At 40.8% G+C, this 57,671-nt stretch carries 47 protein-coding genes (2 of these 47 only partly in view); 22 read left to right on the top strand and 25 right to left on the bottom strand.

Translation table 11 applies throughout. The features are described 5' to 3' along the window. A protein-coding gene (locus MWU84_RS05165; protein WP_246899034.1) for a saccharopine dehydrogenase C-terminal domain-containing protein crosses the window boundary here: on the top strand, positions 1–606 show its 3' portion. It extends 534 nt beyond the left edge of the window; 606 of the gene's 1,140 nt are visible here — the last part of the coding sequence; its start codon lies off the left edge, out of view; it ends in the stop codon at positions 604–606. A 167-nt stretch (positions 607–773) separates the two neighbouring features. After that, positions 774–3,494 carry a bifunctional YncE family protein/alkaline phosphatase family protein gene (locus tag MWU84_RS05160; protein WP_246899033.1) on the top strand — a complete coding sequence of 907 codons (2,721 nt, stop codon included), beginning with the start codon at positions 774–776 and terminating at the stop codon, positions 3,492–3,494. Positions 3,495–3,889: 395 nt separating this feature from the next. Here MWU84_RS05160 and MWU84_RS05155 read toward each other — a convergent pair whose 3' ends face one another. Next, the gene (locus tag MWU84_RS05155) at positions 3,890–5,947 is read right to left on the bottom strand and encodes a TonB-dependent receptor (RefSeq protein ID WP_246899031.1); all 2,058 of its coding nucleotides are present in this window, start codon (positions 5,945–5,947) and stop codon (positions 3,890–3,892) included. 444 nt (positions 5,948–6,391) lie between these two features. On the opposite strand from MWU84_RS05155, the gene MWU84_RS05150 reads away from it, so the two are divergent. From MWU84_RS05150 to MWU84_RS05135, 4 genes are read left to right on the top strand one after another with little or no spacing between them, the layout of a single operon-like run. Next, positions 6,392–7,090, top strand: coding sequence for an orotidine 5'-phosphate decarboxylase / HUMPS family protein (locus MWU84_RS05150; RefSeq protein ID WP_246899029.1), 699 nt, complete (start codon positions 6,392–6,394; stop codon positions 7,088–7,090). Between the two features lie 35 nt (positions 7,091–7,125). Then, positions 7,126–8,151 carry a zinc-binding dehydrogenase gene (locus MWU84_RS05145; protein WP_246899027.1) on the top strand — a complete coding sequence of 342 codons (1,026 nt, stop codon included), beginning with the start codon at positions 7,126–7,128 and terminating at the stop codon, positions 8,149–8,151. Positions 8,152–8,156: 5 nt separating this feature from the next. Beyond that, positions 8,157–8,957, top strand: coding sequence for an SDR family oxidoreductase (locus tag MWU84_RS05140; protein WP_246899025.1), 801 nt, complete (start codon positions 8,157–8,159; stop codon positions 8,955–8,957). Positions 8,958–8,982: 25 nt separating this feature from the next. Continuing rightward, positions 8,983–9,876, top strand: coding sequence for a sugar phosphate isomerase/epimerase family protein (locus MWU84_RS05135; protein ID WP_246899022.1), 894 nt, complete (start codon positions 8,983–8,985; stop codon positions 9,874–9,876). Between the two features lie 857 nt (positions 9,877–10,733). Here the strand turns inward: MWU84_RS05135 and MWU84_RS05130 are convergent. From MWU84_RS05130 to MWU84_RS05120, 3 genes are all read right to left on the bottom strand, one after another. Then, a complete protein-coding gene (locus MWU84_RS05130) occupies positions 10,734–11,438 on the bottom strand; it encodes a hypothetical protein (RefSeq protein WP_246899020.1) in 705 nt (234 codons plus the stop codon). Between the two features lie 146 nt (positions 11,439–11,584). Beyond that, positions 11,585–13,273 carry a gamma-glutamyltransferase gene (gene ggt, locus MWU84_RS05125; RefSeq protein WP_246899018.1) on the bottom strand — a complete coding sequence of 563 codons (1,689 nt, stop codon included), beginning with the start codon at positions 13,271–13,273 and terminating at the stop codon, positions 11,585–11,587. Between the two features lie 263 nt (positions 13,274–13,536). Continuing rightward, positions 13,537–14,121 carry an acyl carrier protein phosphodiesterase gene (locus MWU84_RS05120; RefSeq protein ID WP_246899015.1) on the bottom strand — a complete coding sequence of 195 codons (585 nt, stop codon included), beginning with the start codon at positions 14,119–14,121 and terminating at the stop codon, positions 13,537–13,539. 96 nt (positions 14,122–14,217) lie between these two features. Here MWU84_RS05120 and glmM point away from each other — a divergent pair, with 96 nt between their 5' ends. Together glmM and MWU84_RS05110 are read left to right on the top strand one after the other, a co-directional pair. Beyond that, a complete protein-coding gene (gene glmM / locus MWU84_RS05115; protein ID WP_246899013.1) occupies positions 14,218–15,606 on the top strand; it encodes a phosphoglucosamine mutase in 1,389 nt (462 codons plus the stop codon). Between the two features lie 61 nt (positions 15,607–15,667). Continuing rightward, positions 15,668–16,456, top strand: coding sequence for an endonuclease/exonuclease/phosphatase family protein (locus MWU84_RS05110; protein WP_246899011.1), 789 nt, complete (start codon positions 15,668–15,670; stop codon positions 16,454–16,456). Here the strand turns inward: MWU84_RS05110 and MWU84_RS05105 are convergent. The 5 genes from MWU84_RS05105 to MWU84_RS05085 form a co-directional block, all read right to left on the bottom strand. After that, the gene (locus MWU84_RS05105; RefSeq protein ID WP_246899009.1) at positions 16,446–17,441 is read right to left on the bottom strand and encodes a sterol desaturase family protein; all 996 of its coding nucleotides are present in this window, start codon (positions 17,439–17,441) and stop codon (positions 16,446–16,448) included. The two genes, MWU84_RS05110 and MWU84_RS05105, sit on opposite strands and share 11 nt — an antisense overlap. A gap of 168 nt (positions 17,442–17,609) precedes the next feature. Beyond that, positions 17,610–19,532: an OmpA family protein gene (locus MWU84_RS05100; protein ID WP_246899007.1), complete on the bottom strand. Its 1,923-nt coding sequence runs from the start codon at positions 19,530–19,532 to the stop codon at positions 17,610–17,612. Between the two features lie 10 nt (positions 19,533–19,542). After that, on the bottom strand, positions 19,543–20,445 hold the full coding sequence (locus tag MWU84_RS05095; RefSeq protein WP_246899005.1) for a type IX secretion system membrane protein PorP/SprF: 903 nt from the start codon (positions 20,443–20,445) through the stop codon (positions 19,543–19,545). Positions 20,446–20,497: 52 nt separating this feature from the next. Continuing rightward, positions 20,498–21,691, bottom strand: coding sequence for a gliding motility-associated C-terminal domain-containing protein (locus MWU84_RS05090; protein WP_246899003.1), 1,194 nt, complete (start codon positions 21,689–21,691; stop codon positions 20,498–20,500). Between the two features lie 253 nt (positions 21,692–21,944). After that, positions 21,945–22,832 (bottom strand): lysophospholipid acyltransferase family protein, encoded by an 888-nt coding sequence (locus MWU84_RS05085; protein WP_246899001.1) that lies wholly within the window; start codon positions 22,830–22,832, stop codon positions 21,945–21,947. A gap of 58 nt (positions 22,833–22,890) precedes the next feature. Between MWU84_RS05085 and MWU84_RS05080 the strand changes: the two genes are divergently transcribed. After that, a complete protein-coding gene (locus MWU84_RS05080) occupies positions 22,891–23,541 on the top strand; it encodes a rhomboid family intramembrane serine protease (protein ID WP_246898998.1) in 651 nt (216 codons plus the stop codon). Between the two features lie 230 nt (positions 23,542–23,771). On the opposite strand, the gene MWU84_RS05075 is transcribed toward MWU84_RS05080, so the two are convergent. Both MWU84_RS05075 and MWU84_RS05070 read right to left on the bottom strand, forming a co-directional pair. After that, positions 23,772–24,902, bottom strand: a complete 1,131-nt coding sequence (locus tag MWU84_RS05075; protein WP_246898996.1) for a TlpA disulfide reductase family protein — start codon at positions 24,900–24,902, stop codon at positions 23,772–23,774. 110 nt (positions 24,903–25,012) lie between these two features. Next, positions 25,013–25,522, bottom strand: coding sequence for a hypothetical protein (locus tag MWU84_RS05070; RefSeq protein WP_246898994.1), 510 nt, complete (start codon positions 25,520–25,522; stop codon positions 25,013–25,015). A 103-nt stretch (positions 25,523–25,625) separates the two neighbouring features. Here MWU84_RS05070 and MWU84_RS05065 point away from each other — a divergent pair, with 103 nt between their 5' ends. Then, the gene (locus tag MWU84_RS05065; protein WP_246898992.1) at positions 25,626–28,526 is read left to right on the top strand and encodes an FAD-binding and (Fe-S)-binding domain-containing protein; all 2,901 of its coding nucleotides are present in this window, start codon (positions 25,626–25,628) and stop codon (positions 28,524–28,526) included. Positions 28,527–28,667: 141 nt separating this feature from the next. Here the strand turns inward: MWU84_RS05065 and MWU84_RS05060 are convergent, their stop codons facing one another. Then, complete coding sequence (locus MWU84_RS05060; protein ID WP_246898989.1) at positions 28,668–29,528, bottom strand: UDP-2,3-diacylglucosamine diphosphatase; 861 nt, start codon at positions 29,526–29,528, stop codon at positions 28,668–28,670. 229 nt (positions 29,529–29,757) lie between these two features. Between MWU84_RS05060 and aroC the strand changes: the two genes are divergently transcribed. The 4 genes from aroC (at position 29,758) to MWU84_RS05040 (ending at position 33,984) form a co-directional block, all read left to right on the top strand. Then, positions 29,758–30,822 carry a chorismate synthase gene (gene aroC, locus MWU84_RS05055; protein WP_246898986.1) on the top strand — a complete coding sequence of 355 codons (1,065 nt, stop codon included), beginning with the start codon at positions 29,758–29,760 and terminating at the stop codon, positions 30,820–30,822. A 94-nt stretch (positions 30,823–30,916) separates the two neighbouring features. After that, positions 30,917–32,224 (top strand): dicarboxylate/amino acid:cation symporter, encoded by a 1,308-nt coding sequence (locus MWU84_RS05050; RefSeq protein WP_246898984.1) that lies wholly within the window; start codon positions 30,917–30,919, stop codon positions 32,222–32,224. Positions 32,225–32,487: 263 nt separating this feature from the next. After that, a complete protein-coding gene (locus MWU84_RS05045; protein WP_246898982.1) occupies positions 32,488–33,645 on the top strand; it encodes a flavohemoglobin expression-modulating QEGLA motif protein in 1,158 nt (385 codons plus the stop codon). 165 nt (positions 33,646–33,810) lie between these two features. After that, positions 33,811–33,984 carry a hypothetical protein gene (locus tag MWU84_RS05040; protein WP_093980103.1) on the top strand — a complete coding sequence of 58 codons (174 nt, stop codon included), beginning with the start codon at positions 33,811–33,813 and terminating at the stop codon, positions 33,982–33,984. A gap of 70 nt (positions 33,985–34,054) precedes the next feature. On the opposite strand, the gene MWU84_RS05035 is transcribed toward MWU84_RS05040, so the two are convergent. The 7 genes from MWU84_RS05035 to MWU84_RS05005 all read right to left on the bottom strand — a co-directional run bounded on the left by MWU84_RS05035 (position 34,055) and on the right by MWU84_RS05005 (position 42,207). Then, complete coding sequence (locus MWU84_RS05035) at positions 34,055–36,565, bottom strand: outer membrane beta-barrel family protein (protein ID WP_246898980.1); 2,511 nt, start codon at positions 36,563–36,565, stop codon at positions 34,055–34,057. A 3-nt stretch (positions 36,566–36,568) separates the two neighbouring features. Then, on the bottom strand, positions 36,569–37,060 hold the full coding sequence (locus MWU84_RS05030; protein ID WP_246898978.1) for a hypothetical protein: 492 nt from the start codon (positions 37,058–37,060) through the stop codon (positions 36,569–36,571). 180 nt (positions 37,061–37,240) lie between these two features. Continuing rightward, on the bottom strand, positions 37,241–37,585 hold the full coding sequence (gene arsC / locus MWU84_RS05025) for an arsenate reductase (glutaredoxin) (protein ID WP_246898976.1): 345 nt from the start codon (positions 37,583–37,585) through the stop codon (positions 37,241–37,243). A 137-nt stretch (positions 37,586–37,722) separates the two neighbouring features. Beyond that, positions 37,723–38,821, bottom strand: a protein-coding gene (gene prfB, locus MWU84_RS05020; RefSeq protein WP_246898973.1) for a peptide chain release factor 2 whose coding sequence is annotated in 2 segments (ribosomal slippage) — positions 37,723–38,757 and positions 38,759–38,821 — 1,098 coding nt in all. Because the reading frame shifts where the segments join, the coding sequence is not laid out codon by codon here. Positions 38,822–38,889: 68 nt separating this feature from the next. Further along, positions 38,890–39,741 carry a transglutaminase family protein gene (locus MWU84_RS05015; protein ID WP_246898970.1) on the bottom strand — a complete coding sequence of 284 codons (852 nt, stop codon included), beginning with the start codon at positions 39,739–39,741 and terminating at the stop codon, positions 38,890–38,892. 42 nt (positions 39,742–39,783) lie between these two features. Continuing rightward, complete coding sequence (locus tag MWU84_RS05010; protein WP_246898967.1) at positions 39,784–40,731, bottom strand: alpha-E domain-containing protein; 948 nt, start codon at positions 40,729–40,731, stop codon at positions 39,784–39,786. 9 nt (positions 40,732–40,740) lie between these two features. Beyond that, positions 40,741–42,207: a circularly permuted type 2 ATP-grasp protein gene (locus MWU84_RS05005; protein ID WP_246898964.1), complete on the bottom strand. Its 1,467-nt coding sequence runs from the start codon at positions 42,205–42,207 to the stop codon at positions 40,741–40,743. A 223-nt stretch (positions 42,208–42,430) separates the two neighbouring features. On the opposite strand from MWU84_RS05005, the gene MWU84_RS05000 reads away from it, so the two are divergent. Further along, positions 42,431–43,453, top strand: coding sequence for a GntG family PLP-dependent aldolase (locus tag MWU84_RS05000; protein ID WP_246898961.1), 1,023 nt, complete (start codon positions 42,431–42,433; stop codon positions 43,451–43,453). Here the strand turns inward: MWU84_RS05000 and MWU84_RS04995 are convergent. The 4 genes from MWU84_RS04995 to MWU84_RS04980 all read right to left on the bottom strand — a co-directional run bounded on the left by MWU84_RS04995 (position 43,448) and on the right by MWU84_RS04980 (position 46,371). Then, complete coding sequence (locus MWU84_RS04995; RefSeq protein ID WP_246898959.1) at positions 43,448–43,771, bottom strand: YegP family protein; 324 nt, start codon at positions 43,769–43,771, stop codon at positions 43,448–43,450. The two genes, MWU84_RS05000 and MWU84_RS04995, sit on opposite strands and share 6 nt — an antisense overlap. Before the next feature lie 319 nt (positions 43,772–44,090). Next, entirely contained in the window at positions 44,091–45,302 is a 1,212-nt protein-coding gene (gene trpB, locus MWU84_RS04990; RefSeq protein WP_246898957.1) for a tryptophan synthase subunit beta, read from the bottom strand. Between the two features lie 238 nt (positions 45,303–45,540). Then, positions 45,541–45,999 carry a thioredoxin family protein gene (locus MWU84_RS04985; protein ID WP_246898954.1) on the bottom strand — a complete coding sequence of 153 codons (459 nt, stop codon included), beginning with the start codon at positions 45,997–45,999 and terminating at the stop codon, positions 45,541–45,543. A 45-nt stretch (positions 46,000–46,044) separates the two neighbouring features. Continuing rightward, positions 46,045–46,371 carry a YbaB/EbfC family nucleoid-associated protein gene (locus MWU84_RS04980; RefSeq protein ID WP_246898952.1) on the bottom strand — a complete coding sequence of 109 codons (327 nt, stop codon included), beginning with the start codon at positions 46,369–46,371 and terminating at the stop codon, positions 46,045–46,047. 190 nt (positions 46,372–46,561) lie between these two features. Here MWU84_RS04980 and MWU84_RS04975 point away from each other — a divergent pair, with 190 nt between their 5' ends. The 3 genes from MWU84_RS04975 to MWU84_RS04965 all read left to right on the top strand — a co-directional run bounded on the left by MWU84_RS04975 (position 46,562) and on the right by MWU84_RS04965 (position 51,130). Next, positions 46,562–48,622, top strand: a complete 2,061-nt coding sequence (locus MWU84_RS04975; protein WP_246898949.1) for a S9 family peptidase — start codon at positions 46,562–46,564, stop codon at positions 48,620–48,622. 83 nt (positions 48,623–48,705) lie between these two features. Then, complete coding sequence (locus MWU84_RS04970; RefSeq protein ID WP_246898948.1) at positions 48,706–49,746, top strand: cysteine synthase family protein; 1,041 nt, start codon at positions 48,706–48,708, stop codon at positions 49,744–49,746. Positions 49,747–49,870: 124 nt separating this feature from the next. Next, complete coding sequence (locus MWU84_RS04965) at positions 49,871–51,130, top strand: aminotransferase class I/II-fold pyridoxal phosphate-dependent enzyme (protein ID WP_031444414.1); 1,260 nt, start codon at positions 49,871–49,873, stop codon at positions 51,128–51,130. 95 nt (positions 51,131–51,225) lie between these two features. Here MWU84_RS04965 and MWU84_RS04960 read toward each other — a convergent pair whose 3' ends face one another. Both MWU84_RS04960 and MWU84_RS04955 read right to left on the bottom strand, forming a co-directional pair. After that, positions 51,226–52,344, bottom strand: coding sequence for a GNAT family N-acetyltransferase (locus MWU84_RS04960; RefSeq protein ID WP_246898947.1), 1,119 nt, complete (start codon positions 52,342–52,344; stop codon positions 51,226–51,228). A gap of 68 nt (positions 52,345–52,412) precedes the next feature. Continuing rightward, the gene (locus MWU84_RS04955; RefSeq protein ID WP_246898945.1) at positions 52,413–53,489 is read right to left on the bottom strand and encodes a transporter; all 1,077 of its coding nucleotides are present in this window, start codon (positions 53,487–53,489) and stop codon (positions 52,413–52,415) included. 88 nt (positions 53,490–53,577) lie between these two features. On the opposite strand from MWU84_RS04955, the gene MWU84_RS04950 reads away from it, so the two are divergent. The 4 genes in view from MWU84_RS04950 to MWU84_RS04935 are tightly spaced (at most 19 nt apart) and all read left to right on the top strand, a layout consistent with a single transcriptional unit that may run on beyond the window. Next, complete coding sequence (locus MWU84_RS04950; RefSeq protein ID WP_246898941.1) at positions 53,578–53,841, top strand: DUF4834 family protein; 264 nt, start codon at positions 53,578–53,580, stop codon at positions 53,839–53,841. Positions 53,842–53,860: 19 nt separating this feature from the next. Beyond that, on the top strand, positions 53,861–56,296 hold the full coding sequence (locus tag MWU84_RS04945) for a YfhO family protein (protein WP_246898938.1): 2,436 nt from the start codon (positions 53,861–53,863) through the stop codon (positions 56,294–56,296). After that, positions 56,296–57,576 carry a glycosyltransferase family 4 protein gene (locus MWU84_RS04940; RefSeq protein ID WP_246898935.1) on the top strand — a complete coding sequence of 427 codons (1,281 nt, stop codon included), beginning with the start codon at positions 56,296–56,298 and terminating at the stop codon, positions 57,574–57,576. The genes MWU84_RS04945 and MWU84_RS04940 overlap by 1 nt, the downstream gene beginning before the upstream one ends. Further along, on the top strand, positions 57,567–57,671 hold the beginning of the coding sequence (locus MWU84_RS04935) for a polysaccharide biosynthesis C-terminal domain-containing protein (RefSeq protein ID WP_246898933.1). The gene runs 1,365 nt beyond the window's last position; only the first 105 of its 1,470 coding nucleotides appear in the window; the start codon lies at positions 57,567–57,569; its stop codon lies off the right edge, out of view. Before MWU84_RS04940 ends, MWU84_RS04935 begins: the two co-directional genes overlap by 10 nt.

The raw sequence follows: 57,671 nt of genomic DNA, 5'->3' as shown, positions 1-57,671 counted from the left end.
TATTACGGATTTACCTGGAGTCCCGTGGGGGTTGCCACCGAATATGTAAAGGATGCGGAAGCAGTCCGTAATTACAAAAAAGTACCTCTTAAATCCCTCTCCGAAAGGGCAACGATTATTATAGATGGTAGGACCTATGAAGAAGACCTTACTTCAGGTGGGGCCGCCGATCTTCCGGACGCCCTAGCGGGCAAGGTGCGAGACCTGGATTATAAGACCTTGAGATATCCCGGGCACTACGCCTGGGTGCAACAACAGCTTGCAGGTTTTAAAAATGTGGATGCCTCTATTAAGACCCTTCAGGAGAAAATGGAAAGTGAAATTCCCCATATCGAAAACGACCAAATTGTACTATATGCCGCTGTGGAAGGCAAGGATACGCACGGGGTGCTTAGAAGGAGTGAGGTCTCCAAGCTGATATTCCCGCAAAAAGTAGGGATACACAGACTAAGGGCCATACAGACCACCACGGCGGCACCCATGGTTCAGGCTGCTTTTATGTTGATGGAGTCCGAATACAAGGGGGTTGTTCTGCAAAGTCAAATAGATCCAAAACCTTTTTTGAACGGTAACTTTATAGCACCTATTTATGGCTATATCAATTAAGCTGAGATTGAGTTTGAATACCATTTTGGCCATTTGTCACTTTTACTTCAATTAAATTATTTTAACATAATGTAAAATTATGGTTAAGACCCTATCCCTTTGGCCAAAAATGCGTAATATTATTTTTTAATATTTAAAATATCTATTTACACCTTAAATTCAACCTAATGAATCGGCTAATTATCCTCCTTTTAACACTCGTTTTTATTGCCTGTAATTCACGCCAAAACAGTATCTCCATTTTACAGGTACCCGGTAAAGATCAGTACAGTATTATTGATGAAAATGGAATATCCATTTTGGCCAGTGGGAGGTATGTGACACCAGTAGGGGATAAATTGCGGATTACACATGATCCTTTTGGGATGGCCGTTTCTCCTGATGGGAGCAAGGCGGTTACCCTGCACAATGGGGTCTTTACAGTAATTGACGTCGCCTCCTTGGAGTCGGTCAGGATTCCCAGCTATGACGGCAGTATACCGTCACCGTTGGCCAAGGGTTCTTTTTTGGGGGTTGAATTTGCTCAGGATTCCAAAACGGTTTATTTAAGTGGGGGAGATACGGGAGCTGTTATACAGTATGATGTGGAGAATCTTGTAAAAGTGGATTCCATCTCCTTGAACGGTATGGTTGACGGGAAGGATTATCAGGATAGTTTTACTTCCGATCTGAGGATCAATGAGGACGAGAACGAACTGTTGGTGCTGGATCGGGGCAATTTTAGACTGGTGCGTATCGATCTGGATACCAAAAAAATAAAGGGGAGCGTCAATGTAGGAAGACAGCCTTTTGGCTTGGCCATCAGTCCCGATAAAAAGCAGGCCTTTGTAGCCAATGTCGGGGTGTATTCCTATCCTTTGATAGAGGGCGCCACTCCGGCCAATTACGATTCCTTAATGATTTCCCATCACCCCTATGGGGACAATACCAAGGAATCCATAGAGGGTACCGAAGTGGAAGGACGAAAGATCCCAGGCTTGGGGAGTCCGTTGCATCCGGATGCCATGAGTGTCTTTACCATTGACCTGGACAATAATAAGGTGATCAAAAAATTTAAAACGGGACATCAAATAGGACAGACCGTGGAGGATGCCGAAGTGGTTGGTGGCGCAAGTCCCAATTCCATTGCCGTTGGGAAACAATTTGCCTATATAACCAATGCCACCAACGACAATATCACCATCATTGATCATTTAAGTCAGGAAATTGTAGGGCATATTCCCATTAAGGTGGATCCACGAATCGACAAATACCGTGGTCTGCTGCCCTTTGGTATCACCATGGACAAAGCTGAAAAAACATTATATGTGGCCTTATTGGGATTCAATGCGGTGGCCGTCATAGACATTCCCTCCCAAACCACCAAGGGGCTTATTCCCAGTGGCTGGGGGCCTACCAGGGTGGAATTGTCCAAGGATGAAAAGAATATTTATATTATTACCTGTAGAGGTCTTGGGGCCGGACCCAATGGCGGGAAGGACTTTGTAGAACCCCCACAGGGCGATTACATTGGGGATATTCAATTGGGGAGCTTTCAAAGGGTCCCTATGCCAACCGATGAAAAACTTGCCGAGTACACCAAAATATCTATCGACAATACCTTCAGGGAAAGCACCATAACCGATGATGGTACCAATCCTTTGCCTCCCTTGCCAAAGTTGCGCCAGAGTCCAATTAAACACGTGGTGTATATTACCAAGGAGAACAGGACCTACGATGAGGTTTTTGGACAGCTTAAAACAGGAAAGGGCGATAGTACTTTGGCCCGATATGGCGTTAATAATACCTATACCTTGCCGGATTCCGTTCAGGCACAATTCCCCAACCTGCGCATTTCACCCAACCACCATAAGGCCGCAAAGCAATTTGCCTATTCGGACAATTACTATTGCGATAGTGATGCCTCGGTGCACGGCCATCATTGGCTAGTGGGTGTTATTCCCAACGAATGGGTAGAGGCGAATGCCAGTGTGAGCAAGACGGCCAAAATATTCTCGGACGCTCCGGGGCGTCGGCACCCTGGAACAATTGGAAGTGTAGATCCTGAGGATTATGCGGAGATTGGCGGACTTTGGGAAGCTTTGGATAGGGAAAAGGTTTCCTTCTACAATTTTGGACAGGCCAATGAAACGGCACATGTGCGCGAAGAATGGTACGATACCAATACAGGCGCTGCCCATGGGGTGATGGTGCCCATGCAAAAGGCTTTGTTTACAAGGACCAGCCACGACTTTGCCGGGTACAATATGAATATTCCCGATCAATACCGAATGGATCAGTTTGAAAGGGAGTTTACAGAGAAATGGATAGAAGGGGAGGAAGAAATGCCGCAATTGGTGACCATGATGTTGCCCAACGATCACGGGGCAGGAATACGTCCAGAAGATGGTTATCCTTACCCACAATCCTTTATGGTAGATAATGACTTGGCAGTAGGTAGGGTTTTGCATTTTCTGTCCAGGACCAAATACTGGAAGAATATGCTGGTCATCATTACGGAGGACGATCCCCAAGGTGGTGTAGATCACGTGGATGCCCATAGGTCCATTCTTATGATGGCGGGGCCTTATGTGAAAAAAGGCTATGTTTCCAACACCCATGCCAATTTTGGTGCCCTGTTAAAGACTATGTACAATATTTTGAATGTTCCCTATGTAAATCAATTCGATGTTACGGCATCCTTGCTTCAGGATTTTTTCACCTCGGAGCCCGACTTTACACCCTATACTTTGGAACGCCATGATGAACGTATGTACAACGCGGAACTCTCCATGCAGAAGTACAATAAAACTATCGATTGGCGCAAAATAGAACAGGGTCCCCCAATGGACAATGAAGACGAGGCAAGGGTAAACCATTATGAGAACAAGACGGATGATGAACAGTAAACAGTAATCAGTAATCAGTAAACAGTGGGCAGTGAACAGTGGGCAGTAATCAGTGGGCAGTTGACAGTTGACAGTGGTCTACGTCCCTGATATAGGTTGACCACTTTAAAGTGGAAATAACTATGAGCTCCTTCTCCTGTCCATGAGTTTTGGTTCCTAACAATTCCCCTCTTGGGAGGGGTTAGGGGTGGGTTTTCCGCGGGAGGTAGGGGTGTATTTCTGTATTCACTCCCTATATTTTGTAGTACCCCATATCTTAGGTTTTCAATCCCTTCCGTCTTCTCCTCCTATGGTCGGAGAATCCACCTTCCCTTATACTTCGACTCCGCTCTGAACAAGCCCAAGGGAAGGAGCTTTTCTTATTCCGTTCTTGATTTAAAACTCAAAAATCACCACTACAAACTCGCACTTACAGATAACACTCCAGACCTCCCATAACCATTGACTCCAGAGCCATGATATCTATAATCCTCATTGAAGATATTCTGTAGTCCAACAGCTATGGTAATGTAATTAATGGAATAACTGCCATGAATATTAAGTACGTTCCAACCGCGCGTACCACCATCAGGGATTCTATTGTCGTCTACATCCCCAGACGCCAAACGGTCCTGTTTGCCTGCCAAGAGCCAATCTGCACTAAGATTCCAATTTTTGAATGTGTAGGAGGTGGCCAATCGACCAAATAAAGGCGGGATTCGGCGAGCCGGTTCATCACTGGTTTTGTTTTGACCATAGGTATAGGTCATATTTCCTGATAGGTTCCAATTCGGATTCAGGCTTAGATCCAAGCCCATTTCGGCCCCTTGGATAAAGCCGCGTTCCACATTTTTCTTTTGATAAACGGGATAGCCCTCAATACTGTCGACAGCTATTCTGTTCCGTACAATTAAATCGTACAATTCATTACGATATAAAAATACTTCGGCCTTTACGGCACGATTGCGAAATTTGTAGCCCAGTTGATATTGTAGGGAATGTTCCGGTTTTAGATCGAAATTGGGTGTTTCGTACCTAAAATCTACTATGCCCAAGGATCCAAGATCATTGATATTCGGAGCCCTAAAGCCTGTATTTACCGAAGCAAAGACATTGGATGTTTCATTCAGTCTTCGCTGCACCCCCAGATTTCCAACCAAGGCCGAGGGTGTAAGTTTGGTGGCACCCAAGATCGAATCGGTCACTTTGTTGATAAAGGTATTGAACCGCAATCCTGCTGTAATGTCCCATTGCTCCATGCTTAGGGTATGCATGCTGAAAGCGGCAATACTGGTCATGGTGGCCCCGTCTGGATATAATCCACGATTGGCCGTTTCGTTGCTGCTGGTCAGATCCTTATCCGTGCGACTACTTCTTACCTTGTCGTTATAGATCTCGACCCCGCTATTAGCGGACCATATTTTTCCATGGCTCGAAAATGTTTCGGCCGAAAATCCAAAGGTCCTCACCTTATCATTTTCGGTTCGCAGTGAAGTGGAGCCATTTTTTTGCAATATCCTACCTTCTTCATGATGTTGGTAGGAAGTGGTGACCACCGCGGTTTTAACGATATTGTTTCCTAAGTCCTGGTGGAGTCTAAGGTAGGCCAGTTCCCTTTTTTGCGGGTCCATCTTATTTATGGCATAATCCTCCAAGGCTACCTTGTGGTAGACGGGAACATCTTTTTGATGCACACGTTGGTACACTGTGGTGAGGCTGGAACGGTCCGACAGCAATATTTTTCCCTTGAGGTCAAAATCCAATTCTCGGTAGCCGGTCGGAATCTGTTGTCCTGTGGTATCACCACCTATAAGGTCTCCGAAATTTCGCCAAGTGGCATTGGCCCTAAAGGCCACTCGTTTGTCCCCGTATTTTAAGGCTGCATTGGCCGTCTGTTCCATGTTCTGGGTCACAAATCGGGTAAAAAGATCTGTACCCCAAACCGGTTTTTCGGCGGTTTCCACCTTTTTGCTCAAGGCTTGGATGGTTCCTCCTATGGCATCGGAACCATATTGTACAGAACCGCTTCCACGTAAAACTTCCATTTTGCCCACGCTGAACACATCAATGGTATTAAAATACTGGTTGGGTCCCGATCTTACCGTGGCATTATTAAGGCGGATACCGTCATAAAGCAGTAAGGTTTGATTCCCTGTTAACCCCCTTATAAAGGGCGATCCTCCGCCATGGTTGGTTTTTTGAACAAACACCCCTGTTGCCAATTGCAGTGCTTCGGGAGCAGTACGTAATTGAAATCTTTGTATGGAGTTGTTGTTGACCACCTCAATGGCTTCCGGGGTCTTATGTTGTATGGATCCGTATCTGTTTGCCGTAACCACTACCTCCTCCAAGGCGTTTAAGGGCAAAGAGTCTTTAGGTGACTCGGAATTTTCCTGGCCAACTAAGAATCCTGTGATACTGCAGAAAATAATGGCAAAAAGTAATTTTGAAGGTCTATTTAAAACTAAGGTCATTCTGTAATTAATTGGATAAATATGATTTTGGATGTTATGTTTTGAATGGCTTGAACCTCCAACGGGACAACTGAGCTCTTGACATTAAAAGGTAGCAAAATTGGCCTATTTGCCTTTATTCGGTATTAAATTAGTATTATTTAAAATTTATCTTTTGCAATAATAGTAGTTCTTCCAAGAATATAAAAGACAAAAATGGCATTGGCAACCACAGGCTATATTTATTATTGGTTGTGGCATTACAATGGTGGGTAAATCATAAAAGGGTAATATTGGATTTATAATTGATAAATTTTATGTATTGTGATTCTTTATCTTTGGATTCTTGATGTTGCCCTAAATAATCAATGCTTTTTTTATCGTTTTATCAGCATTTTGAATTTAAAACAGCTAACATAAAATCAAATAATACAACAAAATCAATTAAAAAATTATTGACCAATTATGAAACCAATCGTACAGATTTCCCTTGACCTTACCAATATTGACGAAGCTTTAGAAACTGCATCCATGGCCTTACGCGCCGGGGTGGACTGGCTGGAAGCCGGTACCCCTCTTATCTTGGCTGAAGGATTGCATGGAGTTCGAAAATTAAGGGAGGCCTTTCCCAATATCCCTATAGTAGCAGATCTTAAGACGATGGACGGTGGGTATTTGGAGGCCGAAATGATGGCGAAGGCAGGTGCTACCCATGTAGTGGTTATGGCCAGGGCACATGCGGAAACAATAAAGGTGGTAGTGCAGGCGGGCAAAGATTACGGGGTAAAGGTAATGGGCGATAATTTGGGTTGTCCGGATATGGTAGAAGGGGCCAAATGGTTGGAGGACCTTGGGTGCGATTATATTATTCACCACATAGGTTATGACGAGCGCCGTGGCATTGCTGCCCAAGGCTTAAAAATGCCCAGCCCCATGGACCAATTGAAAGAGGTAGTCAATGCCGTCAAGGTGCCGGTACAGGCCGTTGGCGGACTGACTTTGGAACAGGCCATACGCTGTCCAGAATACGGGGCGCCCATGGTTGTTCTAGGAGCCCCGTTGACCATAGATGCCGATTCCTTTAAGACGGCCGATGGCGACCTTGAAAGTTCATTGCGACTTATCTGCGAAAAAATCCATGCGTACGGGGAAGTAACTCGCTAATCAACAGTAATTACCTAATAAAAAGAATTATACAAATGAGTTCAATAGGAGTAGTAAATTTCTCTTCCAAACAAGGAAGTGTAGAAATTCGAGAAATAGAAAAACCGACGATCGGGGAGGATGATGTGTTATTGGAAGTGGCCAATGTTGGGGTTTGTGGAAGTGATCTGCATCAATGGACTGCCGACCATAGTTGGCATGTAAATTACCCAGTGGTCCTTGGGCACGAGTTTGGCGGACATATTGCAGCATTGGGAAGTAGGGTAAGCGGATGGAAGGAAGGAGATAGGGTAGTCAGTGAGACCGCTGCTGTGATAGATCCAAATAGCCCACTTACAAGACAAGGCTTGTACAATCTGGACCCGACTAGGAAAGGTTTTGGCTATGGTGTAAACGGAGCCATGACGCGCTTTGTTAAGGTGCCTGCCAGATGTCTACATGCGGTACCTGAAAACCTGCCATTTGAACAGGCCTGTTTAACAGAGCCTTGTTCCGTTGCTTATAGTGCAGTGGTAGTAAACTCTAAAATTAAACCAGGGGATAGGGTCGTTGTTTTGGGCCCGGGAACCATAGGAATCCTATGTGCCGCCATGGCGCGGTTATGTGGTGCCGAAGTCGCCATTGTTGGATTGGAGGCCGATAGGGGAAGATTGGATATAGCTAGGCAATATGGCTGCGAGGGCATTGTGGGAGATGCAAGTGCCTGGGCCAATAAACAGGATGGTCTGGGAGCGGATTGTGTTATAGATGCCGCTGGGGCCAGTGCTACCTTGAAGATCGCCTTGGAATTGGTGCGTCCCAATGGGCATATTACCAAGGTTGGCTGGGGGCCACAACCTCTTAACTTCTCTTTGGATCCCTTAGTACAAAAAAATGTTACCCTTCAGGGCAGCTTTAGCCATAACTGGCCCATTTGGGAAAAAGTACTTTCCCTATTGGCTTCAGGGACCTTAGATGTAAAGCCTATTATTGGTGGGGTGTGGGAATTGAAGGATTGGCATGAGGCCTTTGAACAAATGCACTCCGGTAAAGTGGTAAAAAGTGTTTTGAAACCAAATTAATCCCTATGCGTTTAAAAGATAAGGTCGTTTTAGTAACCGGAGGCTATACCGGTATAGGTAAGGCCATAGCCAAGCGTTGCGTGCAGGAAGGTGCCAAAGTATTGGTCAACGGCTTGGAAGAGGAGCGTGGCTTGGCACTGGTGGAGGAATTGGGTGCGGATATTATTGCACATCTTACAATAGATATTACGGAAGATAGTGCCCCGCAATTATTGGTTGAAGAAGCCATATCCAAATTTGGGAAGCTGAACGCCGTTGTGAACAATGCAGCCTATATTGCTTCCTCCAATATTACAAGCACAGAAGTACCTTTTATAAAGCGTATGTTGGCCGTGAATTCCGTTGCTCCTCTAATGATCATTCAGGCAGCCTTACCGCATTTATCAGCTGTTCGCGGTTGTGTGCTGAATATAGGCTCCATTAACGCTTGGGGCGGGGAACCTGATCTACTGGCTTATAGCATGTCCAAAGGAGCATTAATGACTATGACAAGGAACCTGGGGGACAGTTTGTTTAGGGAGAATGGTGTACGTGTAAACCAGATCAATCCAGGTTGGGTACTTACTGAAAAAGAAATATTGAACAAGAAGGAGCAGGGTATGGAAGCCGATTGGTATAAGGGCATACCGGACATTTTTGCTCCTGCCCAACGCATTTTTACCCCAGAGGAAATAGCAGCAGCCTGCCTCTATTGGCTCTCCGATGAATGTGGTCCTGTAAGCTCCCAAGTAATGGATCTGGAACAGTTTCCTATAATAGGGCGTAACCTCCCCAAAAACTGGGAAGGTTCCCATAAAAAGAAATAATTAATAACGATAAAAGAATTAAGATTTGCCACAATTAGCAGTATTTCCCAAAGCATTTATGCATGAACTATGTAAGGATGGAACCATGAAAGTTTCCGAATGGATAGACCTAGCGGTTGAACTAGAGGTAGACGGCTTGGAATGGTATGCCGGATTTTTGGAAATGGCCGATAAATCCAACTGGCCTATTTTTAGGGAGCAGGTAGAGCGCCATGGAAAAACAATACCCATGCTCTGTTGTTCCCCGGATTTTACCCATCCGGATGCCGCTTTTCGGGAAAAGGAAATTAAAAAACAAATAGGGTGGATAGAAATGACCCACGCCTTGGGCGGTTCATATTGTAGGGTGCTGTCCGGACAACGTCGTCCCGAACTAACCATAGAAGAAGGTGTTGGCTTTGCTGCGGACTGCATAAAAGAGTGTCTTCCGCATGCGGAAAAGTTGGGAGTTACCCTAATTTTGGAAAACCACTACAAGGACGATTTTTGGGAGTATCCCGAATTTGCCCAGCAAATGGACATTTTTTGCATGTTGGTAGATCGTATACACCATCCCAATTTTGGGGTCAATTACGATCCTAGCAATACCTTTTTGGCAGGGGAGGACCCCTTGGAACTCTTGTACCGGGTGTCCGATCGCGTGGTGACCATGCACGCCAGTGACCGTTATCTAAAAGAAGGAACGATAGAGGATTTAAGAAAGGAAGAAGGTGGTGCCATGGGCTATGCCAAAAGATTGAGTCACGGCGAAATTGGCAAGGGCCTGAATGATTATGATGCTATTTTCAAGGAATTGAAAAGGGTTGGTTTTGATGGCTGGATCAGTATTGAAGACGGTGTGGACGGAATGGACCAATTGGAGCGCAGCGTAGCTTTTTTAAGAAAGAAAGTAAAGGAGTATTGGCCTGAATTTAAATAGGGGGTACCCAAAGCCTTATAAGCTAAAAGTCACCAATAAGAATTGCAAAGGTCTGTTGGTGCTTTTTTCATTAGTTGGTGAATAAGACTAAAGGAAGGTATATGTCATGATAAAAGAGTCAATAGCCATTAGCCAAAAGGCAGAGTCTATAGAAAAGAGAGTAAAGAATAAAGAGACCGACCAGAGTCGAAAACTTTTGAATTTCTATGTTCATGATTCTGTCGTCAGTTCGAGTGAAATGCCGATAGGCATTTAGTATCGAGAACTGCTTTGGTGTTGTTCGTCTACTTCTCGATACAATTTTATTGCGCTGCGCTTCATAAAATCACTCGAAGTGACGACTTTCAACTTTTAAACATTAAACTTTAAATCGTTTGAGCTACTGAAGACTGTTCACTTGAATCCCTTCTCGATACAATCCTCCTTCATCGGATCACCTACCTGCCGGTAGGCAGGCCTGCCCGACCGGCTGGCGGGCTCGAAGTGACGGGCAGCCCTCTGACCACTGATTACTGTTCACTGTTCACCGCCCACTATTTTGCGGTTAAGGACTTTTGGCTGCGCCGCTATTATTAATTTTCATTACGCAACTGTCCACTGAAAACTGCCATAGCCAACTTTTTTTGTACTTTGAACATAAATCCAAGCTGTAGTTTCTGGGCTCTAGATTCTCACTTCTCACTACTCCTTTTGAACCTTCAACTTTATAACTTTCAACTGAAGAAACTGACCCACTGTTCACTGACCACTGTTCACTGAAACTGCCCACTGATTACTGTTCACTGTTCACTGAATACTGATCACTAACAATTGTTCATTGCTAATTGTTCATTGCTAATTGTTCATTGTTTATTGTTTCAGCGATACCCCCTCACGTCCCCCAAATCCATAGTAATTGGACCAAGAGTATGTTGGCTGGGCAAAAAAGAACCGCTTGCCACAACTTGCCATTCATCCCAACTGGCTTCAATTCCACCTATTGGGATAATACTTACCCACATTTTAAAACTGATGGGGAAACCGTTCGGCTGTAACTTCCATAAATAGGAATCGCCCGGAGTGTCACCACCACTAGTGTAGGTGACCAATAATTCTTGGGTGCCGTCTTTTAGGGATACTATACTTCTTTCGGTACCGGGATCAAAAACTTTAAAAGGAGCTACCAGCCAAAAAGAGTCGTTGTTGAAAAAAGAGGTGGCTTTTTTAATAAGCTTTTGCTTTTCAGATCCCTCTATGGATGCCTTAGCTTTTGAAACCCTACTTCTTGAGGATGAATTTAAATCCAGATCAACCTCAACATCGTTCCACCGTACATTAACTGTATTGGCTTGCTTGTCCCAACGATAATGGTGTTTTTCATTGGCAAAGGACCATTCCAGGAAACGGGTTTCCTTATAGGCGTCATAATTGAGGGCTGTCAACATTTTCTGGGCCAGGGCATCGGCCGTTTCGCTATTGGTGCCCGTCGGTAGAGGTTCGTTGTAAATAGCATAGAGTATGGCTGCACCTACGAACAACAGCACCAATGTTCCCAGTAATATTTTACCTATTTTCTTTAGCAATTATTATTGTTTTTTAGATGGTAAGTAAAATACCTCGTGGCAAGTCTGTCTGGCCGACAAATGCAGGCCCATAAAGCATTTTAATCTTGATTATCGAGTAAATATAGGGTAGCATATTGGTAAATGCGGCATTCACCCCGGATTTCTTAATACCCCACTGCGGTATCGTCCCCTCGTTTATCGGCACCGCCCTCCAGTTTTCCACTGGGCAATACCTTAATGGCATCTACCTTACCAATAACCGGGGTGTTTTCTTCATTAATGAGGTAGCCCTTACTTTTTAGATCGGAAATTAGGCTTTGCTGAAATCCTTCCGGTTCAAAAATGATGGCATCGGGCAACCATTGATGGTGAAAACGGGGAGCATTAACCGCCTCCTGCATACTCATATTAAATTCGTAACAGTTTAGAATGGTCTGGGCTACAGCTGTGATTATAGTAGATCCTCCAGGAGTCCCTACCACCATCCACAGTTTTCCATTTTTTTCCACAATGGTAGGAGTCATACTGCTTAACATGCGCTTTTCGGCAGCAATGCTATTGGCCTCTGCACCCACCAGTCCGAACATATTGGGAACCCCTGGTTTGGCACTAAAATCGTCCATTTCATTATTTAGAAAGAAGCCAAGTTCATCCGAGTACAGTTTGGAGCCATAGCCTCCATTAATAGTCGTTGTGGCCGAAATAGCATTTCCAAAAGAATCCACAATAGAGTAGTGGGTGGTTTGATCGCTTTCTACAATTTGAACGTTCCCGTGGGCTACTTCCGAGGATTTGGTAGCTTTGTCAAAAGAGAAATTTTGCATTCTTTCTTGTAAGTATTGTTCCGACAAGAGTTCGTTTATGGGAATTTCCACAAAATCCGGATCTCCCAGAAAATAGTTTCTATCCGCATAGGCCCTTCGGGCAGCCTCCGTAAACAATTGAATGGATTTAACGGAATTATGCCCGTAGGAAGATAGGTCATAGGGTTCTATCATCTTAAAGATTTGATTGATCGTAAACCCTCCACTGCTGGGAGGACTCATCGATATAATTTTTAGATCCTTATAGTTGAACGCAATAGGGGATCTCCATTTGGCTTCATATTTTTCAAGATCTTCAATGGTAAGATAGCCTCCTTTGGCTTGGATAAAACTGGCCAATTTTTCTGCCACTTCCCCTTTGTAAAATCCATCTTTACCCTCTTCTGAAATTTTTTGAAGGGTCTTAGCCAAAGCGGGGTATTTTATGGAATCGCCCTCCTTGTAAACCGTAGCAAAAAGAGTAGTGTCGCTATTCACCTCAATAAAAATTTCGCGATAATGGTCCAATCTTGTGGCCTGTTTTTTGGTTACGATCAAACCTTTTTCAGCCAGCTCAATAACAGGGGCCATGATTTCTTTAAGGGGGAGAGAACCAAATTTTTCGTGCACTGCAATGACGCCTGCCACCGTGCCGGGGACTCCTACTGCGGTTGCTCCCAAGGTACTTTTGCCCGGGATTACATTTCCCAAAGAATCCAAATACATATCTGCATGTGCCGCTAAAGGGGCCTTTTCACGGTAGTCCAATCCGCCTATTTCGCCATTGGCTTTTCGGTATACCATAAATCCACCTCCACCTATATTTCCGGCATAGGGGTAGGCCACGGCCAAGGCCAGTTCCGTAGCAATCATGGCATCGAAGGCATTACCTCCCTTTTGGAGGATGTCAGAACCTATTTTGGAAGCCTCTACCCTAGCGGAGACTACCATTGCTTTTTCAGTAACTAATCCTGTGGGAATAGGGGCGGGAACGTTCCTGCAATTGATAAATAAGATTATTCCAAGCAAGAAACCAGTAATACGGATCATAGACTATAAATTTTCCAAAAAGATAGTCATATTCCCATTAAATTTAAATTATATGATATAATCAGAATGAAAATTATGGATTACTATTAATCCAATCGGCAATTCCGACAAATATAAAATATATTAACCTAGGGATTGTCAAAATAGAAATGGGTATATTGAGGCCTATGGGCTCACTACCGCAATTTGAATGGTACCAACTCTGGAAGAATAAGTAGTGTTGGGTTGCCTTTGGATTTTGACAGTCAAGTACTTTGTTTTCCTTATAATGACAGGTATTTTTGCTTGGAAAATGCTATCAATTCTTCGAAAAAATAGGTGAACTCCTTTTCAAAGTCGGTATAGTGTTCCTCAAGGTCCAAAATAGCGTAATTCATTTTGGATTTATTTTGGGTCCGTCTATTCATTCCATTTAAAACCCTCGATATTCCATCCATATTGGCATAATTCAAAATCCAATTGTCCGCAATCATATAAGGCATCATGCGCTTTACACCTATGGGAAGTATGTCGTAATTGTTTTCCAAAAGATCATAAAAATTGTCCACAAAGTGGGGCAAGGGGGTATTGGCGTATTCCGACCAATTTTTGGCTAGAAAGTGGTCATAGAAAATGTCGACAATTACACCGCTGTAATGACTATAGTTTTCATGTAGGCGTTTGGTGCTCTGCCGTACAATGGGGTGCTTGTCCGTATAAGTATCTATAGCACGATGAAGTATAATTCCCTTTTGTATTTTTTCTGGTAGGTGTTTGTATTTATTGCCCCGAATACTGTCTGCTATAAAATTTCCGATAGTAATTTGTTCGTCTTCAAAAGAAAGATATAGATGTGCTAAAAAATTCATTGACCTCGGTTGAAGTTTATTAACCTCGAATTTACAACTTAGCGGCATAGGATTTAAACCTAACCTTTTATATTTGTAAAAATTTACAAATAAAATATGACTTTAATAAAATCTATTTCGGGAATACGAGGTACTATTGGTGGCGAGCCAGGGGATAATTTAACACCTATTGATGCAGTTAAATTCGCGGCTGCTTACGGTGTTTGGTTAAAAGAATACTCTAAAAAGGAAAAACTAACAGTAGTTATTGGCCGTGATGCCCGACTTTCCGGAGAAATGATCCAGAATTTGGTAGTGTCAACCCTTGTAGGACTGGGAATAGATGTAGTAGATTTGGACTTGTCCACCACACCGACCGTAGAAATAGCGGTTCCCTTGGAAAAGGCGGATGGCGGAATTATCCTTACGGCCAGCCATAATCCAAAGCAATGGAACGCCCTTAAACTTCTAAATGAGAAAGGGGAATTTTTGGATGCGGCCCAAGGTGCCAAAATATTGGAAATTGCAGAAAAGGAGGCCTTTAATTTCTCGGAGGTAGATGATTTGGGAACGGTCAATAGGAATGACTCCTATATCGATATCCATATTGATGAGGTGTTGGACCTTTCTTTAGTGGATGCGGATGTTATACGTGCGGCCAAGTTTAAAGTAGTGGTAGACGGGGTAAATTCTACCGGTGGTATTGCCATCCCTAAACTATTAAAGGAATTGGGGGTTGAGGTAGTGGAGCTGTACTGTGACCCTACTGGTCATTTTCCCCATAACCCAGAACCTCTTAAGGAACATTTGGGGGATATCTGCGAATTAGTAGTAAAGGAAAAGGCCGATTTTGGAATCGTTGTAGATCCGGATGTGGATCGTTTGGCATTTATTACCAATGAAGGGGAAATGTTCGGGGAGGAATATACTTTAGTAGCCTGTGCCGACTATGTACTGGGGAAAACAAAGGGAAATACTGTTTCCAATCTTTCATCTTCAAGAGCTTTAAGGGATATTTCAGAGAAACACGGGGGCACATATGAAGCCGCTGCAGTTGGTGAAGTAAACGTGGTGACCAAAATGAAGGCCAATAAGGCCATTATAGGCGGAGAGGGCAATGGAGGTATTATTTATCCTGAAAGTCATTACGGCAGGGACTCTCTGGTGGGAACGGCCTTATTTTTAATGTTGATGGCAGAAAGGGGTGGTACTGTAAGCGAATTAAGAGCTAGTTACCCTAGTTATTTTATGAGCAAAAAGAAAATTGAATTGACGCCGGGCTTGGACGTGGACGGAATCCTTGTAGCCATGGCGGAGAAATATAAGAACGAGGAAATTTCTACCATTGATGGTGTAAAGATCGATTTTCCGGAGAATTGGGTACACTTGCGTAAGTCCAATACGGAGCCCATCATCCGCATCTACACGGAAGCCAAAAGTCAGGACGAAGCTGATGGCCTGGCAGATAGCATAATAGGTGAGATAAAAGCCGTAGCAGGTATTTAATATAAAAGTTTTAAAAGGGTCGGGAATCAAATACTTTCGGCCCTAATTTTTAATTTGGCAAATGAAATCACGCATTTTAAAATTACTTCTTTTCGTTTTTGTGGGAATCACTTCCTTTTCTAGCCTGGCACAAGCGGATACCTTAAGGGTAATGAGTTTTAACATCCTACATGGTGCTACTACCAAGAATGACTTTAATTTGGATACCATAGCGGGTGTAATTAATTACTACCAACCCGATCTGGTGGCCATGCAAGAGGTGGATTTTAGAACGAATAGGGCCAAAAACTACGATCTGCCCACCGAATTGGGAATGCGTACAAAAATGGCCTCGTTATTTGCCCGTGCCATGTATTATGATGGTGGGGAGTATGGAGAAGCAGTACTGTCAAAATTTAGTTTTATCGGCAGTGAAAATATAGGTTTGCCCCATTTGCCAGATTCTGAACCTAGGGCAGCCTTGGCTACTAGGATAAAAACCAAAAATGGGAATACCATTCAATTTGTTGGTACCCATTTGGATCACTTGAAGGATGAAACCGATAGGGTTATGCAGGCCAAGGCTATCGTTGACCATTTGGGGGATACGGAATATCCCACTTTATTGGTGGGCGATCTTAACGCAGTGCCCAATAGCACCCCCATAACTCTTATTTCCGAAAAATTTTCAAAGCCCAGGCATCCTAATGCTTGGAAGGGTACTTTTCCGGCAACCGGGCCCAGTATTTGTATTGACCATATCATGTACAATAAGCCCGAAAAATGGCAGGTATTGGATTATGAGGTCTTCTGTGAAAATTATGCCAGCGATCATTGTATTGTAATCGCTACCTTGGTCTTTACTCCTTAGCTAGCTGTTCTTTTAGGTAGGCCCCTCGAACCAACTTTGAGGTCTGGTGTTCCCCCGTATGGCTCCATCCTGGAGGCATAATAATATAGAGGAGTTTATTTTTTAGTCCGGGCGCTTTGGCCACATCTTTGAACAAGGCCACGAATTCACCGAAATAAACATCCAAAAAGTTGCCACTGTCCATTTTACGGGTAATCCCATATTCAATTTGGATGTCATGTTGTTCATCCTGATAGGTCCCAAAAACCTTGTCCCAGATATTTAGCAAATTACAGAAATTGGTATCCATGTACAGTGGATTTCTGGCATGATGTACCCTATGATGGGAGGGTGTTAATATGATCTTGTTCATAAAGCCCATTCTACCATCTTTCATAATGTTTTCGCCTACATGTATAAATGCGCCATAGGTGCCATCTATGAACATGATTAAAAAGAGCAAAACTGGTTCTACGCCCAAAAGGATACATACCGTGGTCCTAATAGCATCCGCATATGGCGCCTCTAGAAAGAAGTGGGCATGGGAAACCGAAAGATTCATTTGTTCCGGAGCGTGGTGGGTAGAGTGTAGACACCAAAAAAGTCGCACTTTGTGCCCCCAATAATGGTATAAGAAATGACCAAATTCCCATACTATGTAACCGTAAATAAACCAATACCAGGTCATTTTGGTCTGGAATAGGGCATAGGGTTGTAACCAGCCAATAATAAAGGTCACCATAGCTATGGCTATAAATCGGCCAATAAACCTATTAAAGATATAGATAAGGAAGTTTACCTTGTATACCTTGGTGTTCGGTTTTTTATAGACCAGACCTAGTATAAACTCCAATATCAACAACAAAGGAATAATAGGATATATTAGGGAAACCACACCATCATAGGTGGTGAAAACACTATAATCCCCTGCTTGCAATAACTCGAGTGCCTGGCTAATTCCCAAAAATCCCACGATTTCATCGTATAGGGTCCCCAAAATTTCCATTATAAAATTGATTTTAAATTAAATTACGCTTCAAGTTAATAAGAAAAGTTTAATTGCACCCCTAATTTAGACCAACGACAAAGGAGGCCTAGTGTTTGTAAGTATTATGGCCAGTGTTTGTGCAACAAATTAGGGTTAGGGGTAGCTGATAGGTCTTTTGCTTTTGTATTATTTTCCGATAATTATGAAATCACAACGCCTATTGGCCAAATGATCTTCAATACTACAGGGAACACCATCAGCACAATTATTGATCAAGCGCGACTCACCATAGCCGATGGCACTCTCAATCCTTGAGGCATCTATCCCCATGTAAATGAGGTAATCTCGGGTAGATTTGGCCCTGTTGTTGGAAAGTTCCAAATTGAATGCATCCGATGCCCTGGAATCGGTATGGGCCTCGATCTTTATTTTTACGCTTGGGAAGTCGTTCATAAAGGTTACTATTTTGTCCAATTCCTCTGCTGCCTTATAGGTGATATTAAATCGGTTTAGATTAAAGAATATAGGGTTTGCCCTAACTTTTTCAACACCACCTTCGTAAACGATAAAACTTGAAAAAGGAGTTAAACTGGTGTTGTTGATATCCTTTATAAGGTTTGGGGTATTGGCATTATTGACCGACTTAATTTCTTGTTTGTATTCCAGTTTAAAAAAGGCAAATATATGGTTGGTATCGGGGGATAGGGCAACTTCAAAATTACCTTGTTCATCGGTGGTGGTTTCCGTGACCAATTGTTTTTCCTGATCATACACTTTTACCTTAACTTCTGGAATTGGGGCCTTGGTAACCTCGTCCAAAATGTTACCCCTGTATGGCATCATTTCGGCTACTTTGCTAAACGAATAAATGTCATCGTCGCCTTTACCATTGACCCTGTTGGAAGAAAAGTAACCGGTATGATCGACATCATTTATAATAAGGGAAAAATCATCCATATTGCTATTGATGGGCATTCCCATGTTTTTTGGAATTTCATAGCTGTTATTCGGCTCCATTTTGGACTTAAAAATATCGAGTCCACCCAGTCCAAAATGGCTATCCGAAGCAAAATACAGGTGTTGGCCTGCAACATAGGGAAACATTTCCCTTCCGGGGGTATTAATGGTAGGGCCTAGGTTGGTTGCCGGTCCCAATTTTCCATCTTCGGCAATATCCACATAATAAATATCTGTTTCCCCAAAACCTCCAAACATATTGGAGACAAAGAAAAGTCGCTTCCCGTCCTTGGTTAAGAAAGGATGTCCGAATGAGTATTTGGGATTATTGAATTTTAAGGCATTAGCTCTTACAATGGAATCTCCTACTACATCACCCCTTAAGATCTGCATATTGGAAAACCCTTTGGGGTTAACCTGTAAGTCCTTGCCCTTTAAATAGTTTTGGGTAAAATAGACGGTTTTATAATCTGGGGAATAGGTAAGGGTACCTTCGTGAAAAGAGGATTGGATGTTCTTATGGAATTTCTTCACATTGTTAAGTTGTCCTGTAGTTGTGTCCCTATCGGCCATTAAAATAGATAGATAGGGTTGATTGTTCCAGGAATATTCGGCGTCCTCCGAAAATTCCGGGGCCCTGCTCGAAGAAAAAACAATGGCATCTTTATAGTACATAGGGGCAAAGTCTGACAGGGGCGAGTTAATTTGGGCATTGCTTATGTTGTATTTGGGATCTTCCCCCATTAGGCTATCCAAATATTTTTCCTGCTGCCGTATGGTGGCCAGTTTTTGTGAATCGTAGCTATAGTAATCCTTAATTAAAATGTTGGCCTCTACGTATTCCTGGCAAGCTTTAAGACTTTGTATATACTTGATAAAGGTGGCTTCATCTACCTTTTTCTCTTTTAAGTCATATAATTTTTCGTACCATATTCTAGCATTGTTATAATCAGTGATACTAAAATAACTTTCGGCCAGCCGTTCCACAAAAAAGGGCTTTGGTTTTTTCTTTTTCGATTCAAGCTGTTGGTATATATTTATGGCTTTGGCAAAATTCAAATTTTGAAAATACTCGTTCGCTTCCGATCTGGAATACTGTGCCAGATGGATATTGCTTATGAACAGTGCGACTATGGTAAGGATTATTCTCATAGGTCTTTGCTTAGAAAAATCTAGGTGAACGGGCATTTGGCCCCCATCTAGGCATTAAGTACTTCAATATTATTTCGTGCGACCCCTGATTGTAATCGCCAAGATCCGAAATGTTGTAATCATAGGAATAGCCCAGAAAAAAATTCTTGGATATTTGAAACCCTGCCAAGGCACTATAACTGTCCTTAAGTCTGCTAGAGGCTCCGAGCGTAAATTTATGGAGGAATAACACGTTCAGGGAGGCATCTATAGTTGGTGGTGCATTGTCTATGGTCTTTACCAAAATAGAAGGCTTTAATTTTAAGGAAGCGGAAATATCCATAACATAGCCCCCTATAAAATAAATATGGTTGTCCCTGTGGATCAAATTCTTGTCGCTTACTACATTGGATTGATTTAAAAGCACGTTGGGAATTGAAAATCCAACATACCAGTTGTCATTAAAGATATATATACCGGCACCTACGGCTGGAAGGGCGTTGTAATAATTGTCATAACTGAACAGAACATCATCTTGGTCGTAATAGCTGCCTTTAGAATAATCCACCTCAAAAAAATCGATACCTGCATTTACGCCAAGTGACATTTTTACCTTTTTGATTAGGTTTAGATAATAGGAGAAAACGGCATTGGAATTAAACTCGGTCGATGGTCCAATGTTGTCTTTGTAGATATTAATGCCTAATCCGATTTTGTTATTGATGATTCCCGAAACGGTAAGTGCTTTTGTTTCCGGGGCTCCGTCTATCCCGATCCATTGGGCCCGATAACTTAAAGTAGCGTCCATACGGTTATTCTCGTTAACGTAGGCAGGATTAATGGTAGAGGTGTTGTACATATATTGTGTGTACTGCGGCAATTGCTGTGCTATGGCTATTCCTCCGCCTAAAAGGAGAAACAATGTAATAAGCACTAGGATTAATTTTTGGGGGATATTCATTTTTTAATTTGAAGTATAAGGCGCATTAGTCTTTTCTTAAAAATAGCCAACCTGTTTTGTTATCGCTTAAACTGTCGGTTTTAAGAATATAAAAGTAGGTTCCTGTTGGTAATGGCTCCCCTTTGCCCACTACACCGTTTACATTGGCCAAACCACGCCAATCATTTTGGTATGCCTTCTTTTGGTATACTAGGGCTCCATATCTATTGAACACTTGGAGTTCCGATTCCGGAAATGTTTCAATACAATCAATTCTAAAGTAGTCGTTGTCACCATCGTCATTTGGGGTAAATTCATTGTAAATGTTTATACACGATGGCTCCAAAGTAATGTCTGCACTATTGTTCTTAGAATTCCTGTCAAGTGGCATAGAGGTTTCAATAGCTGAAATACTGTTATAATTTCCATATGGCATAGCCTCGACTTCAAGATCTAATACAGCTGTTCCCTTGGCAGGTAATGAGCTTAGTGTCCAAACTTGGTCGCTAGCATTGTAGGTACCCTTGGTGGTTTTTGCATTTACATAATTGAACCCACGGTCTAGATGTTCCTTAATGCTAATGTTCTGAAAGTTGGATGTGCCATCGTTCTCCAACGTTATGGTCAATACTACTTTTTCCCCTATCATAGGGTGTTTAATATTTACCGTTTTGGTAAGTTTTAAATCCGATGTTTCTTGGACCTCTACCTTTACCATTAATCTTTCAACACTTTCGCAATTAGAGACAAGCTGTGCGGCATAGTAGCTTTTTCCATTTTCCAAGGGCGTATCAAAATCAAGGAGTTCCCCAGCTTTTGGGGCGTCGCACCAAATAATATATGTTTCGTTGACCTCTAAATCGGCAATAGTTGGGTTTTCCGTCGCCGAAAAAACTTGTATTTTCTTTGTCGTTGTTGGGGTGGTAGGGGCTAGCAAGGCAATGGTTATGGCCAAACGTTGGGAGCTTTCCTCCCCGTTTATGATTTGTGCGGCATAAAAGGTTGTATTTGCTTTTAAAAGGGTATTTGCAGGCAATTGGTTGCCATTGAAAGGCTTATCGTACCAAATTACCTTGGATTCATTGACTTGGACGGAGTATAGGGTGGGCTGGTCCAAGGCACAAAACTCCTGAAGGGTGTTAGTGGTCGTCGGGGGTTTTACTTCCCCAATGTAGCTGAGACGGGCAGCATACTCGTTGCCAAATGCGTATTTCGCCTTGTTTGCTGTAAATATAGCCATGGGGTTTGGGTGACCGCTACTTTTTACAGCCAAGCTGAAAAGAAGGCAAAAAAGTAAAGTCAATTTAAATCGGCCACTATTATTCTTTTGGCAAAATCCCATTAATTCCAAATAAATTTTCATCTATAACGCAGAAAAGAATAATTTATTTAGTTTTTGGCCTGCTATCGTCTATGACAAAGCCATAGTCAATAGGCTTTTGAGGGATTTGAAAGCTGAAAAGTTGCAGGTTTTTTTGGCAATGAAAGAAGGACTATTGGAATTTGACAGGTACTTTATTTCTGTGTTTCCAACGTTTATGGGTCCAAAGGTAATGCTCCGGCCTTTCCAAAATCTGCTTCTCCGTAAGTCTTAGGAATTGGTCTGTAATTTCATGGTTTTTGGTTTGTTTGCCAGCAGTTGTTATAGGAATGAATTCAGCTTGATAATAACCTCTTCTTACTTTGGATACTTTTAAGAAGACCACTGCCAGGTCCAATTTTCTGGCCATACTTTCCGGTCCGATGAAAATAGGCACTTTAACGCCCATGAATTCGCTCCAGTATTGCGCCCTTTTTACTTGTGGCGATTGGTCGCTCACCATTCCATAAGCCGAAATCACCCCATTTTGTGCATTCCTATATACCGTTTTCACGGTTTCTTGCTGCGTAATTAGGGTAGTGTTCCATTTGGCCCTTATTTTCTTTATCAGGTCATCAAAATAAGAGTTGCCAATTTTCTGGTAAACGGCATAGCCTTTGGCATTCACGTAATTATTAATGCTAACGTTCCATTCCCAATTGGCATAATGTGAACATACAATGAGAACGCTCTTGTCCTTTACTATTTCTTGCAGTACTTCAATATTGGTAATCTTGTACCGCTCCTTAAGCTCGTCTTTGGAAAGACTCAAGGTCTTGATCATTTCTAGGAACATATCGCACATATGACGGTAAAATTCTTTTTGGATACGTTTTATTTCAACTTTGGTTTTATCAGGAAAGGCACGGGTAAGGTTATCCCAAACTACCTTTTTTCTATATCCGACCAAATAGTAAAGAACAAAAAATACAACGTCTGAAAAAAAGTAAAAAAGTCTAAAAGGTAATATGGAAATGAGCCATAGGAGCGGGTAAACAAGAATATAGATCAGAAACTGCATTCAGTTATAATTAGGGCAAATATAGCTATATTTGAACCTAAAAATAACAGTTTTCTTCATGAATAATATTCATATTGCTACCATGGCCATTATGCTTGCCAACGTCTTGGCTTCCTTAAAAGGTTTTAACGACACTACATTCTTTGAACGCTACAAGTTTGGTGTAGGCGCTATACAGGCAGGGCAAAAGGACAGGATGCTTACTTCAGGTTTTTTACATGTAGACCTTTCCCATCTTTTTTTTAACATGTTTACCCTTTATTTTTTTGCAGATGTAGTCATTGATTGGTTTGGGCCTGGTAAATTCCTTATCCTTTATTTTATTAGTCTGGTAGCCGGTAGTTTATTGGCGTTATTTTTTCATAAAAGCGAACCTTATTACAGTGCCGTGGGGGCGAGTGGTGCCGTTACCGGTATATTGTACTCGGCTATCTTATTGGAACCGGGGATGCGCTTGGGAATTATGTTCATTCCTATTCCTTTACCGGCCTATGTTTTGGGAATCCTGTATTTGCTTTATTCCATCTACGGAATGAAAAAAAGACTGGGCAATATTGGACATACCGCCCATTTTGGAGGCGCTATTGGTGGCTATGTTGTTACCTTGTTTTTTAAGCCCGATCTACTTGTTACGGATACGTTAATGGTACTTTTATTGGCTTTGCCCATAATGCTTCTTTTTGTCCTGGGGAAACTGGGAAAGATTTAAAAGTGAAACGGTAGACTGTATGGCGATTTATTAGATACCTATTGGAGGATATTGATTCCTGCTTGATCATAAGCTTGTAGTTCAAAATAAATACCACGATATAGAATAAAAAAGGCCCGTAATGTACTTACGGGCCTTTCTTTTGTTTATAGGATAGTGATTTACACGATAATCGAGATTAAAACTTTCCAGCCCGATTCGTTCAGGCGGGTCTGCCCCGAGGTAGTTTACTACTGTAAAAGTTCTGAAATTTTAGACTCCAATTCAGGGCCTCTTAGATTTTTTGCTATAATAACTCCATTTTCATCCAGAATAAAGGTAGCAGGAATGGCTTCTACGTTATACAGTTTGGCTACGGCATCATTAAAGTAATCTAAGCTGGAAATATGGTTCCAAGCAAGATTGTCATCTGCAATGGCCTTTTTCCAATCCTCCTCCTTACGGTCCAGGGAAACTCCAATAATATTAAGTCCTTTGGAGTGGTACTTGTTGTAAACATTGACCACATTAGGGTTTTCAACCCTACAAGGCTTACACCATGCTGCCCAAAAATCTATTATAGTTACCTTTCCCATGGCCTCTTTTAGGGATAATTCCTTTCCGTCCGGGGTAGGTCCTGAGAAATCCGGAGCAGTGGCACCAATTGCCGTACTCTTACCTTTTTCTTCCCGTGCCTTGGCCGCTTCCAAACTTTTCAGGATGTTTTTGGCTGGTAAGGTTTCCTTGATTTCCGGGGTAAGTGCATCGTACATTTTTTGGGCTTCCTCACTCTCTACGATCCTTGCATTTAGTCCTTTCTCTATCAATAGGGCGGATATAAGGCCATTTGGATTGTTCTTTATAAAATCCAATTCAAAATTCTTGTATTCTTCCTGAAGTTCTGCAAACTCGTCACGTAAGGAATTTACAGTAGCTTCGTTACCACTCATATTGGCATTTTGCATATCCTTTTGGATAGACATGGCCTGATCGGATAAAGCCCTGGATTCATTTAGATATTTAAAGAAAATATCATTTTGAACAGTTCCCTTAACCTTGGCAAAATTTAAACTATCCTTTTGGGCTGTAAGTTCTATTTCGCCATTTTCCGCAACAACGGGGGTATATCCCTGTATCTTATCGACAAAAACATATATTAAATCGGGCGAATCAGCTGTGCCGCTAACGGTAAATTTACCGTTTTCAACTGTGGTGGTGTCAATATCATAAGGCTGATTATTTTCATTGATCTTTCTTATAAAAACTTGGGTACCGTTTTCAACATCACCTGTTAGAGTACCGTTTAATACATAACCTTCCGGTTTACTGTTGCACGCTACAATTCCTACAATCACAGTAAGGGTCAATAAAATTTTTTTCATTGTTATTTTCTTTTGATTGCCGCAAATGTACTTATATATGAGTAATAAAAAAAGCCATAAATGCTACAAGAACATTCATGGCCCAATAAAATAGTAATTAGGGAATTACATTAAAACTGATAGCGTATTCCCAAGGCGATATCAAAATCAAAATTATCAGAAAAGTCTTTGTAGCCCACAATGCCAATTTCAGGTCTAAAATCCAATGAAATTAGTAAAGGAATGTCGAAGTTGTACTCAATACCAATATCCCCGGCAGCCAATACAAACAGGCCTCCATCGGGAGTATAGTATCCGCCGTTGCCATTTGGCCTAGAAGCAAAATCCACACTTCCCAGTCCGCCACCGGCGCCATAGTACCAATTAAAATTGCCGTCCAAAGGCCTAACCCATTGGTAAAGCGCCGTTAATTTAAAGGCATCGAAATAACGGCTATCGCGCCATCCAAGATTGAATTCCAATCTGTTGTCGCGGTCCAAAGATTTTTGATAGGAAATTTCTGCACCAAAACCATCACTGTCCCCCAAGCGAAGACCAAGGGCGTTATCGGATATTTCCTGGGCGTTCATAGAGAACCAGGAGCAGAACATGAATAGGGTAAATAATTTTAAAATTTTCATAAAGGTTCTAAAGTTAATTAATGTAAAAATTAAAAATTCATTATTAATCTGAAACAATAAAACTTAATTTAGTGCCCAAAATTGTTTTGAGTTGGATAAAAATATGCTAAATAATTTAAAAGGTGATTTGGAAGGCGATTTGTTTGTGGACAAATTAATGACCACCCTATACGCCACCGATGCTTCTGTATATAGAAAAATGCCACAGGCAGTGGCCTACCCCAAGACGGAAGAGGATATTAAAAAACTAATTCTATTTGCAAGGGAACATAAAATTGGCTTAATACCTAGAACGGCAGGAACCTCCCTTGCCGGACAATGTGTTGGGGACGGTATAGTAGTGGATGTCTCCAAAAACTTCACCAAGATTCTGTCAGTAGATGTAGATAAGAAACAGGTAACCGTACAGCCGGGAGTTATCCGAGACGAGTTAAACCTACATTTGCAATCTTATGGCCTATTTTTTGGACCAAACACTTCCACTTCCAATCGATGTATGATTGGGGGCATGGTCGGTAACAATTCTTCCGGAACGACTTCCATACAATACGGAGTTACCCGTGATCAGGTGGTGTCCCTAAAGACTTATTTATCCGATGGTAGCAAGGTGGAATTCAGGGATCTTTCCCTGAACGAATTTCTGGGAAAAATGTCCTTGGATAGTTTAGAAGGAGAAATTTATAGTAGCCTTCATAAGGAATTGAGCAACAAGGAAATACAGGAAGAGATTGTTAAAGAATTTCCAAAACCTCAAATTCACAGGCGCAATACAGGCTATGCTGTGGATGAATTGCTAAAGAATAATATTTTTGGGGATAGTTCCGAAGACATAAACTTATGTAAGTTATTGAGTGGAAGTGAAGGTACTTTAGCTTTCACTACGGAAATAGTACTACAATTGACTGAGTTGCCACCCAAACTTTCTGCCATGGTAGTAACCCATTACAAAACCTTGGAGGACTGTTTAATGGATGTAGCTCCTGTAATGGGCCACAATCTACATCTCTGTGAAATGATGGATAAGGTAATTTTGGATTGTACCAAAAACAACCGTACCCAATTGGAGAACCGATTCTTTGTGGAAGGTGATCCAGCAGCTTTATTGATGTTGGAGGTAAAATCCGATACCGAAAAGGATTTGGATGTTCAAATTCAAAAATTACTGGAGACCGTTAAAAAGTCTGGATTGAGCTATGCCAGCCCAATACTCATGCATGGGGATGTAAATAAGGCCATTGAACTTAGAAAGGCCGGATTGGGACTTTTGGGGAACATTGTGGGCGACCGAAAAGCGGTGGCCTGTATAGAGGATACGGCAGTGGCCTTGGATGACCTAAAGGATTTTATTGGTGAGTTCTCCCAAATTATGAAGGACTATAAACAGGACGCCGTCTACTACGCACATGCAGGGGCAGGGGAACTCCATTTAAGACCTATTTTAAATTTGAAGAAATCTACGGATGTAGCTTTGTTCAGGGCCATTACTACGGACGTTGCCAAACTGACCAAAAAGTATAACGGCTCTTTTAGCGGGGAACATGGGGATGGTATAGTACGGGCAGAGTTTATTCCGTTAATGATAGGGGAAAAGAATTATGAGCTCTTAAAACGAATAAAAAGCTATTTTGATCCCTCCAACATTTTTAATCCAGGGAAAATTGTGGATGCCTATCCTATGGATGAATCCCTAAGGTATGAAATTGATAGGCCGGAACCGGAAATTGAAACCTTGATGGATTTTTCCGATAGTGAAGGTATTCTAAAAGCGGCCGAAAAATGTAATGGTAGCGGGGATTGTAGAAAGACCCATTTGGTGTCCGGGGCCATGTGTCCCAGTTATCATGCTACCAAAAACGAAAAGGATACCACTCGTGGTAGAGCCAATACTTTAAGGGAATTTTTGACTTCTTCCGATAAAACCAATAAGTTCAACAATAAGGAGCTCAAGGAAGTATTTGATCTTTGTTTAAGTTGCAAGGCCTGCTCCAGTGAATGTCCCAGTAATGTGGATGTAGCTACCTTAAAAGCGGAATTCTTATATCAATACCAAGAGGAGAACGGCTATCCGCTCAGAGCGAAGCTTTTTGCCCATAATACTCAACTTAATAAATTGGGGAGTAGTATGGCAGGTATTACCAATGCCATGTACGATTCCAAAATATTTGGCGGATTGCTTAAGAAGTCGGTCGGAGTTGCCGAGCAACGAAGTTTACCCAAAGTTTACAAAGTAGATTTTGATAAGGAACTTCAAAAAGCTAGGAAACAGTCCGTTAGTTCTAAATCAAAGATAGTCTTGTATATAGATGAATTTACCAATTATTTGGATGTTGATCTTGGTAAGGATGCTATTGAAGTCTTAACGCGACTTGGCTATGAGGTAGAACTTTTTTACGCAGAGAGTGGCCGTACTTATATTTCCAAAGGGTTTTTAAAACAGGCTAAAAAGTTGGCCACAAATAATCTGGAAAAGCTTTCGAAACTTGCGGACAAAGGTCTTGTCGTTGTAGGTTTGGAGCCGTCCGCCATACTCACCTTTAGGGATGAATATAAACGCTTTGGTTTTGATAAAAAGAAAATGGATGCCGTTGCCGACAATTCTTTTTTAATAGAAGAATTTTTGGCCAAGGAGATTCAGTCAGGGGCGTTGACATCCGATTTATTTACACAGGAAGCCAAGACCGTTAAGATCCATACACATTGTCATCAAAAGTCAATTTCAAACCAAAAGGTAACCTTTGATATATTGAACCTTCCAAAAAATTACTCTGTTTCCATCATTAGTTCCGGTTGTTGTGGTATGGCTGGGTCTTTTGGCTATGAAAAAGAGCACTATGAGGTAAGTATGCAGGTGGGGGAACTAAAGTTGTTCCCAGCAGTTAGAAAGGCAGCTGAAGATGTAATCATTGCTGCCAATGGAACAAGTTGTAGACATCAGATTTATGACGGTACCCAAAGGAAGGCCTTGCATCCTATATCTATTCTAAAGGAGGCACTTATAGCCTAATCTGGTTTCAATTAATGGATAGAATCTTAGCCCTGTCCCATATTTTTAAGAGATATTGGTCGGGTTTTTTTTTGTAGATTTATGGAAACAAGAGCATAACACAGATTTTTTTTAGCTTTTAGATCATACTAAGAATTGCCCTTAAATCTTTGCTTTCTTTGAAGTTTTTATTGGAGGCTGAACAATGATGGAGGTGGAAGCCAGCAATTCGTGAATGTCCATACCTTTTAATTCTTCATCCGCAAAGAAGGGGGAGAGCTTATCCGCACTATACCTATATATTTTCCAGCGATTAAAGGTGTATTCAAGGGCTGTAAGATTTTCTACCCAATCCCCGGAATTTAGATAAGTACATGTGCCGCGTTCACTTTCATAAATCTCCTTTTTTGGTTGATGGATATGACCACAGACAACATAGTCATAGTTCCTATCTATGGCTAGCTCCTTGGCTGTGTATTCAAAATTTTGAATAAATTTAACTGCTCCCTTTACACTATTCTTTATTCTTTTTGACAAGGAATATTTCTCTCGACCCAATTTGCCCAAGATCCAATTAATAGTTCTGTTGCCAAATATCAACAGATGATAACCATGCCTTCCCAATTTGGCCACCCATTTTGCATTTTGAATGGAAATATCAAAAACATCACCGTGAAAGAACCAAGCTTTTTTACCATTCAATTCTAAGGACAGTGTATCAACGAAATGAATATTTCCCAAACACGTACCACAAAACCTTCGAAGTCTTTCATCGTGGTTCCCTATAATGTAATACACTTCGGTACCATTGGTTGCCATCCCCATTATTTTTCTTAACACTTTTAGGTGGGTGGCCGGAAAATACTTTTTACTAAATTGCCAGATGTCTACTATATCTCCGTTTAAAACAAGGGTTTTTGGGTTTATACTATTTAAATAGGCCAGTAGTTCGTCGGCATGGCATCCGAAAGTTCCTAAATGTATGTCGGAAATGACTACTAATTCTATTTGTCGCTTTTTCACTGAAGTGGAGTTTTATCAAATTAAAGTATTGCGTTTAAACTAAAAGTGAAGGCAAAATCAAATTAGAATAATGAAATAGTTAAGTTTACATTAAGTTGACCCAATTCTGTTTTTATTTGCAATAAGCAAGATTTCAATTTTCGTATCTCTGTTTTAAGATTTACCTTTGGATCTTTTAGTTGAAATGACTCTTTTAACCATTTCATAAACACAATTTTTAACTACAACCATGGCAGGAAATACTTTTGGAAACCTTTTTAAATTATCTACGTTTGGAGAATCGCACGGTGTTGCCATAGGCGGTGTTTTGGATGGTTGTCCGGCGGGAATAGAATTGAATCTTGAGGCCATACAGAAAGATTTGGACAGACGTAAACCTGGTCAGTCAGCCATCGTAACCCAACGTAAGGAACCGGATACCGTTGAGTTTTTTTCGGGAATTTTTGAGGGAAAGACAACCGGGACACCCATAGGGTTCGCCATACACAACACCAATCAGAAATCACATGATTATTCACATATAAAGGACTCTTACAGACCTTCGCATGCCGATTATGTTTACGATCAGAAATATGGTTTTAGGGACTATCGTGGTGGCGGAAGGAGCTCTGCCAGGGAAACTGCGAGTAGGGTAGTGGCAGGTGCTATTGCTAAACAATTCTTGGGCGACATGAAAATAAACGCCTACGTTTCCCAAGTGGGTGAGCTATCCTTGAACAAAAGTTACCAAGAACTCGATTTTTCACTTATAGAATCCAACCCTGTACGATGTCCGGATACGGCCACTGCTGCCAAAATGGAAGAGTATATTAAAAAAATAAAAAAGGAAGGCGATACCATTGGTGGGGTAATTACTTGTGTCATCCAAAATATACCCGTGGGTTTGGGGGAACCAGTTTTTGATAAGTTGCATGCAGAATTGGGGAAGGCCATGCTCTCCATTAACGCCGTTAAAGGTTTTGAGTATGGTAGTGGATTTGAAGGGGTGAAGATGAAAGGAAGTGCACACAATGACCAATTTAATAGTGATGGCTCTACAAAAACCAATCATAGTGGCGGTATTCAGGGAGGCATAAGTAACGGAATGGATATTTACTTCAATATAGCCTTTAAGCCTGTAGCTACTGTTATTCAGGCTTATGATACCATAGACAAGGAAGGGAACAAGGTAACTACCCAGGGCAAGGGCAGGCATGACCCATGTGTAGTGCCTAGGGCAGTGCCAATAGTGGAAGCTATGGCGGCTTTGGTTATGGCCGACTATACTTTATTGAACAGAACTATTAAATTATAAAATAATAGCCCTATTAATTATAAAATTATAGCCCTATATTTTTTGGTGCTTTGTACTGCAAAATAGTATCTTTCCAATCTAAATCATGGTTTTTATGAGGAAGTTGGAATTGCATTGGCAGATTATATTGGGAATGTTGGGCGGAGTTCTTTTTGCTCTGGCCATGGTTCAGTTTGATTGGGGCCCGAAAATCGTCTCCGATTGGATTAAACCCTTTGGGAATATTTTTATTAATTCCTTAAAGTTAATAGCCGTTCCTTTAATATTGGCTTCCTTGATCAAGGGAGTTTCCGATCTTAAGGATATTTCCAAACTTTCCAAAATGGGGGGGAGGACCATTGGAATTTATATTGTAACTACAGTAATAGCCGTTTCCATAGGGCTTACAATGGTAAATTTAATAAAGCCCGGGTCTTCCATTAGCGAGGATACGCGTAACGAATTGGTGGAGAACTACAAGGGAGACGCCGATTCCAAAATAGCCCAGGCCAATGAACAAAGGGAATCAGGGCCATTACGGGCTTTGGAAGATTTGGTTCCCAGCAATATTTTTAACGCAGCGAGTGATAATGGAAATATGTTGCAGGTCATATTTTTTGCTATTTTTTTCGGAGTGGGATTGATTCTGATTCCGGCAGAACAGGCTGATCCGGTAAAGAAATTTTTCGACGGCTTTAATGAAGTAATTCTCAAGTTAATAGATTTAATTATGCTGGCTGCACCCTACGGTGTGTTTGCCCTGTTGGCTGCCTTGGTGGTGGAAGCACCCAGTTTAGACCTATTTCAAGCCTTGGGGTGGTACGCCATAAGTGTGCTTATTGGTCTGATTTTAATGATCGGTGTATATATTTCATTTGTATGGATCTATACCAAACGCAAGCCATCTTTTTTTATTAACGGAATTTCCCCAGCTCAATTATTGGCATTTTCTACCAGCTCAAGTGCAGCTACCCTTCCAGTAACCATGGAAAGGGTAGAGGAACATTTGGGGGTAGAGGAAGAGGTTACCAGTTTTGTATTGCCCATTGGTGCCACTATAAATATGGATGGGACAAGTCTTTATCAAGCCGTTGCGGCAGTATTTATTGCCCAGGCCTTTGGTATGGATCTTAGTTTTGGAGCCCAATTGGGAATTATAGTTACGGCCACCTTGGCTTCCATTGGTAGTGCCGCGGTGCCAGGAGCGGGTATGGTAATGCTGGTCATTGTTTTGGCACAGGCAGGTATTCCTGAGGCTGGATTGGCATTGATCTTTGCCGTGGATAGACCATTGGATATGTGCAGAACTGTGGTTAATGTTACCGGGGATGCTGCTGTATCCATGATGGTTGCAAAGTCTGTGGATAAGCTAGGAGAGCCCAAGGTAAAGGAGTGGAGCGATCATTACAAGCCATCAAAATAGCCTCTGCTTATTCCATAAAAAAAAAAGACCTTTTTAAGATTACCATAATTATTTGCAATGCTTTGTAAATTCAATTGATTGTTCCCATAATTTAGCGCAATCTTAATTGGACTTATGAAAAAACTTGCCTTGCACTGGCGAATCCTGATCGGGGTACTTTTCGGATTGTTTTTTGGTTTTTTGTTGTTAAGTGTGCCCGAGGGCAAAATAATTATAGCCTCAAAGAGGTTCATGAAATAGTTGTTGTGATGTTAAAACGAGAAATGAGCAAGGAAATAATCCAACAATTTCCCAATGTATTGGCAATAGATGCCAACCTGGACAGGTTGGTAAAAAAGATTGAATTACTTACCTATTTGAATCCATTGAACATTGAGAAGGAAAAACATCGATTCTTTTCCTCCAAGTACGTGGAAGAACCCTTATTTAAATATAAAAAATTACAATTTGACCCTTATAAATTGAACCGTTTGTTCTTTTCGCAACGCTTGGAGCGCATCAAGGACGAACAGATAAGAAAATTTTATCAGGATGTGGTGTATTACTATGCCAATATGATACAATGCGTAGAGACTATTGGTCAGAATAAAAAGTTTTATTATAATTCACTCAGGGTTTACGGCACTCCCACGGAAAAAGATGTTCAAAATGCCAGGTTTATTTTGCATTTGGCGGATGAACCGGATACGGAGGACATGGAAAAAATATATACCCCGGAGGATGCAAAGATTTATTTTGAAGAGTTTGCACAGCAATATAATTTTCCTTTGAACATTTCCTTTTCCAATAGTATTGCTGCAGATGCCATGGTGAGCAATAATACCCAATCTCTCCTAATTAAGAAAAATACCATTTTTAGCAGGAACCAACTGCTTACTTTGGCCAATCATGAGATAGGGGTGCATTTGGTAACTACCTATAACGGCATGTTGCAACCCCTAAAAGTCTTTTCCAATGGTTTTCCAAAAAATGTGGAAACCCAAGAGGGCTTGGCCGTGTTTAGTGAATATATGAGTGGTGCCCTTACCTTAAAAAGATTAAAGGAGTTGGCCTACAGGGTTTTGGCTTCGGACAGTTTGATCAAAGGTTACAGCTTTTCGGATACCTTCGACATGCTACACGGGCAGTACAAGCTTGATAGAAACAAAGCTTTTACCATAACTATGCGGGTCCATAGGGGAGGCGGATTTACTAAGGACCGCCTGTATTTAAGTGGATTGAAAAAGATTTACAAGCGACATAAAAATGGGTTGTCGTTGGATACTTTGTTAACGGGAAAGGTTACCATGGAATCTGAGGCTACTATAAACCGTTTTATGGACTTGGGCTTGGCGAATAATTTAACACATACCAATATGGCCTTTAAGCAGAATTGTAATAAGAACAATACCCTAGATTTTATATTGGACAATTTGAAATGAAAAGAAGGGAAGTCATCTTGCCCATAGTTTTGGATTTGTTGGGCTATATGGGGCGAATTTATCTTTGGAATAATAGAAGTAGTTTATAAATTATTTTAAATAGCTCTTGGAATAATAACTTAGATTTTGATATCTTTGTAGCACAATTAAAAAAAAACAGCGAGCATGTTCGATTTTGACCAATATCTAGGGTTTTTAGCATTTTTGACCATCTTGACCATCGGTTTTTGGTTAATGATCTTTTTGTTGACTTTTGTGATTCCCTACTGGATAGGAGGTTCTATCTTGGAAATATTGAAAGAAAAGCGAGAAGCTAAAAAAGCGAAGCGTAACCAATAAGAATACGACGATATAATATAAAGTAAAAAGGGAGCCAATGGGCTCCCTTTTTTATTGCTGTATAAGTTATTTAGCCTTCGAAATCCATGTCATCTCCACCACGATTTCCACCTTGTCTATTTCTTTCCCTTTGGTTTTGAGGTTGGTTGAACCTATATTGAAAGGATAAGGTTATTTGTCTTTGTCGCCATTGAAATTCACTATAGGTAGCCACATTTTCCGTTCTGGTATCGCTTATTCTTTTTCTTGTATTAAATATATCGCTCACGTTTAAAGTAAGGGATCCTTTATCCTTCAAAATGTCCTTACTTAGCGCAAGGTCGGAACTCAACATTCCCTTATTGGTGTTTTGGGCATCTTCGGAAGGACCCATATAGAAGAAGTTGGTCTGAAAATCGATTTTTCCAGGCAAGGGTATCTTGGCGCTAAAGCGGGTAAACCAGGCAAAGTTATTCGCATCAAAATTTTGAACTATTTCTTCATTTTGACTATTGGTATAGGTGAAGTCTCCCTGTAAATCCCTTTGGAAAGCATTTAGGTTCCAAGTCAATCTCCAGTTTCTTTTAGGGGTCCAAGTAGTGGTGAACTCCATGCCATAGCGTTCTTCGGTAGCTAAATTGATAGGGCTTCGTACCTGTACGGGTACCACAATGGGGTTTTGTGGGTTGTCCGGATTTTCAATGGTTACAAAATCGCCCGTTTCCCTGGAAACAAACTGAAATACCCCGGTAGATCTGTTAAAGTATCCAGAGGTAGTAAAAGTAAACTTATCCCACCGTTTCAAATAGCCCAAATCGTACGCATCGGTAAAAGTAGGATCCAAATCGGCATTTCCCTGAAAGAGGTTGGTGTTACTGGATCTCGAAGGAAATGGATTGATAAACCGAGAGCGCGGTCTTCTAAGCCTTTTGCTATAGCTTAGGGTAAGCTGTTCTTTTTCCGAAAATTCGTAGCCTAAAAAGATAGACGGAAACCAGTTGACGTAATCCTTATTGTTCAGATCATTGGAGTTTACCAGTTCTATTGCAATATCGGAAGCCTCCATTCTCAATCCACCTAGAATACTGAATTTATTGAATTTAGATCCCAATTGTGCGTAGGCAGCATTTACGTATTCCTTATAATTCAATTCATTACTAAAGTTAGGGTCGCTGGTAAAGTCACCATTTTGTTGCTGTATGCCAAAATCAAAATCGGTATTGTTATTGTTAAAGGTACCGCGATAGCCTACTTCAAATTGTGATTGATCATCCTTTCCAAACGGAAGTACATAATCCATTTGCACCAATTGCGATATCTGTGTTTGATTATCTATGGTCCGTTCCGTATCCAAGGCAATATTATCACCTAGGATGACCTCTTCTATTATGGAGTTTTCATCATCCACTCCTTTGGAGTATTGATAATCAAAGGTGAGGGTGTGTCCTTCTTTTTCAAATTTCTTTTGGTAATTTAAAGAGTATTGAACCTCCTCCTCAAACTCATCCTCAACGGTAAATCGGTTTCTTTGGATGGTAGGGGTTCTAGTGGCATCAAAATTGGAAAAATCCACATTAACTGTATTGTCCCCATTGGATTTACTAAAAACAAAAGAATTGGTAATGCTACTGCTTTCATCCAAAAACAATTCAAATCCAACATTGGTATTAAAGCTTTTGTCCTTTCTTTGGTAATCCCTTATTTCATTCTGATAACTCAAGGTATTGCCATTACTATCAAAGTTCTCTTGATCGAACAACGCGTTCCCTGGGCCGCTGCGGTAGCGGTAGGTGGTATTTGTAAAAATATTGAAGTTATCACGTCTTAAATTTAGACTTAAGGATCCTCCATAGGTCTCAGGATGACCGGTATAAACATTGACCGAGCCATTTACCCCTGCGGTCTTGCTCTGCTTTAATATGATATTTAAAATACCCGCCGTTCCCTCAGCATCATACCTGGCCGAAGGGTTGGTTATTACCTCTACCTTTTCAATAGCATCCGACGGTAGTTGTTGCAGTGCCTCTGGGCTTAAACCTGACAGGGCCGATGGTTTGCCATTGATAAGGATCCTAACACTTTCATTTCCCCTAAGGCTAATGTTGCCTTCCACATCGACAGAAACAGAAGGAACGTTGCTTAGTACATCAGTAACGGAACCACCTTTAACGGTAAGATCCGAACCTACATTATATACTTTTTTATCCAGTCGTAATTCTACAGTGGTACGCTCGCCTACCACTTCCACTTCCGCTAACTGTGAAACATCCAAAGCAAGACGTATTACGCCAAGGTCTTTGGGAGATCTTAGATTTTGATTATCTAATTTATAGGATTTATAGGAGATATACTCTACGCTAATGTTATAGTTTCCTGGGGCTGTCTCAACTTCAAATTTTCCATTGACATCTGTAATCCCGCCAGTAACTTTTTCAGGGTTTCTAACACTTTGTAGAACCAAAGTGGCATATTCCAAAGGTTGATCCGTTTCTTGGTCCAAAACGGTCCCAGTTATTTTTATTGGTTTTTGAGGGGCTTGCCCCCCTTGCGCATACCCTATTAAGGAAATTAATAATAATGTAACTGGGAATAGTTTTCTCATTTGTTATGTTTTATTCTTTTTCTTCTTTTTCTTCTTTTTTTCCTTAACCTTTTTAAAACCGTTTTTCTGCAGTTCTACAAAAGCTTCATATTTATCCTCTGGCAGTCCGGCCTTAAGTTCTTCGTCCTGTTTTAGGGTAATTTTCTCATAACTCTCCCTCATCTTATCCGCAGGCAGATCCAGTATTTGCAATTCTATTCGCTCCTGGAGATACTTCTTTAGGGTGGTACTCAAAACTGCTTCCTCAAAGGGGTTTAAATCCAATTTCTCCGTTATTCCGGGCATTTCTTGATCTACAATTTGCTCTGCCGTTAATTTCTCAGGCTCCTTGGGTGTTTCCTGTACTTGAGGAATACTATTTCTCTGTCTGCCATACCCTCCGTATCCTCCGTATCCATACCCATACCCATTTCCGTATCCATATTGGGCACTTAAAAAAGGAAAGGATAAAACGATAAAAAGAACACTAAAAAATAATTTCTTGTTAGTTTTCATGATGTCAATGATTAATGGGATTCCAAAATTAATTGATGGTTTAACCGTCAAGGGTTAAATCTTTGTTAAAATGAATATTTCAAGAACTGTGCCGTAGTGCGGCCGTAAATGATCTTATCTAATGTTAGATTAATAATATAACAATAATTGCTTCTATTACCAATCCTTTTAACGCGGATACTAATTTAGCAGTTCTTTTATTTTTTCGGGAGGTCGTCCAACCACCCCATTGTTGTCCCTGATTACGATAGGACGTTCAATTAGTTTGGGAAACTCTATCATAGCAGCAATTACCTCGTCGTTTGTCATAGATTTTCCCTTGAACTTTTCTTTCCAAATTGCTTCGTTGGTCCGCACCAATTGCAAAGGTGATATGCCTAAAGTTTTTAGAATAGTCTCAAGTTCCTTTTTGGTAGGTACTTCTTCAAGATATTTAATAATCTCAAATTTATGTCCAGAATTTTCTAAAATGGCCAATCCTTCCCTGGACTTTCCACATCTGGGATTGTGATATATTTTTAACATATTTATTTGGTTTTAAGTCTTTGGGCTAAAAGCACCACGGTCACTTATAAGTTAAGAGAAAAATCTTGAATCTGGGTACCTGAAACTTTTGCGCCTATTTCAATAACAATATTTTTGGTTTTAACAGTAGTCCTTTGTTAACTTTCTTCTTTCTGTCCCATCATCATGAGATAGGCCTTTAAGAATCGGTCAATATCGCCGTCCATTACCGCGTCTATATTACCCGTTTCCTCCCCCGTTCGGACGTCTTTTGCCAATTTATAAGGGTGCATTACGTAATTCCTAATTTGGGAGCCCCATTCTATTTTCATTTTGGAGGACTCTATTTCTTGTCGGGCTTCCATTTTCTTTCGCAATTCAATTTCGTACAATTGGGATTTTAGCATTTTTAGAGCCGTGGCCCTATTGTCGTGCTGCGATCTAGAATCGGAACAGGAAATCTGAATTCCAGTGGGTTTGTGGGTCAGCTGAACCTTGGTTTCTACCTTGTTTACATTTTGTCCTCCCGCGCCACTTGATCGGGCAGTGGTAATCTCCACATCGGCCGGATTTATATCAATTTCGATACTATCGTCTACCAATGGATAAACATAAACGGAAGCAAAAGAGGTATGGCGCTTGGCATTACTGTCGAAGGGAGAAATACGGACAAGCCTGTGCACCCCGTTCTCGCCCTTAAGCCATCCGAAGCTATAGTCCCCCTCGATTTCCAGAGTCACTGTTTTTATTCCCGCAACATCACCCTCCTGGTAATTGAGCTCTTTTACCTTATAACCATTCTTTTCACTCCACATCATGTACATCCTCATAAGCATGGACGCCCAATCACAGCTTTCCGTACCTCCGGCACCGGCCGTAATTTGAAGTATGGCCGTAAGTTCATCCCCTTCTGCCGAAAGCATGTTCTTGAATTCCAATTTCTCCAAGGCCTCAATGGTCTTGTCGTAATGGGCTTCAACATCGGCCTCGGACATTTCACCTTCTTTCTGAAATTCTAAGAAAATCTCTAGATCCGTCACTAAGCTTTTGGCAGCGTCAAAGTCATCTACCCATTGTTTCTTGGACTGAATCAGCTTCATCTGCTCTTGTGCCTCTTGGGGATGGTTCCAAAAATCTGGGGCCAAGGTCTTTTCCTCCTCGTTTTCTATTTCTATAAGCTTGGCATCTATGTCAAAGATACCTCCTTAACGCACCAAGGCGATCAATGAGACTCTTATAATGGTCCGTGGTTATCATATTCTATTTAATTTTCAGCCAAAAATAGGATTCTTTTTTTTGATTTTGGACCAAATGGGAAATGTTATTTATTGTTGGGCCTGTACTTCCACGGAATGAACGGTTTTGTTGTCACCTTGTGAATAAACTACACCTTTTAATGGCGAGCAATCCTTAAAGTCCTTTCCGTGGGCTACTTTAAGGTGGTTGTCATCGACCAATATATTGTTGGTAGGGTCAAAGCCCATCCAGCCAATTTGGGGCACATAAACTTCTGCCCAAGCATGCATTTGCGCATCGCCAAAATAGCCATTCCCTTGATGCAGGTAACCAGAAACATAACGTGCGGGAATATTATTGGCCCGTGCCAAGGCACAGAATAAATGGGTAAAATCTTGGCACACACCCGCCCGGTTATTTATAATTTCCTCCAACAAGGTATTCACATGGGTCACACCAGTATTGAAGTGAATATAAAAATAGACCCAATTATTTAATTTTTGAAGATTATCAAATATACTTAGGGTAGTGTCAAATACAAAGAGATTTTTTGAATCCTGCGGCAGGGTGGTAAATTTGGTCTGGCCCAAAAATTGCTCAAAATCAACCTTGAAATCCAAACTTTGAGCAAGCTCATAGTTGTCCAAGATATTAAAGATGGGGACTTGCCCAAAAGGATTAAGGCTGGTTTTTTTTAGAATAAAAGTGGCCCTAAAATTTAATTTTTGGAATTGCTCCTGGGTATTTATTCGTATGGTCTGAAAACCATACCCATTTTGCGAGAATTCATTTTTGGCACCCAATGAATTCTCAATTTCAATACCTACCAATTCTTGTGTATCATTATTCTCGGGCACGATCAAAAATTGCCAAGAGGCATTTTCTACGGGATTCTCGTAATCATTTTCGGTATTGTAGGTAACAGAATATTCAAATGACATTTCAAGTAGTTCTTAACACAAATGTAAGTCAATGCTTTAACTTCAATAGTTAAAAAACTCTTTTTCCATTTTAACACTAATCTGCAATAGATTATGTAGGATCTTTTCAATGAAGCTCTGAATGTCCTCTTCGATTTCCTCAGCAAATTTAAATTCATATTCGCCTTTTACCTTACTAATTAAAAATGCGGTGGAATTTTTATTGGGAGCTTTGGATTCATCCAAAACCCTAATGTGTTTGTGGACCTGATTGATACTGTTTATAACGGATCTGGGACAATCTGGATTTAATATTAGGAACTCTAACGTGGAAATGCTTGTTGGGGTCTTTTTATAGAACCTGCGCATCATGTCATATGATTCCACACATTTGAGCAATGTGATCCATTCAAAGCTATGGCCTATTTTATCCCCATAACTGCCTTTGGCCTTAACGGCATCATTGTATTTGGCATTGATGATCCGGATTACTTGTGTGGCCCTTTCCAAATTTATTCCGAGCATGATAATGGCGTAAACCTCATCATGCAAAAGGGTGCCGCGTATCTTACCTCTTAAAATGGCGGTCATTTCTGTGACATTTACCGTAAAATCGTATAATCCCTTTTTGGTGAAATCCTCTATTGAATAATTGATTACGAAATGATAAAATTTGTTAATGGATTCATACAGTTCGGTAGAAATAAGGTCTCTTGCACTGTTGGCATTCTCCCTGGCAAATTTCACATGGTTAATAATGGAATAGGGTATATTGGGATTTAGCCCGATGTTGTATAGAATTTCTTCCTCATTTAGAATAATGGTATTGTCCTTAACAGGTTCCCCTACCATAAACATCATGGATTGCAGTACAAATTGTCGGGACTGTGACAGCTCGTTTGGTGCGTCCAAGGACGAGAAATAATTAACATTTAAATATCTGGCAATATGTTCGGCGCGTTCAATATAACGGCCCATCCAAAATAGATTATTGGCAACTCTTGCTAACATAGGATTGATTTATTTTTTTAGTACCCAGGTGTCCTTGGAACCCCCGCCTTGTGAAGAATTTACAATCAGATTCCCTCTTTTGAGCGCAACCCTTGAAAGTCCTCCCTTTAGAACAAATTCCTTTTTATCCCCTAAGAGTGTAAAGGTCCTTAAGTCTACATGTCGTTGTTCAAAGGACTCCGTGTCATCTATATAGGTGGGGTGCACCGATAATGACATAATGGGTTGGGCAATATATTTTCTTGGACTTTGTTTAATTTCCTCTTGGACTACCTTTATTTCCTCCTTGGTGAGTCGGTTACCAATGGAAATACCATAGCCACCTGCTTCGTCCACAGGTTTTATGACTAGTTCTTGAATATGTTCCAGGACATATTTAAGTTCGTCCGGCCTGCTGCAGTGGTAGGTATGGACATTGTTAAGAATTGGGGATTCGTCCAAATAATACTTAATTATTTCCGGCATATAGGTATAGATGGCCTTATCGTCTGCTACACCCGTTCCGGGGGCATTTGCCAAGCAGACATTGCCTTTCTTGTAGGCGGTGAAAAGCCCGGGTACTCCCAAGGCCGAATCGGGTTTAAATTCTAAGGGGTCCAAGTATTGGTCGTCTACCCTACGGTAAATAACATCAACTTTTATTGGGCCGCTAATAGTCTTCATGTACACAAAATCGTTCTCTACAAACAAATCCCGACCTTCTACCAATTCCACGCCCATAGCCTTTGCCAGATATGAATGTTCATAAAAGGCAGAATTGTACATCCCAGGGGTAAGCACCACGCAATTAGGAACATCCACCCCTTTTGGTTTTACGCTTTCCAGAATCTCTAACAGGTTTTCGGCGTAATTGGTTACCGAATGGGTTTTGTAGTGGTTGAAAACCCCAAAAAGAGCCCTCTTTAAGGCGGTGCGATTACAAATAACATAACTTACACCGGAGGGACATCGAATATTGTCTTCAAGCACATAATAATTTCCGTCAGAGTGCTTTATGATATCAGTGCCCGATATGTGATTGTAAATACCTCCTGGCGGATCAACACCTATCATTTGATGTAGGTAGTTGGCAGAGGAACTTATAAGATCTAAGGGGACTACCCCGTCCTTGATAATCTTTTTATCGTGATAAACGTCCCATAAGAATAAGTTCAAGGCCTTACTGCGTTGAATGGATCCCTTTTCTATGATTTCCCATTCATCTTCATCTATAATTCTTGGAAAAAGATCAAAAGGGAATATTTTCTCCTGGGTCTCTTTGTTTTCATATACCTGAAAAGTAATCCCTTGGTTAAAGAAGGACGATTTTGCCTTATTGTTCAGCTGTACATAATCCTGAATGGAGTGGTTTCCATACAACTCGAACAATTTTTGATAGACATTTTTGGCAATGCCATTGGGATCAAAGACTTCATCAAAAAGATTGGTATTGTTTATATAAGATGAAAATATGGGTTTTTTTAGGTCCTGATTCATACGCCTATTTTTCCCTAATTTACTTTATTTTAATTGCTTATCCACGTTTTAATTATAATTCGGTTAGATAATTATCCATTGTTAAAAAATGTGATGGGATTATTGATGATTCCTGTCAATTGACATGAAAAAAATCCCTACTTGAAAATATATGGTAGGTTTTATATAATTTTAGAATCTTAATTCATTAGGTTGAATTCAATTCATATAATTATTACCCTTTATGCAGATAAACCTAATCAGTGACACGGTAACAAGACCCACCCCGGAAATGCTTCAAGCTATGATGGCAGCTGAAGTAGGTGATGATGTTTTTAAAAATGATCCCACAGTGAATAGGCTGGAAAAAATGATGGCGAAGTTGTTCGGAATGGAAGCCGCCTTGTTTTTTCCAAGTGGTACCATGGCCAATCAAACAGCTATTAAGCTGCATACCCAACAGGGGGAGCAGTTAATATGTGATAAGTATGCCCATGTTTATAATTATGAAGGGGGAGGGGTAAGCTTTAATAGTGGTGTTTCCTGTAGATTGGTAGATGGTCATAGAGGAATGATGACAGCAAGTCAAGTCGAGGAAGTAATTAATCCGCCGGACTTCTATCATAGCCCTTTAACATCTTTGGTTTGTATTGAGAATACCACGAATAAAGGTGGAGGGGCCTGTTGCAACTTGGAGGAATTGAGGGCCATTGGAAAGGTTTGTGACAAGCATCAATTAAAATATCATTTGGATGGAGCACGACTTTGGAATGCCCTGATTGCCAAAAATGAAGCGCCCATGGATTACGGGGCCTTGTTCCATACTATAAGTGTTTGTTTAAGCAAGGGGCTGGGATGTCCCGTAGGTTCCGTTTTGTTGGGGGATAAGGAGCATATTGACAAAGCCATTAGGGTTAGGAAGGTACTAGGTGGTGGCATGCGACAAGCGGGCTATCTTGCGGCAGCCGGAATTTATGCTTTGGAAAATAATAGGGAACGATTGGCGGAGGACCATAGGAAGGCCAGGGAAATAAGTTTGCTGTTGAACGGTTTGCCGTACATTAAAAAGGTGGAACCTACGGAGACCAATATTGTTATTTTCGAGATCGATGAAAAGCAAATGACCACTGATGATTTTTTGGACAAACTGAGAAAAAGGAATATTCAAATTATAGGTATGGGGCAAAAAAAACTGCGTATCGTTACCCATTTGGATTATACCGATGCCATGCACGAAGCTTTTCTGGATGTTCTTTCAAAATTATAAGCCAATAGCATCAGGTAAAAGAGAGATACTTGTTTTTAAATTTTTTATACCATTTTCCATTCCGGCCTCGGAACTATAAAGCATAGAGTGGCCAATAATTTTGCCTCCACTATTCTTCATGGTGAAAAGAAATTTGCCGTTATAGTCGGTCTTGCGCTCAAAAACCGAAGATTGCCCAATTAGGACCTTAAGACTGGCAATGGTCTCGTCAATCTCCTCCCTGTTTTTGAAGGCAATACTGGTCAGAAGGGTCTGTCCGCTTTCGGATTGCAGACTGAAGGTATAGGTGGTATCAGATTCCTTGTTTATTTGTAGCATAGCCTATGGCAACTTTTTTTAAAGTTACACAAAAAAATGTGAATCTTTAATTTTAAACACCATATCTAAATATTTTTCCAACAAGGGAGATAGAAGCCTGCACAAGGGGTAGGAGCGGTTTTTATTGTATCCATTTGGAAGGATAGGGAATGCCTTTTTGCAAATTCTCGGCGAAGTTGGGTACAATCCCTAAAGTTCTCAGAGCGGCTTGGATGGGCCTCAAAAAATGGGTACATCTGTTATTGGTTTCCTCAAAAAAAAGGCGCCAAAATAGCTATGGGTTTTAGCCTTTGGACGCCCTTCCATATAGGTTTGAAAATTATTCCCGATCTTCGGGCAGCCCATAGGTATCTACCACATAATCCAGATCTTTGTCACCCCTGCCACTTAGGTTGACCAAAATGGAGGACTGTGGATCCTGTTGTGCCAATTTAATGGCATAGGCCACTGCATGGGCGCTTTCCAAGGCAGGGATAATTCCTTCCATGCGACTTAATTCAAAAAAGGCATCCACTGTTTCCTGGTCCGAAACAACGTCATAGGTTACTTTTTTAAGATCCTTTAGCATACTGTGTTCAGGGCCCACTCCAGGATAATCCAAGCCACTGGCAACGGAATGTACTGCGCCAGGTTCCCCTTTGTCGTCCTTCAACATATAACATTTAAAACCATGGATTACTCCAGGGCTGCCCAAGGTCATAGTGGCGGCATGTTCACCGTACTCCAAGGAGCGGCCACCAGGTTCAACACCGTATAAGGTACATTCCGGTTCCTCTAAAAAGGAGGAGAATATCCCCATGGCATTACTTCCCCCGCCTACACAGGCTACCACCCTATCCGGCAATTCCCCCGTCATTTCAACAAACTGTTCTTTGGCTTCAATGCCTACTACACGCTGAAAATCCCGCACCATCATTGGAAAGGGATGTGGTCCAACCACAGAGCCTATACAATATATGGTACTTATAGGGTCCTTTAAATATGCTTCAAAGGCAGAATCCACGGCTTCCTTTAATGTTTTTAGGCCATGGGAAACGGGTACTACTTTTGCGCCTAGGATTTTCATCCTAACCACGTTGGGATGTTCCTTTGCAATATCCACTTCTCCCATGTGTATTTCACATTCCAACCCAAAATAGGCAGCTGCGGTTGCCAAGGCAACACCGTGTTGTCCGGCTCCTGTCTCTGCAATTAGTTTCTTTTTGCCCAAGTGTTTTGCCAAAAGCGCCTCACCCATACAATGGTTGAGTTTATGTGCCCCTGTATGATTTAGATCTTCTCGTTTAAGATATATTCTTCCCCCGTATTTTTCGGAGAGCCTGTTGCAGTAATAAACCGGAGTTGGCCTACCCTGATAGTGTTTGCGAATGCTGCGTAGTTCCGAAATAAAATTATGCGATTTGCTTATGGAATAATAAGCGTCAGTAATTTTTTTCATTTCCTCTTCAAGAACGGGCGGGATAAAGGATCCGCCATACTCTTTAAAAAAACCATTTTTGTCCGGATAGGTCTTAAAATAATTGTCCGTCATAATAAAGGAGAATTTTATAATTGTTAATTAAGGTTTTCGGCAATAAAATTACCCTTACAATTATAATCAATTTTAGGTCAATTTCGCCTTTTTGAGGACGGGAATATAGGATTTTGTCGGCTAGAATAAGGTATTTGGCAATAGCCAAATAATTGGTAATACCAGATTTTAAATTTGGATTTAGAAAAAAAAGAATTTTAGATTACCTGGTAAAGGAGGAAACGGCTTTGGATTAAAATTACATTTTTCTATTCCTTCTGAGAAAATCCAAATACTTCTCCACATCCATCTTGGAACCATAACCGGAAAGTGAGGCCACTTCTTTTTCTTCGGCACTGACCAAACTAATAAGTGGAAAAATGCCCTTTTTGTTCCATTGGGATAATAAGGCCTTGTTCTGTTTCATTTCTTCTGGGCTAAGACGTTCTTTCTTTCTGGGTAAATCCACATATAGAAGTACATAGTCCTTGGCCACTTCCTTGAACTGGCTAGTATCGAACAAGTCTTTTTTTAAAGCCTTACAGGGAGAGCACCAATCACTGCCCGTAAAGTACATAAGAATGTTGGAATTGGTTTTTTTTGCAACTATTTGCGCATTCTCGTAATCGGTCAGCCAATCTGTTTCCTGAATGTTGCTACTGGTATTTTGAGCATTTAAAAGGAAAGGAAACAATACTAGGAAGAATACATACTTCATTGGTGCAAGTTTTGATTAAAAAGGCTGTGATAAACTTAGTGAAATTTATTTTAAAAACGAATCCATTCCAGGAATGTTGGGCATTCCTTCCTTGGCAACAGCTGCCAATTCATTCTCATTAATAGTTGTGGCCTTTTCTATAGCCTTGTTAAGGGTAAGGATCAAATAATCTTCCAGTTGTTCCTTATCCTGTAAAAGTCGATCATCTATAGTGATGGATTTAATTGTTCTATTGGCCGTTATACTTACTTTGAGCAAATCATCCGGAGATTTCTCGTCAAGTATTACGGTATTCATTCGTTCCTTAGTGGCTTTTACTTTTTCCTGGGTTTCCTTTAATTTTCCCAACATGCCCATCATATCTCCAAACATAACTTTAAATTTAAAAAGTTGATAAGACAAAATTACTAAAATGATTGGGATATATTGGAATTAAAGGTGACAGTAATTGATGGGGCCTGCTAATGGTTTGGTCAATATAATTATGGATAAAGCTCATAATTAATCAGGTCGGTTGCATTTAAATATTATTTTTGCGCTTCTTATAAAACATACCACACTCATGCAGCGGGAATTAAAAGCACCAAGTGCAAAAAAAATTGAGAAGCAATTAATAAAGCACAATGATGTAAGAATAGATGATTACTATTGGTTGAACGAAAGGGAAAACCCGGAGGTTACTGCTTTTTTGGAACAGGAAAACGCATACTACGAGGCTATGACGGGCCACACCAATGACCTTAAGGACAATTTGTTCCTGGAGATGAAGTCCAGGATCAAGGAAGACGATTCCTCAGTGCCCTATAAGTTCAATGGCTACTGGTATGCTACCCGGTATGAGTTGGGGAAAGAGTATCCCATTTTTGCCAGACGTTTTGAAAACGAGGATGCCGTTGAGGAAATAATGTTCAACTGCAACCTTATGGCGGAGGGGTCGGATTATTTTAACTTGGGGGGCTTGTCCATAAGTCCCAACAACGAACTGGCAGCTTTTGGTGTGGATACGGTTTCCCGTAGGCAATACACCTTACAAATAAAAAATTTACGCACCCAAGAGATATTTGCGGATAAAATAGAAAACACAACGGGCAGCTCGGTATGGGCCAATGACAATAAGACTTTGTTTTATACCAAAAAAGATCCTGTTACCCTTAGATCCAATAATATCTATAGGCATATACTGGGGACATCTCCAGAGGAGGATGAACTGGTTTTTCACGAGGAGGACGAAACCTTTACCACCTTCGTATACAAAACTAAATCAAAAGAATTTATAGTTATTGGTTCTTCCAGTACATTGACCAGTGAATTTCAAATTCTTAGGGCGGATGATCCGAATGGAGAATTTCATGTGTTTTCAAAAAGGGTCAGGGGGTTGGAATATTCCCTAACCCATTACGAAGACAATTTTTATATACTGACCAATATGGAAGGGGCAACCAATTTTAAATTGATGACCACCCCAGAGGACCAGACCGAAGCCGAACATTGGGTAGAATTTATTCCACACAGGGAGGAAGTTTTACTTGAAGATATTGAGATGTTCAATGACTACTACGTGTTGTCCGAGCGCGAGAATGGCTTAAATAAGTTGAAGATTGTGCGATGGGATACTGGGGAGAGCTATTATTTGCCCTTTGACAATGAAACCTATACGGCCTATGTAGGTACCAACCCGGACTTTGACACTGAAATTCTCAGATATGGGTATAATTCCATGACTACCCCTAGTTCCATCATCGATTTCAATATGAGGACCAAGGAAAAGGAGATTAAAAAGGAACAAGAGGTTTTGGGCGGAAATTTTAATAAGGAAAACTATATTTCCGAACGAATTTGGGCACCGGCCAGAGATGGCAAAAAAGTTCCTATCTCATTGGTCTATCACAAAAACACAAAATTGGACGGTTCAAGTCCGTTATTGCAATACGCTTATGGCTCTTATGGGCATACTATAGATCCCTATTTTTCCACTGTACGCTTAAGTCTTTTGGATAGAGGTTTTATATATGCCATAGCCCATGTTAGGGGCGGGGAGTATCTGGGGCGAAAGTGGTATGAGGAAGGAAGATTGCTGAACAAGATCAATACGTTTACCGATTTTATTGATTGTTCCAAATTTTTGATCGATCAAAAGTATACAAGTGCCGAACACCTTTATGCTTCGGGAGGATCTGCCGGTGGACTTTTAATGGGCGCTATAGTCAATCTGTGCCCGGAAATCTATCACGGTGTTATTGCAGCCGTACCGTTTGTGGATGTGCTTACGACCATGTTGGACAATACCATTCCACTGACTACAGGGGAATATGATGAATGGGGCAATCCCAATGAAAAGGAATACTATGATTATATGAAATCGTATTCGCCATATGACAATGTATCCCGACAATTGCAACCAAATATGCTGGTTATTACTGGATTTCACGATTCCCAGGTGCAATATTTTGAACCAGCAAAATGGGTTGCCAAACTTAGGGAGTATAAAACCGATAATAATTTATTGTTGTTCAATATTAATATGGATGCGGGTCATGGCGGTGCTTCAGGCCGTTTTGAATCGCTAAAAGAAGTGGCAAAAGAATATGCATTTTTGTTAGATTTAGAGCATAAAATTCGATAATCAAAAAAAAAGACTAATTTTGTCCTATGAATATTGACATAAATTAATTAGATGTCGATAAGTTCTAAACCTAGAAACTGTTTATGGAACATAAGATAAACGCTTATAACAACCTCCTAGAACTTGTAGGAAACACCCCATTAATCAAACTAAATAAAATAGCTGCCAACTTAGAAGGTAATTTTTACGCTAAGGTGGAAGGTTTTAACCCAGGACACTCTTCCAAAGATCGCATTGCCCTTTACATCATTGAAGAGGCGGAGCGCAGGGGAATTTTAAAGGAGGGGAGTACCATTATAGAAACCACTTCAGGGAATACGGGATTTAGCATTGCCATGATCAGTATCATAAAAGGCTATGAATGCATCTTGGCCGTAAGTTCAAAATCTTCCAAGGATAAAATAGATATGCTGAGATCCATGGGGGCCAAAGTATATGTTTGTCCTGCGCACGTAAGTGCCGATGATCCTAGATCCTATTATGAAGTAGCAAAAAGGTTGCATGAAGAAACGGAGGGATCTATATACATCAATCAATATTTTAACGATTTAAACGCCGATGCCCATTATAAAAGTACGGGACCTGAAATTTGGCAACAGACCAATGGGCACATTACCCATTTAATAGCTTGTAGTGGAACGGGAGGGACCATTTCCGGAACCGCTAAGTATCTAAAGGAACAAAATCCGAATATCCGCGTAATAGGTGTGGATGCCTATGGTTCCGTTCTTAAAAAGTACCATGAGACAGGGGAATTGGATACCAAGGAAATTTATCCATACCGTATTGAAGGTTTGGGTAAAAACCTGATCCCTACTGCCACCAATTTCAAGGTAATAGATGAATTTATTAAGGTTACCGACGAAGAAAGTGCCCATACCGCTAGGGAGATATCCAGAACAGAAGGCCTTTTTGTAGGATACACAAGTGGCGCTGTAATGCAGGCCGTAAGGCAACTGGAAGAAATGGGGGAGTTTAATGAAAATAGCAATGTGGTGGTTATTTTTCCAGATCATGGTTCCAGGTATATGAGTAAGATATACAGTGACCAATGGATGGCCGACCAAGGTTTCTTTGATAGTAAAAATGTTGAAGAACCTCAAAAAATAGAATTTGTAAAGTAAAGGTTATGCAAAATTTATGATGTAAAAAGCAACGGTTCATAAGTCGTTGCTTTTTATGTATTAAATAAGTTGCATATGCATATTAAAAATATATACTTTTGCACTAATAATCAACGTAGTCTAGATGAGAGATTTATTTGACAGAATTATCGAGAATAAAGGTCCTTTAGGAAAATGGGCCTCACAAGCTGAGGGATATTTTGTATTTCCTAAATTGGAAGGTCCTATATCCAACAGGATGAAGTTTCAAGGAAAGGAAGTAATCACTTGGAGTATTAATGATTACTTGGGATTGGCTAATTTGCCGGAAGTGAAGAAGGTAGATGGCGAGGCAGCATTGGAGTACGGTGCGGCTTTTCCCATGGGGGCTAGAATGATGAGTGGTCATACCGAATTCCACGAACAATTGGAACAGGAATTGGCGGCTTTTGTTAAAAAGGAATCTGCTTATTTATTGAACTTTGGGTACCAGGGAATGGTTTCTGCCATTGATGCTTTGGTTTCCAAAGATGATATTATTGTTTACGATGTTGATGCTCATGCCTGTATTATAGATGGCGTACGTTTACATATGGGTAAGCGTTTTACCTTTAAGCATAATGACATTGAAAGTCTTGAGAAAAACTTGGATCGTGCCGTTAAAATGGCAGAACAGACCGGAGGAGGTATTTTGGTAATATCCGAAGGTGTTTTTGGAATGCGTGGGGAGCAGGGCAAGCTTAAGGAAATTGTTGCGCTAAAGAAAAAGTATAAATTTAGATTGTTCGTAGATGACGCACATGGTTTTGGAACCTTGGGTGAAACCGGAGCCGGAGCAGGTGAGGAGCAGGGAATACAGGATGATATAGACGTTTACTTTGCAACTTTTGCCAAATCCATGGCCGGAATCGGAGCTTTTTTGGCTGCGGATAAAGAGATTATAGAATACCTTAAATACAACTTGCGGTCTCAAATGTTCGCCAAATCATTACCAATGATTTATGTGAAAGGAGCGCTAAAAAGGTTGGATATGCTACGCACCCAACCAGAACTTAAGGCCAAACTTTGGGAGAATGTTAATGCATTGCAGAACGGACTAAAGGAAAGAGGTTTTGATATAGGTACCACCACTAGCTGTGTTACACCAGTATATCTTAACGGTAGTATTCCAGAAGCCATGGCATTGGTAAAGGATTTAAGGGAGAATTTTGGTATTTTCTGTTCCATTGTAGTGTATCCGGTAATTCCTAAGGGCTTGATTCTTTTAAGAATGATTCCAACGGCCACACATACCTTACAGGATGTATCCGAAACCTTGGAGGCCTTCTCTGTAATACGTGAGCGATTACAGAATGGTACTTACAAAAGGCTGTCTGCGGCGGTAGCGGCAGCGATGGGAGAATAGAACTATTTCCACTTACATAAAAAAAGCCAACTTATTATTTAAGTTGGTTTTTTTTAGTTTTGGAATTTTTTTGAAATTCGGCCCCTTGGATCCGTTTAAAGATCCTTTTTGTAGGTCCTTCTTCGCTTATATATTTTTGGGTCGAAATGTTTCCATAATTGGCGAATGGCCACGTTTTCCTCCAATTCTGGTGTCCTAACACATTTTTCTATTCCCTTGGCCTTAAAAGTCTTGTAATACTCATTGAACATTACTGCTGTAACACCTTTGTTCTGGTATTCCGGAAGTACCCCGATCAAATAAAATATTACCTCTTTGCTGTTTTTCTTTGCACTCAGCAAATGAAATATGCCAAAAGGGAACAATTTTCCTTTCGCTTTCTGCAAGGCCTTGGAAAATGAAGGCATTACTATTCCGAACGCTATCAATTTGTCATCCTTATCCAATATAAATTTGATATACTCGGGATTGATAAAACTGATGTATTTTTTCTTAAAGTATTCTTTTTGGATGTCGGTGATACGGACAAAAGAAGAGAGGGAGGAATAGGTCTCGTTAAAAAGATCGAACATCTTATCTGCCCAAGGCATAACGTCCTGGGTTTTAGTAAAGTTCAATTCCTTTACGCCGTAGCGTTTTCGTACCAGTTCGTTGGCCTTTTGAAAGAATTTGGGCTCCGCATTGCTAAAGGGGAATTTATTTTCCATGTATTCCTTTTCCTTTACAAACCCACAGCGTTCAAAATGATCAACATAGTAAGGATGGTTGTACCAGGTAATCATGGTGCCTATCTCATCAAACCCTTCGGTTAGGACACCTACTTTGTCCAGATTGGAAAAACCTACAGGCCCTTCCATGTAGGACAACTTGTGTTCCTTTCCTATTTCGGACACCTTATTGAGCAGCGCCTCTGTAACTTCAAAGTCATCCACAAAATCGAACCAACCAAAACGCATCTTTTTTACCTGCTGTTGGTTCACTTCCAATCTATTTACAATGGCCACGACCCTACCAACGATCTTATCGTTTTTATAAGCTAGATAAAACCATGCATCGGCATCCTTAAAAACAGGATTTTTGCTTTTGTCAAAGGACTCCAGTTCGTCATTAATGATTGGAGGGACCCAATACGGGGAATCCTTGTAAAGTGTAAAAGGAAATTTTACGAAATCCTTAAGTTCCGATTTTGTTTTTGCTTCTTTTAGAGTAACCATACCATGTTTCTTGTATGGGTCAATATTAGCAATATTAATCTATAGGAAAAAGGACAAGAGTTATTTTGTTAGAAATCAATTTCAGAATCGTCCCTGTTCTTTTCCTTTTTCTTTAATTTTCGAAGTTGCTTCTTTGTAGGCCCTAAATCTATATCCTCAGCACCGGAACCTTTATTTTTCTTTTTTTTCTTTTTCTTCATGGCGTTCTTATTAATGGGCCCGCCGTTTTCCCCAGCTTTTTGATCCGTTATGGCCTTCACCTTGTCCTTGTGCATGTCTATCCTATAGGAGAATCCCATTGTAGCAAAAATTCTACTCGGTGTATTCTTAAAACTAGCGCCCAAGTTCATATCCACTTGCATATTTTCACCCAACAAATGGGCAACACCACCTCGTAATAGTACGTCCGAATACCGATCACTTCTTATCCCTTGGTTTTCTACAAAGACACTCCATTTGGGGTCTCTAAAGGCGTGGGATAAGGATACCGTATAGTTCCATTCCGGGAAATCAGTGCCCAATCTGTCATAGGCAATATTGGAAATAAGTACAAATCTAGGGGTGAGCCTGCTTTGTGTGGCAACCATTACCCTCGGGGAAACCGTGGGGTCGCCACGGTAAAAGGGATTGTCACCCAATACAAAATTGGCTCCTGCGTAGACCGATACGGCAGGGATTAGGTTTTTTAGCTTAAAACCATAGTTGGCCTTCCAGCTATAAAGATTTGGCTTGTTGTTTTCCGGATTCTTAAAAGGGTCGTAAATTAAAAATTTTAAGCCTATCCTATTTCTGGAAAAATCAGTGTTCTTGATTTCTACCCCTGTGTTGGTATATATTTTATTTTGATTGTCGAAAGTACCTTCATAATTCAATTCCAAAGTCTCGAAAAACAAACCATATCGCAATGACAGATCGGCTCCAAAAATATTGGATTCGGTAGCTAGCTTTGAGTGATCCTGTTGTTCATAAGCAACGCCAAATTCGGCCTGTAAAACGTTGGTGCCAATAGCATACGCACTTACGGATAGTCCAGGGCGGTTGGAGTTGATGACATCGGTGTATTGTGAAAATGCGACCATTGGAATGCTGAAAATTCCAAATATTAGTATTTTCAAAAGGCGTTTCGGTGAAACATTATACTCCATAGGTACTATTTTATTATTATTTTAAGACTTTTGCACTATTAATACAACGTTAGAATTGTACTTTTGATATAAAATTTGTCAACTTATTATGGGTTTTTTAAAAACGATACTAATTGTACTCTTAGTATACTATTTGCTTAAAATTCTGGCGAAATGGTTTGCTCCTAAATTGTTCAGGTACGCGGCAAAGAAGACAGAGGAACATTTTAAGGAAAGGTTTGAGGGCTTTGCCGATCAGCAAGCCCAGGATGAAGGGCAAATAGGTGAAGTTATAATTGATAAGAAAACGACCAAGAAAAAGAACAGCTCAAAAAATGTTGGAGAATACATAGATTTTGAGGAAATTGAATAACCATTTACCATAACCAAACATGAGAAACGGTCTAAGAGCCTTTTTTATCCATTTTTTTGTAACCGTATTTTTTATAATTGTCGCTCTGGCCTATTTCCATCCCGTTCTACAAGGGAAAGTGATAGAACAATCCGATATCGTCCAATTTACGGGCATGGCCAAGGAACAGAATGATTTTCGAAAGAAAACTGGGGAGGAGCCGTATTGGACCAATGGAGCCTTCGGCGGAATGCCTACATATCAATTGGGAGCCTATTATCCGCATGATTATGTAAAAAAATTGGATAGGATTATCCGGTTTTTACCTAGGCCTGCAGATTACCTTTTTATATATCTTATCGGGTTTTATATTTTGCTATCTTGTCTCAAGGTGGATTATAAGTTGGCAGTATTGGGAGCTCTGGCCTTTGGTTTCTCTACCTATATGATCATTATATTAGGGGTAGGACACAATGCAAAGGCACATGCCATTGGCTATATGCCCATGCTGTTGGGGGGAATTATTTTGGTATTTAGGAAGAAATACCTCTGGGGGTTCCTGTTAACCGCCATTGCCATGGCTTTGGAAGTGGGCGCCAACCACTATCAAATGACCTACTATTTTATGTTATTGGTTCTTATACTTGGGGTTGTATATTTAGTGGATGCCATAAAGAAGAAAAAATTGAAACATTTTGGTATTTCGGTCGGAATCCTAGTTTTGGCGGTTTTGATAGGAATAGCAGCAAATGCTACTAGCTTAATGGCTACCAAGGAGTATGCCGATTGGAGTACGAGAGGTGCATCCGATCTTACTATAAATGCGAATGGAGAGCCCAAAGAAAGCGGTTCCGGTCTGGATAGGGAATATATTACCCAATATAGCTACGGCATTGTAGAATCCTTGAATTTGTTTGTGCCCAGGCTTTTCGGTGGTTCTGGTGGCGAAGATTTGGGCGCCGATTCCAAAACCTATGCCTTTTTGACCGAAAATGGCATATCCAGGACCAAAGCATTGGATTTCACCAGTGCCTTGCCACTGTATTGGGGAGATCAGCCTATTGTTGCCGCTCCGGCTTATATAGGGGCCGTAATATTCTTTCTCTTTATTCTGGGCCTATTTTTGGTAAGGGGAAAAGCAAAATGGTGGCTTTTGGGAGGTGCTATAATGGCACTCCTTCTTTCATGGGGCAAAAATTTTGGACTCCTCACGGATGTAATGATCGATTATTTTCCGTTGTACAATAAATTTAGGGCCGTTTCATCCATTCAGGTCATTCTTGAACTCTGCGTTCCTGTAATGGCCGTCTTGGCCTTGGTACAACTCTTTGATAATAAAGTGGATGCCTCTAAGAAACTAAAGGATCTAAAATTAACTTTTTTCATTGCCTTAGGCCTTGGCGTAGTTCTTTTCCTGGTAAAGGGAATGTTCAGCTTTGCAGGGCAGAGCGATGAAACTTATAGGCAGTATTATGGCGATGACATCGTATCCCTTATTATAGCCGATCGCAAGGCCGTTTATAATTCGGACATATTTAGGTCGCTGATCTACGTTGCCCTGGCAGTATTGGTAATATGGTTCTTTTTAAAGGACATATTAAAACAAAATTTGGTAATTATTCTCTTGGGTGTGCTGGTAGTGTTCGATTTGGTCGGCGTTGCGAAGCGTTACGTAAATGAGGACGATTTTGTAGCCAAACGAAGAATGCTGGAACCCTTTCAGGAGACAGATGCGGATCGACAGATAGCCCAAGATACGACCGTTTTTAGGGTGTACGACCCTTCAGAGATCGGAGGGGGAGGCCGCACAGCTTACTTTCACCAGTCCATCTGGGGGTATCACGCCGCTAAACCGGCTGGAATGCAGAATTTGTTCGACTTCCATATTTCCAAAAACAATGTTAGGGTGCTAAGTATGCTCAATGTTAAATATGTGATGCAGCAAGATGAAGAGGGCAGGACGTATCCCGCAATAAATCCCGATGCCAATGGCAATGCATGGTTTATTAACGAATTGGTACCGGTATATAATGCCGATGACGAAATAATGGCATTGAATACATTGGATGTGAAGCACAGGGCGGTTTTTAATAAATCGAAGTTTGCCAATTTGAATGAGCTCAACTATAAAACCGACTCTACGGCGAGTATAAGGCTTACCCAATATGAGCCCAATCATTTAACGTATAGTTCCAATAATGGCCATCCAGGGATTGCCGTATTTTCAGAGATGTACTATCCACATGGTTGGAATGCCTATATTGACGGTAGTTTACAGGAACATTTTGAAGTGAATTACGTTTTAAGAGCCTTGGAGATACCGGCAGGCAAGCATAAGATCGAGTTTAAGTTTGAGCCTAGCCTCATTAAAACCGGAGGCAATATAACCATGGCTAGTTCCATACTCTTGGTACTGGTACTATTTTTTGGAATTGGCCATGCCTTTTGGATATCTCGGAAAAAACCAACGGCTTAATGCAGAAGGTACTCATCATCACGTATTATTGGCCTCCGGCAGGTGGACCGGGAGTACAGCGATGGTTGAAATTTGTGAAGTACCTTAGGGATTTTGAAATAGAACCTATAGTCTATATTCCGGAAAACCCTAATTATCCCATTATAGACGAATCATTATTGGATGGGATACCTGAGGGAATAAAGGTGTATAAGAAGCCAATTTTTGAGCCCTATGGCTTTGCTCGATTTTTTTCGAAGAAGAAGACCAAGCAGATCAGTGCAGGTATCATCAATTCCAAAAATCAATCCAGCTTGGAAAAATTGTTGTTATGGATACGTGGTAATCTGTTTATTCCCGATGCAAGAAAGTTTTGGATAAAACCCTCGGTCAAATTTTTGGGGGATGTCATCGAGAAGGAAAAGATAGGAACTGTTATAACCACCGGTCCACCACATAGTCTACATCTTATAGGTCTTGAATTAAAAAAGCGCAACAAAGTTAGATGGATTACCGACTTTAGGGATCCATGGACTTCTATTGGCTATCACAAAAAATTGAAACTTAGCGTTTCTTCCCAAGCAAAGCACAAACAGCTGGAGCACTTGGTACTGAATGAAGCCGATAAAATAATAGTGACCAGTGATTCTACACAACGGGAGTTTTCCAAAATAACCCAAAAGCCTATTACCGTTATTACCAATGGGTATGACACCATTGAGGGTAATCCCGTGACCTTGGATAATGATTTCACCATTTCCCATATTGGATCCTTGCTTACCGGTAGAAACCCTTTGAACCTTTGGAAGGCACTATCGGAATTAATTTACGAAGTCCCTGATTTTAAAAAGAGTTTCAAATTGCAATTGGCAGGTGTTATTAGTTCTGATGTTTTGGAAAGTATCTATTTTTATGGTCTTCAACCTTACACCAAATTACTCGGCTATTTTTCGCATGATAAAGCTGTCCAATATCAAAGGAAGTCCCAAGTATTATTGTTGATAGAGATAGATTCTGAAGAGACTCAAGGCATTATCCCAGGAAAGGTATTTGAATATATGGCCGCAAAAAGGCCTATCTTGGGTGTTGGCCCTAGCAATTGGGATGTAGGCGAAATTATCGCCGGGTCCAATACAGGCAAGACCTTTGATTACCAACAGTACAACGAAATGAAAAGTACTTTGTTGGAATGGTTTCAAGATTATAAAAAGAAACAATTGGCATTGCCTTTTGCGGAGGTTGAGCAGTATCATCGAAGGGAATTAACTGGAAAGTTGTCCAAGTATTTAGCATGGGAATAGTCTTAAAACAATCTTTAAACAATACTTTGATTACCTATGGTGGCTTTGCCATAGGAGCATTGAACCTGCTATTTCTGTACACAAGGTTTTTGACT

This window comes from Arenibacter sp. F20364 (genome assembly GCF_023015905.1).
Taxonomy (GTDB): Bacteria; Bacteroidota; Bacteroidia; order Flavobacteriales; family Flavobacteriaceae; genus Arenibacter.
Note: the sequence above shows the minus strand (reverse complement) of the source record. Positions and strands in the feature narration are given on the sequence as shown.

Excerpts from the sequence above, each read along its gene's own strand:
- MWU84_RS05160 (WP_246899033.1), top strand. The coding sequence starts at position 774 with ATGAATCGGCTAATTATCCTCCTTTTAACACTCGTTTTTATTGCCTGT.
- MWU84_RS05155 (WP_246899031.1), bottom strand. The coding sequence starts at position 5,947 with ATGACCTTAGTTTTAAATAGACCTTCAAAATTACTTTTTGCCATTATT.
- MWU84_RS05150 (WP_246899029.1), top strand. The coding sequence starts at position 6,392 with ATGAAACCAATCGTACAGATTTCCCTTGACCTTACCAATATTGACGAA.
- MWU84_RS05145 (WP_246899027.1), top strand. The coding sequence starts at position 7,126 with ATGAGTTCAATAGGAGTAGTAAATTTCTCTTCCAAACAAGGAAGTGTA.
- MWU84_RS05140 (WP_246899025.1), top strand. The coding sequence starts at position 8,157 with ATGCGTTTAAAAGATAAGGTCGTTTTAGTAACCGGAGGCTATACCGGT.
- ggt (WP_246899018.1), bottom strand. The coding sequence starts at position 13,273 with ATGATCCGTATTACTGGTTTCTTGCTTGGAATAATCTTATTTATCAAT.
- MWU84_RS05120 (WP_246899015.1), bottom strand. The coding sequence starts at position 14,121 with ATGAATTTTTTAGCACATCTATATCTTTCTTTTGAAGACGAACAAATT.
- glmM (WP_246899013.1), top strand. The coding sequence starts at position 14,218 with ATGACTTTAATAAAATCTATTTCGGGAATACGAGGTACTATTGGTGGC.
- MWU84_RS05110 (WP_246899011.1), top strand. The coding sequence starts at position 15,668 with ATGAAATCACGCATTTTAAAATTACTTCTTTTCGTTTTTGTGGGAATC.
- MWU84_RS05105 (WP_246899009.1), bottom strand. The coding sequence starts at position 17,441 with ATGGAAATTTTGGGGACCCTATACGATGAAATCGTGGGATTTTTGGGA.
- MWU84_RS05100 (WP_246899007.1), bottom strand. The coding sequence starts at position 19,532 with ATGAGAATAATCCTTACCATAGTCGCACTGTTCATAAGCAATATCCAT.
- MWU84_RS05090 (WP_246899003.1), bottom strand. The coding sequence starts at position 21,691 with ATGGCTATATTTACAGCAAACAAGGCGAAATACGCATTTGGCAACGAG.
- MWU84_RS05085 (WP_246899001.1), bottom strand. The coding sequence starts at position 22,832 with ATGCAGTTTCTGATCTATATTCTTGTTTACCCGCTCCTATGGCTCATT.
- MWU84_RS05080 (WP_246898998.1), top strand. The coding sequence starts at position 22,891 with ATGAATAATATTCATATTGCTACCATGGCCATTATGCTTGCCAACGTC.
- MWU84_RS05075 (WP_246898996.1), bottom strand. The coding sequence starts at position 24,902 with ATGAAAAAAATTTTATTGACCCTTACTGTGATTGTAGGAATTGTAGCG.
- MWU84_RS05070 (WP_246898994.1), bottom strand. The coding sequence starts at position 25,522 with ATGAAAATTTTAAAATTATTTACCCTATTCATGTTCTGCTCCTGGTTC.
- MWU84_RS05065 (WP_246898992.1), top strand. The coding sequence starts at position 25,626 with ATGCTAAATAATTTAAAAGGTGATTTGGAAGGCGATTTGTTTGTGGAC.
- aroC (WP_246898986.1), top strand. The coding sequence starts at position 29,758 with ATGGCAGGAAATACTTTTGGAAACCTTTTTAAATTATCTACGTTTGGA.
- MWU84_RS05050 (WP_246898984.1), top strand. The coding sequence starts at position 30,917 with ATGAGGAAGTTGGAATTGCATTGGCAGATTATATTGGGAATGTTGGGC.
- MWU84_RS05045 (WP_246898982.1), top strand. The coding sequence starts at position 32,488 with ATGAGCAAGGAAATAATCCAACAATTTCCCAATGTATTGGCAATAGAT.
- MWU84_RS05040 (WP_093980103.1), top strand. The coding sequence starts at position 33,811 with ATGTTCGATTTTGACCAATATCTAGGGTTTTTAGCATTTTTGACCATC.
- MWU84_RS05035 (WP_246898980.1), bottom strand. The coding sequence starts at position 36,565 with ATGAGAAAACTATTCCCAGTTACATTATTATTAATTTCCTTAATAGGG.
- MWU84_RS05030 (WP_246898978.1), bottom strand. The coding sequence starts at position 37,060 with ATGAAAACTAACAAGAAATTATTTTTTAGTGTTCTTTTTATCGTTTTA.
- arsC (WP_246898976.1), bottom strand. The coding sequence starts at position 37,585 with ATGTTAAAAATATATCACAATCCCAGATGTGGAAAGTCCAGGGAAGGA.
- MWU84_RS05015 (WP_246898970.1), bottom strand. The coding sequence starts at position 39,741 with ATGTCATTTGAATATTCTGTTACCTACAATACCGAAAATGATTACGAG.
- MWU84_RS05010 (WP_246898967.1), bottom strand. The coding sequence starts at position 40,731 with ATGTTAGCAAGAGTTGCCAATAATCTATTTTGGATGGGCCGTTATATT.
- MWU84_RS05005 (WP_246898964.1), bottom strand. The coding sequence starts at position 42,207 with ATGAATCAGGACCTAAAAAAACCCATATTTTCATCTTATATAAACAAT.
- MWU84_RS05000 (WP_246898961.1), top strand. The coding sequence starts at position 42,431 with ATGCAGATAAACCTAATCAGTGACACGGTAACAAGACCCACCCCGGAA.
- MWU84_RS04995 (WP_246898959.1), bottom strand. The coding sequence starts at position 43,771 with ATGCTACAAATAAACAAGGAATCTGATACCACCTATACCTTCAGTCTG.
- trpB (WP_246898957.1), bottom strand. The coding sequence starts at position 45,302 with ATGACGGACAATTATTTTAAGACCTATCCGGACAAAAATGGTTTTTTT.
- MWU84_RS04985 (WP_246898954.1), bottom strand. The coding sequence starts at position 45,999 with ATGAAGTATGTATTCTTCCTAGTATTGTTTCCTTTCCTTTTAAATGCT.
- MWU84_RS04980 (WP_246898952.1), bottom strand. The coding sequence starts at position 46,371 with ATGTTTGGAGATATGATGGGCATGTTGGGAAAATTAAAGGAAACCCAG.
- MWU84_RS04975 (WP_246898949.1), top strand. The coding sequence starts at position 46,562 with ATGCAGCGGGAATTAAAAGCACCAAGTGCAAAAAAAATTGAGAAGCAA.
- MWU84_RS04970 (WP_246898948.1), top strand. The coding sequence starts at position 48,706 with ATGGAACATAAGATAAACGCTTATAACAACCTCCTAGAACTTGTAGGA.
- MWU84_RS04965 (WP_031444414.1), top strand. The coding sequence starts at position 49,871 with ATGAGAGATTTATTTGACAGAATTATCGAGAATAAAGGTCCTTTAGGA.
- MWU84_RS04960 (WP_246898947.1), bottom strand. The coding sequence starts at position 52,344 with ATGGTTACTCTAAAAGAAGCAAAAACAAAATCGGAACTTAAGGATTTC.
- MWU84_RS04955 (WP_246898945.1), bottom strand. The coding sequence starts at position 53,489 with ATGGAGTATAATGTTTCACCGAAACGCCTTTTGAAAATACTAATATTT.
- MWU84_RS04950 (WP_246898941.1), top strand. The coding sequence starts at position 53,578 with ATGGGTTTTTTAAAAACGATACTAATTGTACTCTTAGTATACTATTTG.
- MWU84_RS04945 (WP_246898938.1), top strand. The coding sequence starts at position 53,861 with ATGAGAAACGGTCTAAGAGCCTTTTTTATCCATTTTTTTGTAACCGTA.
- MWU84_RS04940 (WP_246898935.1), top strand. The coding sequence starts at position 56,296 with ATGCAGAAGGTACTCATCATCACGTATTATTGGCCTCCGGCAGGTGGA.